The following is a 56,339-nucleotide window of genomic DNA, read 5'->3' on the forward strand; positions in this document are numbered from 1 at the left end:
TGCACGGCCGCGGGTCAGTCCTCCAGGAAGGCCGCCAGGGCGTTCGCCAGGAGGTAGGGGTCCTTCGCGCCGCACAGCTCACGGACGCTGTGCATCGAGAGGATGGCCACGCCGATGTCGACGGTGCGGATGCCGTGCCGGGCGGCGGTGATGGGGCCGATGGTGGTGCCGCAGGGCATGGAGTTGTTGGAGACGAACGTCTGGAAGGGCACCCCGGCCTTCTCGCAGGCGGCGGCGAAGACGGCCCGGCCCGAACCGTCCGTGGCGTAGCGGTTGTTGACGTTGACCTTCAGGATCGGTCCGGCGTCCGCGCGGGGGTGGTGCGTCGGGTCGTGGCGCTCCGCGTAATTGGGGTGGACGGCGTGGCCGGTGTCGGAGGAGAGACAGACGGTGCCGGCGAAGGCCCGTGCCCGGTCCTCGTAGGAGCCGCCGCGGGAGAAGACCGAGCGCTCCAGAACCCCGCCGAGCAGCGGGCCGTCGGCGCCGGTGTCGGACTGGGAGCCGTTCTCCTCGTGGTCGAAGGCGGCGAGGACGGGGATGTGCGGGAGTTCGTCGCCCGAACCGGCGACGGAGGCGAGCGCGGCCGTACCGGCGTGCACGGAGAGGAGGTTGTCCATGCGGGGGCCGGCGAGCAGTTCGTTGTCGCGGCCCAGGTAGGCGGGCGGTTCGACGGAGTGGGTCATCAGGTCCCAGCCGGTGACCTCGCCCGCGGGGACACCCGCCTCCTCCTCCAGGAAGGCGATGAGGTCGCCGTCGCGGACGTCGTCGCCGAGGCCCCAGACGGGCTGGAGGTGGCGCTGCTTGTCGAGCTTGAGGCCCTCGGAGGAGACCGTCCGGTCGAGGTGGATGGCGAGTTGGGGGACGCGGAGGAGAGGTCTGTCGACATTGACGAGGCGGCTGGTGCCGTCGCGCAGAGAGAGCCGGCCGGCGATGCCGAGGTCGCGGTCGAGCCAGGAGTTCATCAGCGGGCCGCCGTAGATCTCGACGGCGACCTGGCGCCAGCCGTGGGCGCCGCTGTCGGGGCGGGGTTTGACCCGCAGATTGGGGGAGTCGGTATGGGCACCGATGATGCGGAAGGGGGTGTGGGGGTGGGCGCCCTTCGGGACGTACCAGGCGATGATCGCGCCCCCGCGCAGCACGTACCGGCCGCCCAGCGAGCCGTCCCACGCGTCGGTCTCCGAAACCTGTCGGAAGCCTGCCTTCTCCAGCCGTTCCGCGGCGCTCGCCACCGCGTGGTACGGGGTCGGGCTGCTCGCCAGGAAGGTCATGAGGTCGTCGGTGTGGCCGCGATCGAAGCGTGGGGGTGTGCGCATGGGGTTCACCTTAACGACGTACGAGGGCCCACTCCCTGGGGACGGGAGCGGGCCCTCGTGGTGAGCGTGCGGAGGGGGAGGCGCCGGACGGACGGGCAGGGTCCGTCCGGCGCCATGACCGGGGTGCGGCCGGGGACGGGCAGGCTAGAACGCCGCCTCGTCCAGCTCCATCAGGTCCAGGTCGACGCCCTCGGAGATCTTGCGGGCGAGGGTGACGCCCGGGAGGACGTTGGACGCGAAGAACTTCGCCGCCGCGATCTTGCCGGTGTAGAAGGCCTTGTCCTTCGCCGAAGCCGTCTCCAGCTTCTCGGCGGCGACGGCGGCGCCCTTGAGGAGCAGGTAGCCGACGACGACGTCACCGGAGGCCATCAGCAGGCGGGTGGTGTTGAGGCCCACCTTGTAGATGTTCTTGACGTCCTGCTCGGTGGCGGCGAGGTCGGTGAGGAGGAGGCCGACGATGGCCTCCAGCTCGACGGCGGCCTTGGCGAGGTGCTCGCGGGCGCCGTCCAGCTGCTCGCCGCCCTCCCCGAGCGCCAGGAACTTCTTGATCTCCTCGGCGAGGGTGTTCAGCGCGGCGCCCTGGTTGCGGACGATCTTCCGGAAGAAGAAGTCCTGGCCCTGGATCGCGGTGGTGCCCTCGTAAAGGGTGTCGATCTTGGCGTCGCGGATGTACTGCTCGATCGGGTACTCCTGGAGGAACCCGGAGCCGCCGAAGGTCTGCAGGGACTGGGCGAGCTGCTCGTAGCCCTTCTCGGAGCCGTAGCCCTTGACGATGGGCAGGAGCAGGTCGTTCAGGGCCTCCAGGGCGGAGACGTCCTCGCCCGCCGCTTCCTTGACCTGGATCTCGTCCTGGATGGAGGCCGTGTAGAGGACGAGGGCGCGCATGCCCTCCGCGTACGCCTTCTGCGTCATCAGCGAGCGGCGGACGTCGGGGTGGTGGGTGATGGTGACCTTGGGCGCGGTCTTGTCCATGAAGTTCGCCAGGTCGGGGCCCTGGACGCGCTCCTTGGCGTACTCCAGCGCGTTCAGGTAGCCCGTGGAGAGCGTGGAGATCGCCTTCGTGCCGACCATCATGCGGGCGAACTCGATGATGCGGAACATCTGGCGGATGCCGTCGTGCTTGTCGCCGATCAGCCAGCCCTTGGCCGGGTGGCGGTCGCCGAAGGTCATCTCGCAGGTGTTGGAGGCCTTGAGGCCCATCTTGTGCTCGACGTTGGTGGCGTAGACGCCGTTGCGCTCGCCCAGCTCGCCGGTCTCGAAGTCGAAGAGGTACTTCGGGACGAGGAAGAGCGACAGGCCCTTGGTGCCGGGGCCGTGGCCCTCGGGGCGGGCGAGGACGTAGTGGAGGATGTTCTCCTCCATGTCGTGCTCACCGGAGGTGATGAAGCGCTTGACGCCCTCGATGTGCCAGGAGCCGTCCTCCTGCTGGACCGCCTTGGTGCGGCCGGCGCCGACGTCGGAGCCCGCGTCGGGCTCGGTGAGGACCATCGTGGAGCCCCACTGCTTCTCCACGGCGACCTTGGCGATGTGCTTCTGGACCTCGTTGCCCTCCTCGAAGAGGATGCCGGCGAACGCGGGGCCCGAGGAGTACATCCAGACGGCCGGGTTGGCGCCCAGGATCAGCTCGGCGAAGGCCCAGATCAGGGAACGGGGCGAGGTGGTGCCGCCGATCTCCTCGGGCAGGCCGAGCCGCCAGTACTCCGAGTCCATGAAGGCCTTGTAGCTCTTCTTGAAGGAGGCCGGCACCGGGGCGGTGTTCGTCTCCGGGTCGAAGACCGGCGGGTTGCGGTCGGCGTCCGTGAAGGACTCCGCCAGCTCGTTCTCCGAGAGCCGGGTCAGTTCCTCCAGGATGCTCTTGGCGGTGTCCGTGTCCATCTCCGCGAACGGGCCGGTGCCGTACAGCTTGTCGCGCCCGAGGACCTCGAAGAGGTTGAACTCGATGTCGCGGAGATTCGACTTGTAGTGCCCCATGGCGACGGCTCCGTAAGAAAGAGATGGCGAGGCACTGGATCCTCGCACCGGTTCACGTACCAACTAGTAGCTTGTATGTCGATGATGCTACCCATCAGTAATAAGAAGCAACCCCGATCGGGTCATCTGTGACTCGTTACGCTTTGCCGCATGTACGGCTACGACCAGAGCGCCGGCCCTCAGCAGCAGTACGCCCCGCCGCCGCAGCAGCAGATGCCCGGGCAGATGCCCGGCGGCCAGATGGGGGGCGGATACGGGCAGCAGCCACCCCTGTACCCGGAGCCGTCCCCGCCCTCCCTCGCGGACGCGGTGCGGGCCTTCACCACCGGGCAGATGGCGGCGGAGGACTTCCAGCAGGTCTTCGCGTCGTCCAAGGTGTACTGCCCACGCGGGGACAACCCCGGGTTCCTGGCGCTGCACAACACCCAGCAGCCGGTGATCCCGATGTTCACCTCGCTGAAGGAGCTGCGTCGGTACGCCGGCAAGGAGTCCAAGTACTTCGTGATCACCGGTGCGGAGGTGATCGATCTGCTGCCGACCGGGTACGGCTTCGTCCTCGACATGGAGGGGGAGCACCGGATGGTCTTCGACGCGAAGGCCGTGGAGCAGATGGTGGAGTTCGCGATGCGGCGGATGTACGGATAGCTCCGCTGGTTGGGCCGGGTTCCGGGTCCGGGGCGGTGGGCTGCGGTTCGTTGCGGAGTGCGGGGCCGTGGGGGTTGTTCGCGCGGTTCCCCGCGCCCCTTCGGGGCGAGCCCAGGGGTGCGGCCCTGGTGGGAATGCCGGGCGGCTTGTGTGCTGTTGAGGGTGGCAGGAAGTTCAATAGTCAACTAAACTGAGCGCACAAGGAGGTACCGACATGCCCGCTGTGACCGTCGAGAACCCGCTGATCCTGCCCCGTGTCGCCGCACCGACCGACGCGGTGGCCCGACCGGTGCTCGCCGTGACGACCGCGCCCAGTGGGTTCGAGGGCGAGGGCTTCCCGGTCCGCCGGGCGTTCGCGGGGATCAACTACCAGCACCTCGACCCGTTCATCATGATGGACCAGATGGGCGAGGTGGACTACGCGCCGGGAGAGCCGAAGGGCACCCCCTGGCACCCCCACCGCGGCTTCGAGACCGTCACCTACATCATCGACGGGGTCTTCGACCACCAGGACAGCCACGGCGGTGGCGGCACCATCACCAACGGCGACACCCAGTGGATGACGGCCGGTTCCGGCCTGCTCCACATCGAGGCACCGCCGGAGTCGCTCGTCATGTCCGGCGGTCTGTTCCACGGCATCCAGCTGTGGGTGAACCTCCCGGCCCGGGACAAGATGATGGCCCCCAAGTACCAGGACATCCGCGGTGGTCAGGTCCAGCTGCTCACCACGCCCGACGGCGGCGCGCTCCTCCGCGTCATCGCCGGCGAGCTGGACGGTCACGAGGGGCCGGGCATCACCCACACCCCGATCACCCTGCTCCACGCGACCGTCGCGCCGGGCGCGGAGATCACCCTGCCGTGGCGGGAGGACTTCAACGCCCTCGCCTACGTCCTCGCAGGTCGGGGCACCGTCGGTGCGGACCGGCGGCCCATCCGCCTCGGGCAGACGGCGGTCTTCGGCGCGGGCTCCTCGATCACCTTCCGCGCGGACGAGCAGCAGGACTCCCACGCGCCCGACCTGGAGATCGTGCTCCTCGGCGGACAGCCGATCCGTGAGCCGATGGCCCACTACGGCCCGTTCGTGATGAACACCCGCGAGGAGCTCCAGCAGGCGTTCGAGGACTTCCAGAAGGGCCGGCTGGGGACGATCCCGGCGGTCCACGGGATGACCGAGGACGGCTTGCAGGCCTGACCTCGACCGTGCCTCACCCAGGAAGGCCCCGCTCAAGGTCCGGCGGATTCCAGGGGTCGTCGCAACACGTGGTCGGTTGATCAGGCCGCGAGCAGTTTATGCAGGCGCTCGGCTGGGGTTTCCCAGTCGAGCGTTTTGCGTGGGCGGCTGTTGAGCTCGGCGGCGACGGCGGCCAGTTGCTCGGGCTCGTGAACGGACAGGTCGGTGCCCTTGGGGAAGTACTGCCGCAGCAGGCCGTTCGTGTTCTCGTTCGAGCCGCGCTGCCAGGGGCTGGCCGGGTCGCAGAAGTAGACCGGGACGTCGGTGGCGACGGCGAACTGGTGATGGGCGGCCATCTCCGAGCCCTGGTCCCAGGTCAGGGACTTGACCAGGTGCCGTGGCAACGTCTGGACGGTGCTCTGCAGGGCCGTGCTGACGTCTTCGGCGCCGCGGCCGCCCGGCAGGTGGACAAGCATCACGTAGCGGGTCGCCCGTTCAACCAGGGTGCCGATGGCGGAGGCACCGTCCTTGCCGATGATCAGGTCGCCTTCCCAGTGGCCAGGAACGGCCCGGTCGGCAGCTTCTGGGGGCCGTTCACTGATCATGACCACGGGATGGGAGAAACGCGGCTGCCGGGCGGCTGCCTGGCGGTGCGGCCTGCGTCGGGCCCGTCCCGTGCGCAGTGCTCGGGCCAGCTCGCGCCGGAGTTCCCCGCGGCCCTGGACGCAGAGGGCCTGATAGATCGTCTCGTGGACCACGTGCATCTCCGGCCGGTCAGGGAACCGTCTGCGAAGAGCGTGACAGATCTGTTCAGGACTCCACCGCATGGCCAGGTGAGCCTGGATGAAGTCCCGCAGCTCGGGGTTCTGGCCGATCTTGCCGGGCTTGGGCCGGGACCGGCGCCGATCGGCCCGGCGTTGTGCAGCGTGGGGACGGTAGGCGGGCCCACCGGGTGCGGTCACCGCGCAGCGGCATGCCGTTGCGGCGTATCTCCCGGCTGATCGTGGACGGGCTGCGGCCCAGTTCGGCGGCGATCGTGCGGACGGACGCCTTCTCCCGTAGCCGGTCGGCTATGTGGATGCGCTCGTCCTCACGCAGATACCTCGTCGACGAGGGCTCGGGCTCCTGCTCCGCCAGAGCAGGAGCCCGCCGCCGCTTCGGGTGGGTCCGGCCGTTTCGCCACTCGCGGCCGGTCCGCTCATGAACGCCGACGCGTCGGCTTGCCTCTCGGTTGGTCAGCCCCATCTGCACGAGCCGGAAGTATTCCTCCCGCTCGGCCCGGAGCTTCACAGGCCCCTGAGCCTTGCGAACCTTACGGATCTCGAAGTCCATCGCACCCCTTGAGCTGGGGTGTTGCGACGACCACTAGAACCGAAGTCCCCCACCGGGCGGGGCCTTCGTGCGCGTCAGGGCAGTGAGGAGTGCGGCGGTCAGGGCCGCGCGGCGTGCTCGGAGGGTGCCGCTCCCGCCGCGATCAGGAGGGCGGCGGTCTCGGGGTGCGGGCCCGCGTTCGCCCAGTCCAGGGGGGAGAGGCCGGCACCCTGGTCTTCCCGGAGTCGCGGATCGGCCCCATGGGCCAGCAGTTCCCGCACCGTCTCCGTGTGCCCCCAGCACGCCGCAGCGCACAACGGGGTGCCCTCCGCGCCGACTCCGCCGCTCTCGGCGTCGGGGGAGGCACCCGCGTCCAGCAGCAGGCGGACGATCTCGGCCTTGCCGCTCACGGACGCCTCGTACAGCGCGGTCGTGCCCTCGCCGTCCGCCCGCTCGGGGTCGGCACCGGACCGCAGCAGAGCCCGCACGCGGGCGGTGTCGCCCAGCAGAATCGCCTCGAAGAGATGACCGGAGAGCTTCTTCTGCCGCCGTTGCTTCATGGGGTGGAGGCTAGCGGACGGGCGCGGAACGAGTCATCCGAATTCCGCCCCCCGACGGCCTTGGCCGCTTTACGGGCGGTCTCCGCGCCCGAAAGAGAAAAGGTCGTAAATGCGGCGCAGCTTCTCCAAACGGGCACCGGATGTCTGTCAGGTTCCATGGCATCGGGGTGATCACGATCACCCAATACGGACTGGATAAAGTCTGTCGGCGTCGCATAGGTTCTGGCACGTCCACTCGGTCGGTTGACCTCCGAGGCGGGTGGATTCCACGGGGGTGGAGAACATCACTCAGATCCCACGTTGGCTTTTATTGTCAACGTGATTCGGCATGCCCGCAGCAGCGAATGCGTGTCCGCAGCAGTGGGGTGAGGTGTGCTGCAACACCTCACGACCCGCCCCCGTCGTGTGAACGCGAAACGGGGAGAAGAACTCATGCGCAGAATGCTCGTCGCCGGTCCGCTCGTCACCGCCGCCGTCGCGGTGGTGATTCCCCTGAGCGTGGCCGTTCCAGCAGAAGCCGCGCGTGGCTGGACCGCGCACTTCCAGTGCACCAAGAAGCGCATTTCGGATGACACCGCCCATGGCTTCGTCCAGGGGCACGGCACGGGCAAGACGGCGTCGGAAGCCAAGAAGGCGGCCAAGAAGAACGCCAACGACCAGATGCCCCGCGGCTACCGCGCCAAGCACTGCACCGAGAAGTCGGTCAAGAAACTCTGAAGCGCTGGTTCAGCGCCCTCCGAACATTTCTTCAGCGGCACTTCGCAACGGATTCGCGAGTGCCGTCGAGCAAGCATGCATCGAAAGTGAGTCAACTGTGCGTATGAAGAACGGCCTCAAGGCCGCAGCCGCCGCGGGCGCCATTGTCATGGCCGTCGCCACGCCCGCGCTGGCCAAGTCGGTCGATGTCAGCGGCGGCCGCTGGAGCTATGACGTCGGCGCGAACTACGCGTACTCGAACTTCTACCACAGCGTCAACTACCACTCGTCCTCCGTTCACGGCAGAAGCTGGGCCTACAGCGGCTGCACCGCGAACAAGAAGTGGTCCAAGGCCTCGGTGGAGAAGTCGACCATTCACGTCAACAGCGCCCACTACGACGCGGCCTGCTGACCCGATTCCGTAAGCGGCTCCGAGCCGGTGACCGACCGGCCGGGGGAGGCTTTCCCATTCCCTCGGCCAGTCGGTTTCGGCCTCGCATTCCGCATCCGCCGCACGGCCGACTGTTTCAAGAGATGCGCGCTCCTCAAGCGCCCGAACCTAGGTGATCGATGCTCCACCGAGGTATCAAATTCGTCCATGCCGCCGTGCTGGTCACCTCCGCGATGATGGCTTTCCTGTTCGTGCGAGGGCTGGACGAGCAGGTGGTGCTGGGCAGTTCGGCTCAAGTCTGGGTGTTCGACTCCGACGACTCGGTGAGCGGCGCCCGGGTCGCCCGGGAGATCGTCGCGTTCTCGGCCGATCACCACGTCTCCGTGGCCCGTGAGGTCCCCGACGCGAAGAATCCCGACGGACTCCGGCACCTCTATTTGACCTCGGGCGATCCGCGATCCGACGCGGCGTCATGGCTCGACGGCGGCTACCCGGCGTTCAGCAGGCACGTTGACACGGACGTCCACCCGATCGCCGAGGTCGGACAGCGTGACCCCCGTGGCTTCTACTACGTCTTCGGGACGCCCGAGGCCGCCGACGCACTGGTGGCCCGGTTCGGCGAACTCGGCCTGCGCGCGAGTGTGCAGAGGCCTCTCTCCGCCGACGAACTGGCCGTTCTCTTCGCGGGTGACGACCTGTTCTGGTCCCTGTGGGTGGTGGCCCTCGCCGCGGCGACGATGACCGGAGCGAGCGTCCTGCTGAGCGCGAAGGCGTACGGCGTCTTGCGCCTGCAGGGCAAGTCCCTGAGGGACATCCTCGTACGGGACCTCGGACAGCTCGCGGGGGCCTGGGTGATCGCCGCCGGCGCGGTGGCCGGCGTGGCCCTGGTCTTCCTCGGCCTCTACAACGGTCTGGCCTGGCTGGGGCTGTTCACCTCGGTGGCCGCGGTCCTCACCGCTCTGCTCGTCCTGTCGGTGGTGGTCACGCACGCGGCCGCGCTCGCCCTGACTTCCAAGGTCGGCGTGCTGCGCGCGCTGAAGGGCGAGATACCGGCCCGGGCGGCGCTCGTCGCCACCTACCTGATCCGTGTCCCCGCGCTGCTGCTCGCACTCGCTGTCGCCATGGACGTCGTCCTGTCCGGCCAGAACGTCCTGGCACGTCAGGACAGCCAGGACACCTACGCCCGGGCGGGCGACGCCGTCACCATCCGGCTCAACGGCAGCCTGGTGGGCGAGCAGGAGCAGATCATCCGGGAGGTGGGCCGGTGGCTGCGCCGGTCCGACGCCTCGGGCGAGGTGGTCGTCGTAGGCCGCCGGGATCTCCAGGACGTCTCCTCCGACGCCCGCCTCCCGCAGGGCGAACTGCTCGTCGTCAACGAGACCTACCTCGACGAGCAGCCGGTTCTCGACCCGGCGGGACAGCGGTACTCCGCGACGGCGCGGAGTGGGAGGCGGACGGACACCGCCACGGTGCGGCTCATCGTCCCGGAATCCATGGCCCACCACACGGCGGACATCCGCTCGGGGATCCCCGACCTGTTGGGCCGCCTGAGCCCGGCCACCCGTCGGAACCTGAAGGTGACGGCGTCGAGGGCGAAGGACGGTCAGCGGCTCTTCGGCTACAACCCCGGCAATCTGAGCCCCAACATGGCCCACAGCCCGGAAGACGACCGGTCCTTGGTGCGCGACCCGGTCCTCGTCGTGGTTCCCAACGGTTCGGAACTCCTCACCGACGACACCTACACGGCCTTCGCCAGCCAGGAAGGGATCGTCTTTCCCGACCCGGACCACGTGCTGAACGCCATCACGTCGGACAAGGACGTACTGCAGACGTACGTCACCTCCGTGCGCCCGGTCGGACAGAACGCCGCGCTGAAGCTGAGGGAAGCGGTGAACGACTTCCGTCTGCAGCTCTTCGATCTCCTCGCGGTCGTGGCTGTGCTCCTCATCACCGGAGTCGGCGTCTGCGTGATCCATACGCGTCGGCGTTCCCAGACTATCTTCGCGCGGCACCTCAGCGGTTGGAGATTCACGGCGAACCACCGCTTCATCCTCTCCTCGGAGGCGGTTGTCGCGGTTTTCCTCGCCTGCTGGGTTCCGGTCCGGGTCTGGCAGCAGAACCAGGAACTGGAGGAATTCACCTCCCGCGGAATCCCCGCGCCTTTCCCGGAGGTCCGGACGACCGGATGGGACGCCGCTGCCATCGGCGGTCTCGTCGCCGTCGAAGTCTGCGCCGTCTTCCTCGCCCTCTGGGTGTTCCACCGCCGCATCGTCAAGGAGAGGGCGGCCGACCTATGAGCCCGAAGCAGACGCATGGCTTCACCAGAGCAGGAGCACCGTTGTGATCGAAATAGTGAAGCTGTCGAAGACCTTCGGAACCCGGACTCTGTGGTCCGATGTCACCGTCACGGCCGAATCCGGTCGGCTGCTCGCCCTGGTGGGCCCCAGCGGATCGGGCAAGTCCACCCTCCTCAATTGCGTCGGCCTTCTCGACACGCCGACCGCCGGAGCGATCCGTCACGAGGGCGACGACATCACGCGATTCAGCCGGCAGGAGGCCCGCCGGTTCCGTCGCGATGTCCTCGGCCATCTCTTCCAGAACTACGCCCTGATCGACAACGCCACGGTCACCGAGAACCTGAAGGTCTCCCTCAAACCGCGGCGGGCCCTGCGCGGGAACACCGATGCGACCGTCGCCGAAGCGCTGGAACGGGTCGGTCTGGCGGGCCGGGAAAAGGAAATGGTCCACCACCTCAGCGGCGGCGAACAGCAGCGGGTGGCACTCGCCCGGCTCATCGTCAAGAAACCGTCCCTGGTACTCGCCGACGAGCCGACCGGCGCATTGGATCGCGCGAACGCCGCCGTGGTCATCGACGTGCTCCGGGAAATGAGCGATGCCGGATGCACCGTGATCATCGCCACCCATGACGACGACGTCCGTGACCGATGCGACTTCGTGTTCGCCGTCCGGGAAAAAGAGCTGTCGACGACATCCCGAATACCTTCATGAACTCCTCCCCAGCCGCTCGGCCGGTGCCGAGGTGGCGGCGTCTGCCACTCTGGTCGATCCCGTTCCTGTGGACGCTCCTCTTCGGTCTGTGGGGGCTCTCCCGGCAACACAGCGCGTGGCGGGACGAGGCCGCGACCTGGCAGGTGGCCCTGCGGTCGGCCGCCGACATCTGGCACATGCTGGGTCAGGTCGACGCCGTGCACGGGCTCTACTACCTGCTGATGCACGCGCTCTTCGAGTGCTTCGGACCCGGCACCACGACCTTGCGGCTGCCCTCCGTACTGGGCACGGCGGTGGCGGCCGCCTGTGTGACGGTCATCGGCCGCAGGCTGGCCGGAGTCGGGGCGGGCCTGGGAGCCGGGCTGGTGCTCGGGCTGCTCCCGGCCGTGCAGTTCTACCTCCAGGAGAGCCGCCCGTACGCACTGGTCGCGGCCGGGGCGGGCATCTCGACACTGCTGCTGGTGAGCGCGCTCCGGCGGGGGCGGGTCGACTCGGGCGCGCCCTGGGTGGCGTACGGGGGCGTGGTCCTGCTGTGCGGGCTGCTGAACTGGCTGTCTCTGCTGATCCTGCCGGCGCACGCGGCGACCCTGGTGTGGACGCGGGTGCGGCGGCAGACGTGGACACGGTGGGCGACGGCCTCGGCGGTCGCTGTGGCGGGCGTTCTGCCGTTGATCCTGTTCAGCCGGCGGCAGTCCGCCCAGGTGTCCTGGATACCGCCGCTGACCTGGCACATGCTGATCGGTCCCGCCGTCCTGCTGGCGATCGGCGGACTCGGGGCCCTGCTGGAGAGACCGAGGGCGGGACGACTGTCGGTGTCGGCGGTCGGGCTGCCGCTGCTCGCGGTGCCGCAGCTCTCCCTGATCGGCATCTCCCTGGTTCGCCCCCTGTTCCTGGATCGCTACATCCTCTTCAGCATGCTGGGCCTGGCACTCCTCATCGGGGCAGGACTGAACGCGGTGTTGCAGGCCACCGGTCCGCGGTTCCCGGTGGCGTCGCCGTGGCTCGTGCCGGTGGTGCTCGCTGTCGTGGCGGTGGCGCTGCTGCCGCAGTCGCTGGCCAAGCGGTCCCCTGCGAGCCGGGTGGACGACGTCCTGGCGGTCGCGGCGGACGTACGGCGGCTGAGGCAGCCCGGGGACGCGGTCCTCTTCGTACCGGCGGCCCGACGTGACACCGCGCTGGTCTCCCCCGGCGACTTCGCCGGGCTGCGGGACATCGCGCTGGCGCGGAGCCCGGTGAGCTCCGGGACATTGAAGGGTGAGGAGGCCGGTCCGGCCCGGATACGGACGGCGATGCTGGCGCAGCGGCGGATCCTGCTGGTCACCGACGCGTCCGGCGTGGCCCGGCCGTCCGCGGGGCGGGACAAGGTGAAGGCCGCCGTACTGAAGGAGCACTTCACGGTGGTCGCGGACGAGGAGGTCCGGGGGCGACGGCTGGTGGTGTACGAACGGGTGTGAGTGGAGTCGGTGTCGCGGACGGTGGGGGCGGGGCGTACGGGGGCCGGTGCGAGGGCCCAGGAGTGGCCTAGGAGTGGCCCAGGAGTCGTCGTTGCGTCTCGTCCGGCGGAGCCGTTTCGTGGAGTTCGCACCAGATGCTCTTGCCGTCGCCGCGGGGGTCCACGCCCCAGGCGTCGGCGAGCACGTCCATGAGGACGAGGCCGCGGCCGGAGGAGGCGAGTTCACCGGGGTGGCGTTTGTGGGGGAGGTCGTCGCTGGCGTCCGTCACCTCGATCCGCATCCGGCGCTTGCCGCTCTCGCCGGTCATCTCGGCGACCAGCAGCGCGTCCGCGTCGGTGTGGACGAGGACGTTGGTGAGCATCTCGGAGACGAGGAGCACGGCGGAGTCGACCTGGTCGCCGGAGGTCCAGTCGTGCAGGAGCTCGCGCACCTGCTGACGGGCACCGGCGATGCGCTCGGGCTCCGCCTGGGCGACGGTCAGGGCGGTGCGGCGGGTGGGTGCTGGTGCGGAGGTGGCGCCGGCGCGTCCCTCACTCTCCCGGCACAGCAGCAGCATCGCGATGTCGTCCTCGCGCCGGTCGGCGAGCGGGCCGGGGGTGTGGTGGGAGGAGGGGCCGTGCACGCCCCGCACGAGGGCGTCGGCCAGGGCCTCCAGGCCGTCGGAGGGCGCGAGGTCGGCGCCGTCGCTCTCGTGCGACTCCAGGATCGTGCGGATGCGGCGCCAGCCCGTGTCGAGGTCGTGGCCGCCGGTCTCGATGAGGCCGTCGGTGCACAGGAGGATGGTCTCGCCCGGCTCCAGCACCAGCCGGGTGGTGGGGTAGTCGGCGTCGGGGTCGATGCCGAGGGGGAGGCCGCCCGGGGTGGGCCGGACGAGCACCGTTCCGTCGGCCATGCGGACCACCGGGTCGGGGTGCCCGGCGCGGGCGATGTCGAGGACGCCGGAGGCCGGGTCGACCTCGACGTAGAGGCAGGTCGCGAAGCGGAGGTCGGGGTACGCGTCGGCGGCGGAGTCGGTGATGCCGTGCAGGAAGCGCGAGGCGCGGGAGAGGACGGCGTCGGGGCGGTGGCCCTCGGAGGCGTAGGCCCGCAGGGCTATGCGGAGCTGGCCCATCAGACCGGCGGCGCGCACGTCGTGCCCCTGGACGTCACCGATGACCAGAGCGAACCGGCCGCTCGGCAGGGCGATCATGTCGTACCAGTCGCCGCCGACCTGGAGTCCGCCGCCGGTGGGGACGTACCGCGCGGCGACGCTCATGCCCGGTATCTCGGGGCCCAGGGTGGGCAGCATCGTGCGCTGCAGGCCGTCGGTCAGTTCACGCTCGGTCTCGGCCGCGCCGGCGCGGGAGAGGGCCTGGGCGAGCATGCGCGCGACGGTGGTCAGGACCGAACGCTCGTCGGGGGTGAAGGTGACGGGGTGGGTGAAGCCCGCCATCCACGCGCCCATCGTGCGGCCGGCGACGGTCAGCGGCAGGAACGCCCAGGACTGGCGGCCGAACTGTTCGGCGAGCGGCCAGGCCGTGGGGTAGCGCGCCTTGTAGTCCTCGGGGGAGGAGAGATAGACGGCGCGGCCGGTGCGGACCACCTCGGCGGCCGGGTAGTCCGTCTCCAGCGGCATGTGGGTGAAGGGGCCTTCGTCACCCTGTTGGTGCCCGTGGTGGCCGATGACGGTGAGGCGGTCGGCCTCGACGCCGAAGACCGCGAGCCCGTCCGGTGAGAAGCCGGGCATCGCCAGGCCCGCCGCGACCCGCAGCACCTCGGCCGTGGACCGCGCCTCGGCCAGCGCCCGGCCCGCGTCCAGCAGGAACGCCTCGCGCGAGCGCCGCCAGTCACCCGTGACGGACGGCCCCCGGGCGGCGGTCGCCGGGGAGGGCTCGGTGACCTCCTGGATGGTGCCGATCAGCTCGAAGGACTTGCGCACCGGGTCGAAGGTCGGCTTGGAACGGCTGCGGATCGTACGGATCACCCGGCCCCGTTCGTCCATGACCCGGATCCGCACCTCGGCGAGGGTGTCCTCGGCGGCGGCGAGCTGCACGACCGAGACGATCTCGTTCCAGTCGACGGGGTGCAGCCGCGAGCGCGCCCCGGCCTGGGTGAGGGTCGTCGGCTCGGCGGGCAGCCCCAGGAGCCGGGCGGCCTCGGCGTCCAGCGTGACGGTTCCGGCAGCGCTGTCCCAGGTCCACAGTCCTGTCGCGAGGGCGGACAGGACGTCCCCCACTGCGGGAGGGGGCTCACCAGTGCGCATTGACCCACTCTAAGAACAGCTGATCGGACCGTGCCACCGAAGCTGTACCGAGCACCGGGCGGTGCCGGAAGCCATGACGCCCATGAGCCGTGAGGACCAGGACGGAGCCATGACGAGAAACCACGACCGGCGGCGACGGAGGTGACGGCAATCGACGCTAGCGACAGTAACCGCTTGCGGTCCTGCCCATGGCTATGACGGTGCGTATCCGGTCAGGAATGGCCGCCGCGTCGTCGCGGGCCCTCCGTGACGACCCCGCTCGACGGTAAGCGCTGGAGGTTCTGCCCCCGGGGTTGGATGCCCCGGCCCCCTGGGGAGCTGGAGGTCCCGGCACTCGGGGAAATGGTGGGGAGGCGATCTCGGGGTGGCCGGTACCCTTGGCGTTGTTTCACGTGAAACAACGGCCGAGGGAACACCGGCCGTGAAACACCCGCCAGATCCCCGATCAGCGAAGGCTGGATGAACGACGATGCATCGGTACAGGTCCCACACCTGCGGCGAGCTCCGCGCCTCTGACGTCGGCACCGACGTCCGGCTGAGCGGCTGGCTGCACAATCGGCGCGACCTGGGCGGCATCCTCTTCATCGATCTCCGCGATCACTACGGCATCACGCAGCTGGTGGCCCGCCCGGGCACCCCGGCCTACGAGGCGCTGGACAAGATCTCCAAGGAGTCGACCGTCCGGGTCGACGGCAAGGTCGTCTCGCGCGGCGCCGAGAACATCAACCCGGACCTGCCCTCCGGCGAGATCGAGGTCGAGGTCGGCGAGGTCGAGCTGCTCGGCGCGGCCGCCCCGCTCCCCTTCACCATCAACACCGAGGACGGGGTCAACGAGGAGCGGCGCCTGGAGTACCGCTTCCTCGACCTGCGCCGCGAGCGCATGCACCGCAACATCATGCTGCGTACGGCCGTGATCAGCGCCATCCGTCACAAGATGACGGCCCTCGGCTTCAACGAGATGGCGACGCCGATCCTGTCCGCCACCTCCCCCGAGGGCGCCCGCGACTTCGTCGTGCCGTCGCGCCTCAACCCGGGCAAGTTCTACGCCCTTCCCCAGGCGCCGCAGCAGTTCAAGCAGTTGCTGATGATCTCGGGCTTCGACCGGTACTTCCAGATCGCGCCCTGCTTCCGCGACGAGGACGCGCGCGCGGACCGTTCGCCGGGCGAGTTCTACCAGCTCGACGTGGAGATGTCCTTCGTCGAGCAGGAGGACGTCTTCCAGCCCATCGAGAAGCTCATGACCGAGCTCTTCGAGGAGTTCGGCGGCGGGCGGCACGTCACCTCGCCCTTCCCGCGCATCCCGTTCCGTGAGGCGATGCTCAAGTACGGCTCCGACAAGCCGGACCTGCGGGCCCAGCTGGAGCTGGTGGACATCACCGATGTCTTCGAGGGCTCCGAGTTCAAGGCGTTCGCCGGCAAGCACGTGCGTGCCCTCGCGGTGCCGGACGTCTCGGCCCAGCCGCGCAAGTTCTTCGACCAGCTCGGCGAGTACGCGATCGAGCAGGGCGCCAAGGGTCTGGCCTGGGTCCGGGTCGCCGAGGACGGTTCGCTGTCCGGCCCGATCGCCAAGTTCCTCACCGAGGAGAACGTCGCCGAGCTGACCAAGCGGCTGTCGCTGGCCGCCGGCCACGCGGTCTTCTTCGGCGCGGGCGAGTTCGAAGAGGTCTCGAAGATCATGGGCGCGGTGCGGGTCGAGGCCGCCAAGCGCGCCGGGCACTTCGAGGAGGGCGTCTTCCGGTTCTGCTGGATCGTCGACTTCCCGATGTACGAGAAGGACGAGGAGACCGGCAAGATCGACTTCTCGCACAACCCGTTCTCCATGCCGCAGGGCGGTCTGGAGGCCCTGGAGACCCAGGACCCGCTGGACATCCTCGGCTGGCAGTACGACATCGTCTGCAACGGCGTCGAGCTGTCCTCCGGCGCGATCCGGAACCACGAGCCCGACATCATGCTCAAGGCCTTCGAGATCGCGGGCTACGACCGTGACACCGTCGAGGAGCAGTTCGCCGGCATGCTGCGCGCGTTCCGTTTCGGCGCCCCGCCGCACGGCGGCATCGCGCCGGGCGTCGACCGTATCGTCATGCTCCTCGCCGACGAGCCCAACATCCGCGAGACCATCGCCTTCCCGCTCAACGGCAACGCCCAGGACCTGATGATGGGTGCGCCGACGGAGCTGGAGGAGGCGAGGCTGCGCGAGCTGCACCTGTCGGTGCGCAAGCCGCAGCCGAAGTAACGCAAGCGAAGTAACGCAAGCGAAGTAACGCAAGCGAAGGAAAGCCTTTTAGGAGCGCTTTTCCGGAGGAGCCCGCAGAGGGGCCTGGAATCGTCCGTCGATTTCAGGCCCCTTTCGCGTGTGCGGGAAAAGCGGGCCTGGCGCGCGGGGTTTTCCACGGGGAGAGCGAAGGCGGGCACGGTTCGAGGCCGCCAGGAGCCGACCGGCGAGACGCGCTGTCCACGCGGCCTCTGGCGGGCGGAAGTCCGGCCGGCCCTCCAGCGCGGCGAGCAACTCGGTCACCGCCGCCTCGTGACCGTCCAGGCGGAAGGGGGCGCCGTCGTACCGCTCCAGTCGGCGACCGCCGTCCTTGTTCGGAACTCACGGTCGGCCGCACACGTCCTATGGATCATGACCATGTCGATCGACTCCACTCCCGCGCCGGTGCCCGTCCCCACGACCCTCGGGGAGGAGATCCTCCTCCTCTCGCTCGACGACACCACGGGTGAGGCCCGGCTCCCCCTGCGGACGCCCTACGCGATCGCGGCGGCGACCCTGCTGGAGCGGACCCTGTCGGGTGCGGGCGCCGGGGCCGAGGGAGCCGAAGACGCCGAGGGGTCCGGTGGGCACGGCGGGGTGGGCCTGCCGGACGACGTCGGGAAGTGGATCCACGAGAACAGCACGGCGGAGTACGAGGCCGCGCTGCGGGGTGTCCTGGACAAGGGGCTGATCCGGGAGGAGAAGCGCCGGGTCCTGCTCGTCTTCCGCACGACGCGGTATCCGGAGGCCGACGGCACGGTGGAGTCGGCCCTGCGCGGGCGGCTGGCGGAGGTGGTGCTGGAGGGCGCCGAACCCGATCCCCGGACCGCGGCCCTGATCAGCCTGCTCCACCACGGTGACCTGCACTCCCTCGCCTTCCCGGAGGCCGACTCCGAGGACTCACCCGTACGGCGGCGTATGGCCGACATCGCGGAGCGGCACTGGGCAGACCCCGCCCTGCGCCGGATGGCCGAGACCGCGGCGGCGACGGCGGCGGCGCTCACGGCGGCGGCGATGGTGACGACGGTGGTGGTGATCACGACGGTGACCTGAGGATCACGTGCGTGGGGGGCGGTGCGTGCCTGTGGTGCGGGTGCGGGGCGGGGGCGCGTCCGTCGTGGGTCTTCGCGCGGTTCCCCGCGTCCCTGAAGGGGCTCTGGCTCAGGAGGGTCCCGTCATTCGGGTTCCTCCTCCGGTGGGGACGTCAGGGCCTCCTCTTCCATGAGGCGTTCGGCGATGTCGTCGGCCCAGGTCTGGGCCCAGCGGCGGAGTTCCAGGACGGCGTCGGAGTCGAGGCCGTGGCGAGCGAATTCCCGGTCGTCGAGCCACTCGGTGCCCTCCAGCCGGGCCTGGAGGTCGGCCAGGTCGAACGCGGTGGACGTGGCGGAGGTGTGGCGGCGGGCCAGTTCCTCCAGTTCGACGACCGTCCAGTGGGCGGTGGCCGCGTGCACGGCGATCAGGTCGCGGGCCGTGCCCCGGTCGGCCACGGCCCGGACCCTCGTGCCGACCACGTCCTCCAGGGAGAGGGCGAGGCCGAGCGGAGTCTCCACCGGCGGGTGCCAGAGGGTCTCCTTCAGGAGGTCCAGGACGCGTTCCTCCTCCGTGGTGGGGTCGGTGACGAGCAGGCGGGAGCTGAGCGGGGCCGTCTCCACCGTGCGCACCAGCCAGCCGCGTTCCGTGAGACCCGCGTGGACCGCGGCAGCGATCTCCTCCATCGGCGCCGCGTGTTCCGTCGCCGCCTCCAGGTCCCGGCCGGACGGCCGCGCCTCGACCAGCCCGTGGGCCTGCGCCGCGTGATCGCCGGTGAGGGCGAGCCCGTAGGGGGCGCCGACGGCCAGCACGTCGTCGAGGAGCTGCTGGAGCTGTTCGGGGAGGGGTGCGGATGGGGGCGGGACCATGGAGGGATTATCACGGCCCCGCGGTCTCTCCCCGGTCAGTACGGCCGTCGGCCCACCCAGTTCCCCGGCGGGTCGAAGTTGGCCACCACGTACGTCCAGCCGTTGCCGCACCTCGCCTTGGCCGCGCCGACCCGGGTCGAGCCACGCCAGACCAACTGCGTGTAGTGCAGGCACTCCCGGTCGTTGACGCAGGAGTTGGAGGGTCGGTCGTAGTCCGGCTTCTCGTCGAGCCAGAGGCGAGCCGCGTCCGCCAGCGAGTAGCGGGGGTCCGAGCCCTTGGCCAGGTTCTCGCCGTAGCGGCTGTTCGAGTGGATGAGCGCGCAGTCGGCGACCCGCACCCTCGCCCAGGAGCGGGCCTGCGCGGCGACGGACTCGTCCCAGACCAGCGGGGGGACGCCGACGTCAGCCCGGGCCTGGTTGACGACCGTCAGGAAGCCTCTGATCTCGGACTTCGGCACGGTCGGGGTGGCCGCCGCCACCGATCCGGCTTCGGTCACCTCGACGCCGGTCACTCCGGTCACCCCAACCACTCCGGCACCGGTCACCCCGGCCGCCGTCGCCGTGAGCGGGGTGATCGTCTCCACGACCGGGGGCCGGGGGCCGACGGCCTGGGCCGCCGCCGACGTGAGCGCCAGCGTCGCCGCCGCGGTCGCCGCGGCCATTGTCCGCGCTCCGTCCCGTCGCACCACTCGTGCCTCCTTCTGCTCCGACTCTTCAACCTCTTCAACTGCCTTACCGGCGGAGCTACTTGTAGGGCAGGACGGGCGCCGGACGGGCGGGGACCGGATCAGCTGCCACCCCATCGGGGGAATCGGAGCAGGGAGGGGTTTCGGCGCCCGTGGGACCCGTCGGGCCCAGGCCATTGCACCGTGACCTCCGGGCGGACGCCCGCCGGGACGGTCCGATCGGAGGGCGGAGGGGCCGACCGAGCAGGCCTCGCAGCGCGGCCGGGTTCACCCGCCGTCGGCCCGTGGAACGGAGGACGCGGGGTGCATCGCCGTCGCGGGCGGCACGGTCTCCGTCGCCGCGGGCGGGGACGCCGTGGACGCCGCCACCGACGTCGCCGTCACCGGCGGCGAGCTGACCGTGCGCGCCGTGGCGTCCGACGACATCTCGGCGCACGGGCTGAAGGAGGGCGGCTTCGGCGGCGGTCCCGGCGGCGGAGGCGACGACCGGGGCAGTAGGGGCAGTAGTGGCGGCGGGCCGCTGCGGGGCGGCCCGTGGTGCCGGACCCCGGTGACCCCGTCCGTGTTGGTGGGCCCGGCGGCGCTTCCCGCCCGCCGGGCCCCGGTGCACTCGTGCTCGTACGCGATGCTCGGACGCTCGTCGGCGGACGGGGGCGCCCGGTGGCTACGCGGGTGTGCCGAAGTTCTGGGTCCAGTAGTTGCCCGGCTGGGCCAGGCCGATGCCGATCTCCTTGAACCCGCAGTTGAGGATGTTCGCCTTGTGGCCGGGGCTGTTCATCCAGCCGTCCATGACGCTCGCGGCGGTGCCGTACCCGGCGGCGACGTTCTCGCCCGCCGAACGGAAGGAGTACCCGACACGGGAGAGCCGCTCACTCATGTCCGAGCCGTCGGAGCCGGTGTGGGACATGTTCTGGTGGTCGGCCATGTCCTGACTGTGGTCCTGGGCCGCCTTGGTGAGCTTGGCGTCCACGGTCACCGGCGAGCAACCCGCCTTCTGCCGTTCGGCGTTGACCAGGTTCAGCACCTGGGCCGTGGGGCCGGACGCCGTGTTGCCGGAGGAAGTGGCGGGAGCGCGGTCGGCCTGGGTGGCCTTCGGGGCCGGCGGCGGCGTGGTCCTGGCCGGGGTCTTGGCGGCCTCGGGTGTGGACTTGGGCTTCGGGCTCGCGGACTTGGAGGGAGACGCGCTCGCCTTGGCCTTGGAACGGGACGGACTCGGGGAGTTCTCCGGAGTGACCGGGGTCCTTTCGGCGGAGGGCGTCGCGGATGCGGAGGGGGTGCGCGAGGGCTCGGGAAGACCGGCGTCCGCCTTCTGCCCTCCCCACCACGAGGAGGCCACACTGCTCCAGTCGCCCGGCCCGACACCGCCGACCCACGCGGCCGTCGGGATGCCCACGGCGCCCGCGGCCACCACGAGAGCGGTGGCGACGGCTATCTTCCGGCGCGTCGACCTGGGCTGCCGCGCCGCCGACCGTTTCGTCTTGCGGCGGTGGCTGTTCGTTCGTCTCGTGCGTGACATGCGTGGCCTCACTGAATGGTCCGACTTCGACGCAATCGACCCCTTGGCAGGCCGTGGCCTCTGGTGAGCCCGGTCATTATGGAGACCCCTGACCGCACTGGGCAACGAACACGTGTGCTGCACCCGGGGCGCCTCGACGGGGCCCTCGGAGGGGGTGGGGGAGCACCCGTCCCGGTGGGCCGTCAGGTGCTCCCCGTGCCCGAACCCGCCCTGGGAACAGGCGGAAAGCCGTTTCTCCCGACAGCGTCGGCGCGGGCGTCTCCGGGCCGGACGACCAGGGGGATTCGCCTTCTGTGCGGCAAATGCCGGATGGGGCTTCGAGGGTCGGCATTTGTCGCTTTGTTGAAACGGATTGATCGACTCCATCGTGGGCAATTCGGTCGTGACGCATGTCACCCCGATTCGAGGTGTGTGCGGGACGGGCGCAGACTGGATGGAGAAGCGGAGATCGCACAGACCCCGCAGTGATCCAGTCGTGGAGGAATCATGACGGCAGTCACGCGGACGGGAACCCCCGTACTGATCGAGGACGACGGTCTTGAGGTACGCGTCCAGGAGATCGGCGGCGGCATGACCGTCGCCTTCATCAAACTCCCCAAGGGCACCGACATGTCCCCGGCGCTCAAAGGACTCCCCGACGACCTGTGCCAGTGCCCCCACTGGGGTCACCTCATCAGCGGACGGCTGAGGATGCGCACCAAGGACGGCGAGGACTTCTACGAGGCGGGAGAGGCCTACTACTGGGCCCCCGGCCACTCGCCGGAAGCCCTGGAGGACGTCGAGGTCGTCGAGTTCTCCCCGACGAAGGAGTTCATGGAGGTGATGGACCACATCCAGTAGGCCGCGATCGGGTGCCCGGGGAGACGACGAGCAGTTCGGCGATCGAGGCGACGGAGCGGCCGGCCGGGGTACGGCGAGGTGAATTCGCTGGCTCGCTCGCGCAGTTCGGCAACATTGTTGATGCGGCCCTGCGGCCCTGCGGGCGTCGGCTACGGCTGGGCCGCGGACACCGCGCCGCCCCTCACCTCTCTCGGCGCCGTTCCCACCACCTATGGCCCCGGCCTCGCGCAGCGCCTCTCCGCTCTCGCTCCGCACGGCGTCGACCTCCCGCTCGACACCGCGGCTTCCGGATCCCTGGACGACCTCGTCGCGATCACGGGCGACCCGACGCGCGTCGCGACGGTCGCCGACCACGCGGGCGGGCAGCGCCTGGGCCCCCATGTGGTCAACGCGGAGAACGACTCCACCCTCCTGTCCGCGGCCGCGGAGCTTGGGAGGCAAGGCCGCTACACACCCCGTATCGAGCAGACCTACCCCCTGGAGCGGATCGCCGACGCTCACGCGCACGCCGAGCGCGGACGCACACGGGGAAAGATCGTGATCTGCGTCTGAAGCGGGCATGGCGCGGGTGCGCCGGCCCACCAAGCGATGGTCCTGGCGCGCCGGCGCTGACTCGAGGCCGTGCCCGAAAGCGTCGGCGAACGACCTCTGCCGAGCCGCCACGCCGAGACGAGGACCGTCACCTCAGCCGAAGAACGGGGCGGCGGCCCGGCGCAGGATGTCCCGTTCCCGGCCGGTCCGGGTGTCGAGAGAGTCCTCGTGGTCGATGACGATCGTGTCGTCGGCGTCCTGGGCCCGAAGGTGGGCCCCGTATGCATCGGTCGCTCTCACCAGAAGAGCGTTCTCGTGGGCCGCGGGCCAGCTCTGGAGGAGATAGGACTCCACGACCTCGTCCACCACTGTCCGGTCGACAGCCGTGTCCCTGCCCCGGGCATGGACACGCAACCGGTAGCAGCCCGGCCCTCGCGAGGCCAGTGAGGGCAGGTCCACGGGGTCGTCCATGAGGGGGGCCACCAGCGCTTCTCCGGACGGGGACCGCCAGGAGATCTCAGCGATCTCCTCCCAGTCCGCAGCGGGCTCGGGCTGCACGGCATGCAGCTCGACGGTCACCCGCACACTGCCGCTGTGGATCCCGGTCGACACCTCGACGGCTCCGTCTACGGCTGACACGAGGCCGTTGTGAGACGTGTCGAGACCATCGGCCACCGGCCCCGCCGGATCCGAGATCCGGAAGAGGTGATACTCGGCGTGCACCAGAGCGCTTCGGGCACCCCGCGCAAGCTGCTCCACTTGTTCCGCTCACTCCTTCCGGGGGGCCTAGCGGGCCACGAACTGCGTGAGGATCGCCTGTACCTCGTAGATGTCCACGCCCTTGGTGAACGTCTTCTCGATCGGTTCGTGAGTGCCGGAGAGCCAGATCTTCAGTTCGGCGTCGAGGTCGAAGTGGCCGGCCGTCTCGACCGCGAAGTGCGTGATGCTGCGGTACGGGATCGAGTGGTACTCCACCTTCTTGCCGGTGATGCCCTGCTTGTCGATCAGGATCAGCCGGCGGTCGGTGAACAGGATGGTGTCGCGGATCAGCAGGAACGCGGCGTGCACCTGCTCCCCGTGGCCCAGCAGACGTCCGTAGTCCTGCTGGGCCTTGCCGGGATTGACCGTGTGCGCGTTTCCGAACAGTGCCATGCACACACAGACGCACATCTGGACATACGGGGTTGCCTCGCCGGCGTGGCGGCGTGGGCGTTACGCCGGTTCGCCGCCGAAGCGCTCCTTGTACGCCTCCAGGTCGTCGTCCGTCAGCTTGGCGAAGAGGACCGGGGGGACCGTGAACGGGGTGCCGGCGGGGACGGAGGTGAGGGACTTGGCCTCGTCCGCCGTGACCCAGGTGGCCGTGTCGTCAGCGAGGGCGAACGCGGCGCGCATGGTGGCCGAGGACGCCGGGATGAAGGGCTCCGAGACCACCGAGTAGAGGTGGATGAGGTTCATGGCCGTGCGCAGGGTGAGGGCAGCGCCGCCCTGGTCGGTCTTGATCTCCAGCCAGGGGGCCTTCTCCTCCAGGTAGGAGTTGCCCGCCGACCACAGGGCACGCAGCGCCGCGGCCGCCTTGCGGAACTGGAGCGCCTCCATCTGCGCCTCGTACTCGGCGAGCAGACGGGCGATCTCCTCGCCCAGCTTCGCCTCCGCCTCACCGGCGGCGCTGCCCGCCGGGACCTCCTCGCCGAACCGCTTCTTCGAGAAGGACAGCACCCGGTTGACGAAGTTGCCGAGGGTGTCGGCGAGGTCCTTGTTGACCGTGGCCGTGAAGTGCTCCCAGGTGAAGGACGAGTCGTCCGACTCGGGGGCGTTGGCGATGAGGAAGTAGCGCCAGTAGTCCGCCGGGAGGATCTCCAGCGCCTGGTCGGTGAAGACGCCGCGCTTCTGGGACGTGGAGAACTTCCCGCCGTAGTACGTCAGCCAGTTGAAGGCCTTGACGTAGTCGACCTTCTTCCACGGCTCACGGATGCCCAGCTCCGTGGCCGGGAACATCACCGTGTGGAACGGGACGTTGTCCTTCGCCATGAACTGCGTGTACCGGACGGGGTGGTCGCCGCCGTCGGCCTCGTACCACCACGACTTCCAGTCGCGGGTCTCGCCGTCCGGGGCGGCGTCCGACCACTCCTTCGTCGCGCCGATGTACTCGATCGGGGCGTCGAACCAGACGTAGAAGACCTTGCCCTCGGCCGCCAGCTCCGGCCAGGTGTCCGCCGGGACCGGGACGCCCCAGTCCAGGTCACGGGTGATGGCGCGGTCGTGCAGGCCCTCGTTCAGCCACTTACGGGCGATGGAGGACGACAGATGCGGCCACTCCTCCTCGTGCGCCGCGACCCAGGCCTCGACCTCGTGCTGCAGCTTGGACTGCAGGAGGAAGAGGTGCTTGGTCTCGCGGACCTCCAGGTCGGTGGAGCCGGAGATGGCGCTGCGGGGGTCGATCAGGTCGGTCGGGTCCAGGACGCGGGTGCAGTTCTCGCACTGGTCGCCGCGGGCCTTGTCGTAGCCGCAGTGCGGGCAGGTGCCCTCGACGTAGCGGTCCGGGAGGAAGCGGCCGTCGGTCGGGGAGTACACCTGGCGGATCGCACGCTCCTCGATGAAGCCGTTCTCCTTGAGGCGGCGCGCGAAGTGCTGGGTGATCTCGACGTTCTGCGGGGAGGAACTCCGGCCGAAGTAGTCGAAGGCCAGTGCGAAGCCGTCGTAGACCGCCTTCTGCGCGTCGTGCGCCTGCGCGCAGAACGTGTCGACGGGCAGACCCTGCTCCTTGGCGGCCAGCTCGGCGGGGGTGCCGTGCTCGTCCGTCGCGCAGATGTACAGCACGTCGTGGCCGCGCTGGCGCAGGTAACGGGAGTACACGTCCGCCGGGAGCATGGACCCCACCATGTTGCCCAGGTGCTTGATCCCGTTGATGTACGGAAGGGCGCTGGTGATGAGGTGTCGAGCCATCGGGGGATGCTCCCAGGTCGGTCGTATTCGTGAGTCTTGAAATCCTAGCCGACATGGGTGTGCCGCCCGCCTCCCGTTTTGACGGGTGGGAAGCGGGCGGCACGGGTGTCACGGGGCGGTGCGGGTGCCTTTCGTCGCCGGGTGCGGGCGGTTGCCGCGTGCTACGGGCGCCAGGTGGACAGGATGCCCTCGTAGACCTCGGCGTCCGTCAGTTCGCGGGGGGTCTCGCCGGCCAGGAAGTGGGACGTGTTGGGCGTCTTCAGCTTCCGGAGGTAGTCGAAGGCCTTGTTCTCCGGGTCGCCGAACGCGACGAACGCGAAATGGACGGCCGGGTGGTTCTTCGCGGCGTCCGCGAGCGCCTGGTTCGCCGGGGTCTTGGCGTCCGGGGCGCCGTCGGTCTGGAAGACGACGAGGGCCGGGGTGCCGGGGGCCGCCTTCTGGTGCTGGGCGAGGACCTCCTCGACGGCCACGTGGTAGCTGGTACGGCCCATGCGGCCGAGGCCGGCGTGCAGGTCGTCGACCTTGTTGTCGAACGCGTCGAGGGTGAGCTCGCCGGTGCCGTCCAGTTCCGTGGAGAAGAACACGACGGGGACGGTGGGGGGCTGCTCGGGGTCGAGGTGGGCGGCGAGGGCGAGGGTCTGCTCGCCGAGGGCCTGGGCGGAGCCGTCCTTGTAGTAGCCGCGCATGGAGGCCGACCTGTCGAGGACGAGGTAGACCTTGGCGCGGGTGGTGGTGAGGTTCTGCTTGGCGAGGGCTTCGTGGGCGGCGGTGTAGGCGGTGCGGAGGCCTGCCGGGACGGTGGCGGGCGGCACAGCCTCGGCTGCGCCGTCGGCCGTGTCCGTCTTCCCACCCGCACCACCCGTGCCGCTCTCGTCGTCGGCCGCGGGTGCCACCTGTGGGGCGACCGCGCCGTCGGCGTCCGCGGCTTCGGGGGCGGCTTCATCGGCCACGACGACGAGGTCAGCGGCCTCGGGGGACTCGGCGGCGACCGGTTCGGGGGTGACTTCCGGTTCCGGGGTCACGGCCGGTTCGTCGGCGATCGGGTCGGGGGTGGTGGCTTCGGGCTCCGGCGTGACTTCCGGCTCAGGGGTCACGGCCGGTTCGACTGCGGCTTCGGGCTCGGGGGTTGCGGTCGGCTCCGGAGCGGCTTCCGGCTCGGCGGCGGCCGCGGGGCCCGGGGTGGCCTCGGGTTCAGGAGAAGCCTCGGGTTCAGGAGAAGCCTCGGGTTCCGGCGCGGCCTCGGCGGCAGCCTTCGGCTCCGCTGCGGGCTCGGACTCCTCCGTGGCCTCCGGCTCCGGGGCGGACGCGGGCTCCGCCTCCGCCACGGGCGTGTCCGCAGCCACCTCGGTGGCCTCGGACGACGACGCCGCGGCGGCCTCCGCCTCGGCGGACGCGGGCACGGTCTCGGCCTCCGCCTCCGGGGCGGTGTCCGCCGCCACGGGCTCGGCTTCGACCACCGGCTCAGACGCGGATTCGGCGACCGGCGCGGCAGGCTCCTCGTCGGCGGCCTTCGCGTCAGCCGCGGCCGACGCCTCGCGCTCGGCCTCGTCGGCAGCCGCCACCTCAGCCTCGTCGGCAGCGGCGGGCTCCGCGTCAAGGACCGGCGCGGCGGCCTCCGCCTCGTCGGCGGTTTCGGCGACCGGCTTCGGCTCGTCCTTGTCGGCGACGCTCGCCTCAGCGACAGGCTCCGCCTCGACCACCGACGACGTCTCCGCCTCGGCCTCCACCGCGGCTTCGGCAGGCGCCTCGGTCGCAGCCTCGGCGGGCACCCCGGCCTCGGCCTTCTCCTCGGCGACCGGCTTCGGCTCGGCCTCCGTGGGCTCCGCCTTCGTCTCGGCCCGCGCCTCAGCCTCGGTCTCCGACGTGACCTCGGCCGACTCCTCAGTCGACGCCTCAACCTCCGGCGCCGCACTCTCCGGCGTGACCTCGGCCGACGCCTCAGCCTCGGTCTCCGGCGTGACCTCGGCGGACGCCCCAACCTCCGGCGCCGCAGTCTCCGGCGTGACCTCGGCGGACGCCGCAGCCGCAGCCCCCGTCTCCTGAGCCGCTGCCTCGGCACCCGCACCCGAAGCCTCGGCGTCCGTGCCGGAAGACGTGGCGTCCGTTTCCGCCTCCGGCTTTCTCTCCGTCGGCTCCGTGGTGCGCGGCTTCGGGACCGTCACGTTGTCGAAGGCCGCGGAGACGAGTTCGTCGGCGACGGAGGAGGATGAGGATGATGTCGGGGGCGCGGGCTCCGTCGCCGGGGCCGGGACCCTCGGCTCGGCGGCCTGCCGCGTCGCGGCCCCCTCGTCCGCCGCCGCGGAGGTGTCCTCCGGGGCGGAATCCCGCTCCGCCTCCTGCGAAGGAACCGTGTCGCGCCCCTTGCGTGAGCGGCTGAACGCATTCCGCAGGAGAGAGAGAATGCCCATGTGCGCAACCCTTCGGGTGAGTTGAAGCCCGTCAATCCCTGGCCAGGACGGACACGTAAGGTTAGCGGCCGGGCGGGGCGATCTTGGGGTGGGGCAGGGGCCTTTCACTATCCCCGCCACCCCGCGCTGTCAACACCGCCCCAACTGCCGCAGGTTCACCCTCTGTTCACTTCGCGTCCCTGTTTTCGAACGCATGCCCCCATAGCGTCGCGCTCACATCAAAAGGCACAAAGAGTATCGAGGAGCGCGCTGTGCGCAAGCTGCTGCCCATGATCGGCTCGCATCCCGGCGGCCGTTCCGCCCTGACCTGTCGGTTCCGCTGTGGTGACGCCTGCTTCCACGAGGTGCCGAACACCAGCACCAACGAGTACGTGGGCGACGTCATCGCGGGCGCGCTCAGCCGTCGCTCGGTGATGAGGGCCGCCGCCGTCGTCTCCGTGGCCGGCGCGGCCGGCACGGCCGTCTCGCTCGGCACCGCCCACCCCGCCACCGCGGCCACCTCGGCGGAGACCGCCGGGTCCGCCGGTGCCGCCGCGTCCAAGACCCGGCCCAAGGCCGCCCGCGGTCTGCGCTACACCTCCGTCGCGCCCAACACCGCCGACGCGGTGACCGTCCCCGAGGGCTACAAGCAGAACGTGGTCATCCGCTGGGGCGAGCCGATCCTGCGCGGCGCCCCCGCCTTCGACCCGGAGAACCAGACGGGCAAGGCCCAGGCCGGTCAGTTCGGGTACAACTGCGACTTCCTGGCCCTGCTCCCGCTCCCCGGTGAGCGCGGCCGTCAGCTGCTCGTCGCGAACCACGAGTACACCGACGAGGTCCTGATGTTCCGCGGCTACGACGCCGCCAACCCGACCCGCGACCAGGTCGAGGTCGCCTGGGCCGCCCACGGCCTGTCCGCCGTCGTGGTCGAGGAGGACAGGCGCACCGGCAAGCTCACCGCCGTGCCCCGCCACCACCTCAACCGCCGGGTCACGGCGACGACCGAGTTCCGGCTCACCGGCCCCGCCGCCAGCTCCGACCTGCTGAAGACCTCCGCCGACCCGACCGGCCGCAAGGTCCTCGGCACCCTCAACAACTGCTCCGGCGGCACGACCCCCTGGGGCACCACGCTCCACGGCGAGGAGAACTTCAACCAGTACTTCGCCAACAGCAGCCGGACGACCGACAAGCGCTACGGCATCGGCACCGGCGCCAGCGAGCGCAAGTGGGAGCGGTTCGACAAGCGGTTCGACGTCGCCCAGGAGCCGAACGAGGTGCACCGTTTCGGGTACGTCGTCGAGTTCGACCCGTACGACCCCTCCTCCACGCCGCGCAAGCACACCGCGCTCGGGCGGTTCAAGCACGAGGCCGCCACCATCCGGCTGACCGCGGACGGGCGCCCCGTCGTCTACTCCGGCGACGACGAGCGCTTCGACTACTTCTACAAGTTCGTCAGCAGCAAGCGGATGAAGAAGGGGTCGAGCCGCGCCGTCCGCGAGCACAACCTCTCGCTGCTGGACGAGGGCACGCTCTACGTCGCCAAGCTGACCGGCGACTCCCCGGCGATCGAGATCGACGGTACGGGCAAGCTGCCGGGCGACGGTGAGTTCGACGGCTCCGGCGAGTGGATCCCGCTGGCCACCGCCACCGCCAAGGGCGCCGTCTCGCACGTGGACGGCATGACCGCCGACGAGGTCTTCGTCTTCACCCGGCTCGCCGGTGACAAGGTCGGCGCCACCAAGATGGACCGCCCCGAGGACATCGAGCCGAACCCGGTCACCGGCAAGGTCTACGTCGCCCTCACCAACAACTCCAACCGCGGCAAGACCGGCTTCGCCGCCGCCGACGAGGCCAACCCGCGCAACGCCAACAAGCACGGCCAGGTGCTGGAGCTCACCGAGCGCTGGAACCGGCCCGAGAGCACCAGGTTCGCCTGGCTGCTCTTCCTCGTCGCGGGCGACCCGAACGACCCGGCGACCTACTTCGCCGGCTTCCCGAAGGACGACGTCTCCCCGATCTCCTGCCCGGACAACGTCGCCTTCGACCGGTACGGCAACCTGTGGATCTCCACCGACGGCGCCCAGCTCGGCTCGCACGACGGTCTCTTCGGCGTGGCGACCCGAGGTGAGCGGCGCGGTGAGCTGAAGCAGTTCCTGACGGTGCCGAGCGGCGCCGAGACCTGCGGCCCGATCATCCAGGACCGCCGCGTCCTGGTCGCCGTGCAGCACCCGGGTGAGCTGGACGGAGCCACCGTCGAGAACCCGAAGAGCACCTGGCCCGACGGACCCGGCAAGCACGTCCGCCCGGCGGTCGTCGCCGTGTGGCGCGCGGACGGCTGCGACATCGGCGTCTGAGCGACACAGGTCGCAGCACACATACGGATGCGGGCCGCCCTCCTGTCGGAGAGGGCGGCCCGCACGCCTTGCGCGGAGCGGGGCTCAGGGAGCCAGGCAGCTGACGCCGGGGGCGGCGGCCGGGTCCAGCAGGGCGGCCGGGTCGAGGAGCGCGGCCGGGTCGGCCAGCTCCGCCACGGCGGCCGGGGTCTCCGCGAGGCAGGTGACGGTGGCAACCGGGTCCGGGACCGCGTGGGCGGCCGGGGCCATGGCGCCGGCGAGGGCGAGGGTTCCGAGCAGGACGGTCGCGGTGCGACGCATGAAAAATCCCCTTATAGGTAGGGCGGTTGAACAGGATTGATCATGACTGCTTTCCGGCTGCGCATTCGCCCTCCGTCACCCGTGCGGGGATGACGTAACGATTCGGCGCCCTGCGCCGGGTTGACCTGGAGAGACCGGGGCTCAGTGGGGCGAGGTGATCGTCCGGGCCGCCGCCACCTCCTGGCGGAGCGGCTCCAGCACGCTGTCCGGCGGTCCGCTGAGGTCGGAGCGCACCGCGTAGAGGGTCTCGGTCTTCCGTAGGCCGTCTGCCAACTCCCGCAATTGAAGGGCGACTTGGTCGACCTCGGCGGCGGACGGCGGTGCGGCGCCCTGCTTGATCCGGACCCGGGCCGCCGTCGTCGCGTCCACGATCCGCTCGACCGCCACGACCAGCGGCCACCAGGCGGCGGCGCGCCGGCCGACGGGCGGCGGTTCGGTCAGGGCCCGCTGGAACTCCGTACGGATCGTGGAGAGGTCGCGGTAGAGGCGGCGGCGGGTCCGGGCCCGGTCGGCGGGGTCCGCCGGGGTCTGCCCGAAGGCGCGTTCGACGTACGCGGCCGTGTCGGCGACGGCGTCCGCGAGCCGGTCGCCGACCCGGGCGTGCCAGCTCTCCGGCCAGAGCAGATAGCCCGCGACGAGGGCGATCGCGCAGCCCATGAGGGAGTCGACGAGACGCGGGACGAGCAGGTCGGTGCCCTGGTGGTTGAGGGTGTCGGAGAGCAGCAGGATCACCGGGGTGATGGCCGCCGTCTGGTAGCCGTAGCCCCGGGGCGTGAACACCGGGATGAGCGGTGCGAGAAGCAGCATCACCGGCACGTCCCACCAGCCGCGCGGCACCTCGGTGAGGATCCCGGCCGCGACCACCAGCCCGACGACCGTGCCGAGCGCCCGCAGCAGCGCCCGGGAGAAGACCGACCCGAAGTCCGGCTTCAGGACGAACGTGATGGTCAGCGCCACCCAGTACGAGCGTGGTACGGGCACCAGCGACACCAGTGCCTGGGCGATGCCGATGCAGAGCGCGAGACGCAGCCCGTAGCGCCAGGAGGTGCCGGAGAGGGCGACGTTCCGGGCGACCCGGACGGCGCGCACGCCCAGCGGCGCGGGGCGGCCGGCCCGGTCGCCGGCCTTTCGCAGCGCGTCCGGCGATTTCTCGGCGGCGACGTCGGCGGCGTGCCGCAGCGCCTGGTCGACCGCCCGCCCTATCCCGCTGCCGGGCTCCGGCAGCCGCAGCCCGAGCGGCCCCGAGTACCCCGTCTCGACGGCCTCCGCGAGGTGCCGTACGGCCACCGGGACCTCGGCGGGCAGCGGGCGACCGGACAGCCGTACCGCCGGGGCGGCCTCCACCAGCGGGGTGATCGCGTTCAACTGCGCGAGCAGGCGCACGAGTTCGGGGCTGCGGCCGTGGTGCCGGGCGCGGCGGGCGAGGACCAGGTCGTAGGACTGGTTGAGGGACTGGGTGACCAGGACCCGCGCGTCGTCGTAGGAGTCCTTGCCGGGGCCCGGCGGGCCCGCCGTCCTGGGCTCGGCGGGGGCGTCCGGTGTCATGGTGGCGAGGAGGTCCGCGACCTTGCGGTAGGTGTCGGCGACGGCGGCCCGTTCCGGTACGCCCGCCCGAAGGGGCCAGGCGAGCAGGGCCAGCGCGAGGACGAGGAAGCCGCCGGCGGTCATCAGCAGCGGGGCCAGCCACCACTGGCCCGGCATCGGCAGTCCCGCCCCGATCACCGAGTTGAGCAGCAGCAGGAGCCCCGACACGGAGGCCACGGCGCCGATCGACGAGATCATCCCGGAGACGAGCGCGACCCCGGTGAGGGCCCCGACGGTCACCCAGCCCTGCCCGAACACCAGCGACCCGAGCGTGATGCCCACGGCGGCGAACAGCTGCGGGACCGCGATGTTCAGCAGCCGCATCCGGTACGCGGCCGCCGTGTCGCTGATGACGCCCGAGAGGGCGCCCATCGAGGCGAGCGCGCCGTACTCGGGCCGGCCCGCGGCGAGGCCGAGCGCCAGTGGCAGCGTCAGCGCGATCGCGGCGCGCGCGACGGCCGGCCGGTTGACCGGCGCGGGCTGCGGCCGGAGGTTCCGCACCAGCCAGTCGGGCGGGGTGAGGCCGATGGGGAGCGTGCGGGGCATGCGCCCATTATGGCCGTGGGTGATCGGGGTCTCCGGGGGCGTTTGCGGCCTTTCGGCTCACCCGCGCCGGTGCAGCGAGAGGTCCACGACGACGGCGTTGTGGTCGGTGCCGGACAGCGCCCGGAAGCGGACCCCGCGGGCGGAGAAGTCCTCCTCGGAGACGAGGACGTGGTCGATCTGGGCACCGAACCTCGGGGTCGTCCGGGAGGGCCAGGTCGGCCTGCGGTCCTGTCCGGTCAGCCGGGCGGCGTCGATCATCCCCGTGTCGAGGATCGCGCGGAAGGCCGCGTGGTCCTGGGTGGCGTTGAAGTCCCCGGCCAGGACGGTGGGCGTCCGGGGGTCCTTCGCCGCGTAGTCGCGCAGCGCGCCGAGCTCCCGCCGCCAGGTGTCCAGCTGCCCCGGCAGCGGCGGCATCGGGTGCGCCAGCTGAAGCCGGACGCGGTGGCCCTCGACGTCGGCGACGGCGCCCGGCATGCCCATCGAGCCGGGGATCGGGGCGGTGGCCTTCAGGGGGTACCGGCTGAGGATGACGGAGCCGGTGGAGCCGTAGCCCTCGACGGACTGCCGGTGTGGGTAGTCGGGGGTCCGGCCGCTCAGGTCGCCGAGCTTGTCGCGCAGCTCGGCCGAGCAGGTGAGTTCGCACTCCTCGACGAAGACGATGTCGGGGCGTTCGCGGCGTACGGCCTTGACGAGGGCGTCGGTGCCACGGCCGAACTGCACGTTCGATGTCATGACTCGCACCTCGGCGAGCACCGGCCCGGTGGGTTCGCTCGCCTTGCCGTACGGCTCGATGTACCAGGCCAGCGCGCCGAGCAGCACCACGCCCCAGGTCAGGCCGATCCAGCGGCGGGCGAGCAGCGCGAGGAGGAGGGCGAGGCCGGTGGGGGCGAGCAGCCAGGGCAGGAACGCGAGGAGTTGGGGAACCGGGGTGAAGGCGTCGATGTCGGCGGCGCGGGAGCCGACGACGAGGGTGACGCCTAGGAGCAGCAGGGTGGCGAGGAAGGCCTTGCCGCCGTGGCGCTTGCGCGGGCGCGGCCCGGCTGCCGGCGCGGGTTCCGGGGCGGGGTCCGGCCGTTCGATGGTCGCGCTCTCCACGGCCGGTGCCTTTCGCTGTTCTTGGCGGGTCCTTCTAAGGACGGGTGGGGTGGGGGGAAGGTTGCGCCGGGGTGGGATCGGGGGTGGGTCGGGTGGTGGGGGGATGGGGGGTGGGGTGCGTGGGCGGGTGCGGGTTCGTGGGGGTTCTCGCGCAGTTCCCCGCGCCCCTGAGGGGCGAAGCCGGGGCTGCGCCCGGCTTCGCCCCTCAGCCGTAGGTGCCGTGGGTCCGTTGTCCTCGTGAGCTCTCAGGCGCTCGGCGTTCAGTCGGAGTGACTGAAGTCCGGGGACGTCGCCAGGGACCAGACCACGAAGACCGCGATGCCGATGCAGATGACCGACCAGACGGGCGCGTACGGCAGGAACATGAAGTACTCGATGGCGAACAGCGAGGTCAGGGCGATCCCCACCGCGCGGGCCCAGTCATGTCCCTGGATGACGCCCCACCCGGTGCCCAGGACGCAGAGTCCGATCACCAGATGGATCCAGCCCCAGGTGGTGAGGCTGAACTCGAAGACGTAGCTGCCGATGTTCGTGTAGACGTCGTCCGTGGCGATCCCGGCGATGCCGTTGAGGATGCCCATGATGCCGATGACCATCATCAGGACACCGGCGAAGATCATCCCGCCGTGGGCCCACTCCGAGCGGGCGCCCCGGTGGGACATCGTCGTCTCCTGCGTCGTGGCGTTCGAGCGTGGTGCGGTGCTGTGCTGGGCCATGAGGGCCTCCTCCGACGGATGGACAGCTCACCCGCATGCTCACGCGGCGGGGAGGGGGCCGCACGTGGTGTAGGCCGAATGGGTGAAAGGGGGCGATGGGGGGCGTGGGAGGGCCGGGAGAGGGCACTCGGCGCGGCTCGGTCCTGGCGGGTCAGTCCAGGCGGGCCAGGAAGGCCCCCAGTGCCTTGTTGAACTCGTCGGGGCGTTCCAGGTTCGGCAGGTGGGCGGCGCCCTCGACGACGTGGAGGGTGGAGTCGGGGAGGGCGGCGTGCATGGCCTCGGCGTCGGAGACCGGGGTGTAGTCGTCGTCGGCGCCCACGACGACCAGTGCCGGCACGGTGACGCGGGTCAGCAGCTCGCGGTAGTCGGGGCGCTCGGCCCGCCCGCGCAGGGCCGCCGCGGCGCCCTCGGGATCGGTGGCCGTCATCATGCGGCGCACCCGGGCCGCGACCTCCGCGTCGGCGTACGGGGCGACCATCCTGAACAGCACCTCGTCGGCGTACCCCGCCATGCCCTCGCGCAGCAGCCGGTCGGCCATGGCGTTCCGGGTCCGTCTGCCCTCCTCGGTCTCGGCGGCGGGGAAGGTGTCGGCGAGGAGCAGGCCGCGGACCCGGTCCGGGAACAGGCGGTAGCACTCCATCGCGATCTGGCCGCCCATGGAGAGACCCCCGAGGACGAACTCCGGGACCCCCAGGTCGTCCAGGAGTGCCGCGATGTCCTCGGCGAAGGTGGAGAGCGGGGTGAGGCCCGGGACCACGGGGGACCGGCCGTAGCCGCGCAGATCGGGGGCGATGACGCGGCGGGAGGAGGAGAACTCGCTGATCTGCGGGTGCCACATCGTGCGGTCGAACGGGTGGCCGTGGATGAGGACGAGGGGGAGGCGGGCAGGCCGGCCCGCGGGAACGGGTTCCCCTTTGTCCTCGTATGCGAGGAAGGTGGTCATGGCATCGACCCTAGGACGCCCCAACTCCTCGGTGCAATAAGATCTTTGTCCTCGGTGCAATGTGGTGGTCGGGGCGGAGGCGGCGAGGGAACCGCGTGGTGGCGGGACGCGGAGAGGGAACACGCGAGGGCAGGACCGAGGCGGGACGGGACGTAGAGGTGGGCGAGGGGGAGGGGCAGACCGTGGCCGACTACCGGCGTATCGCCGATCGCATCGCGGACGACATCGCCACCGGGCGGCTGCAGCCCGGTGACCGGCTGCCGCCGCAGCGGGTGTTCGCGCGGCGGCGGGGGATCGCCGGGTCGACCGCCGGGCGGGTGTACACGGAGCTGGTGCGGCGCGGGCTGGTGGTGGGGGAGGTCGGGCGCGGGACGTTCGTGCGGGCGGCGCCGACGGCACCGGCCGGCCGGGCGCTGGCGGAGTCGGCGGGCTCGGCACCGGTGAACCTGGAGCTCAACTATCCCTCCGCGCCCGGCCAGTCGGAGCTGCTGGCCACCGGGCTGGCGCCGTTGCTGCGGCCGGACGTGCTGACGGACGCGCTGGGTACCGCCCCCGCGACCGGTACGGCCGCCGCGCGCGAGGCGGCGGCCGGGTTGCTCGCCACGGCCGGCTGGCGCCCGGACCCGGGCCGGTTCCTCTTCGCGGGGAACGCCCGCCAGGCCATCGCCGCGGCCCTCGCGCACCTCGTACGGCCCGGGAGACGCGTCGGCGTCGAGTCCCTCACGTATCCGCTGGTCAAGGAGATCGCCGGGCGGCTGGGGATCACCCTGGTGCCGCTCGCGACGGACGGGGAGGGGCTCCGGCCGGAGGCCGTGGTCGCCGCGCACCGGGCGGCGCCGCTGTCGGCGGTGTACGTCCAGCCGACGCTGCACAATCCGACGTCCGTGACGATGGGGGCGGGGCGCCGGGCTGAACTCGCGCGTGTGGTGCGGGAGTTGGACCTGCCGGTGATCGAGGACCGGATCTGGTCGTTCCTGGCGAGCGGGGAGCCGGGCGGGGAACCGGGTGAGATGGCCGTCGGCGATCTGGGCGCGCTGCCGCCGCTGGCCGCGTACGCGCCGGAGCGGGTCTTCGTCGTGGACGGGCTGTCCAAGCGGGTGGCGCCGGGGCTGACGGTCGGGTTCCTGGTGGTGCCGGAGGGACGGGTCGCGGGCGCGGCGGACGCGCTGCGGTCGGGCGGCTGGACGGCGGGGCGGTTCGCGTTGGAGGCGGCGGTGCGCTGGATCGGGGACGGCACGGTCGCGCGGCTGGTCGCGGCGAAGCGGGCCGACGCGGCGGCGCGGCAGCGCCTGGTCGCCGAGCACCTCGCGGGGTTCGCCGTACGGGGGGACGCACGGGCCTACTACGCGTGGTGGGAGCTGCCCGAGCCCTGGCGGGCGGACACGTTCCGCGCGGCGGCGGCCGCACGCGGCGTGGCGGTGACCCCGGGGCCCGCGTTCCGGGTCGCGGGGGTGCGGCGCGGGTCGGGGGTGCTCGCGGGGCAGGCCGCGGCCGCCGCCGACTGCGTCAGGCTCGGGCTCGCGTCGGTTCCTCCGCCGGTGCTGGCGGGGGCGCTGCGGACGCTCGGCGATGTCGCACGAGGTGGCCCGTGAGCCAGGCGGTGGCGGCCACGGTCGTGCCGAGGAGCACCAGCCCCCAGGTCACCGTGCGCAGGGTGGCCGTGAGCGCGTCGTAGACGGCACCCGCGGCCGCTGGGGAGACGTCCGGGGGCAGGTCGGCGAGGGTGAGGTGGCGGCCGAGGGCCACGGCGACGCCGAGCAGCGCGCCGCCGAGCGCCGCGCCGAGACCCGTCGCGCAGACGGCCCGACGACGCCGCGTCGCGACGAGCACACCACCGGCGGCCAGTGCGAGCGCACCGACCGGAAGCCAGAACGCGGCGATTTCCAGCACGCGATACCCCTTTCGAAGCTGGACCAGTTCCGTGGCCGACAGAACCTCGACCTCGGTGCGCGCGACCGGGATGCGATGGGCGAACGGCACGTGGTCGCGCACGAGTTGACGTTTGACGCGCTCGCCGACCGGCGCGAGGTCGAGGGTCACCGCCCGCGGCCCGCCGACGCCGGGCCCGCCCGCGCCCGCGCCGTCCGCGTCCTCGTCCTCGGCGCGCACCGCCTTCAGCACCGCGTCGTGCGCCGCCCGGTTCACCATGTGCCAGGCCGTGCGGAACGCCTCGGTCTGGGTGAAGGAGTGCGCCGCGTCGTGCGTGAACTCCCGTACCGGCCGCCGCAGTGGCGGCCCCACCCGGACCTCGCGCAGGATCCCGGCGGCGACCGCGTCCGCGAGCGCCTCGCGTACGGCCGGGTCGGTGGCCAGGGGCGCCATGACCGCCTCGTACCGCGTCCGGTCCGCGAGCTCGTACGTCGCCCACGCGGACAGTGCGCCCACCGGCGTGAGCAGGCAGGCGAGCGTGGTCAGTACGGCCGACAGGGCGCCGCGGACTCGGTGGGACACCCCTCCAGGCAAGACCCCCGCCCACGACCTCGCGAGCGCTCCCGACGGACGTGACTGCGAATGGCCCCCCAGGACAAGCCGATCGGGGAGGGGACGGGGAGGAGCGGCTCCGGTGGTGGCAAGGGCGGTGGCGGGTGCCTCTCCGGTGGAGCGCTCACTCGAACGGGTGTTACCTGGAGGAAGAGTGACAGGGGGTGGCGAAGGGGGTGCCGAGGAGGCAGTCATGCGTCGTAGTGATCCGCGTACTCCGAATCCGTCCGTTTCCCCCTGTCCCCCGAGTTCCCCGAGTCCCCCGAGTTCCCCGAGTTCCCCGAGTTCCCCGAGTTCCCCGAGTTCCCCGAGTTCCCCGAGTTCCCCGGGCACTTCGGCCCTGCGGGTGCTCGTCGCGGCCGGTGTCACCGGTGGTGTGCTCGCGGTGTCGGCGCTCGGGACCACGGCGGCGGCCGCCTCCGACGGCTCCGTCCGCGGCACGGTCGTCTCGGCCGGTGACCTCAACCTCCGCGCACAGCCGACCACGGACTCCCGGGTCGTCGGCTCCCTCGCGCCCGGCAGCCGGGCCGTCGTCGACTGCGAGGTCCGGGGCCAGAAGGTGTTCGGCGAACCGCACTGGTACTGGCTCGGGGACGTCCGCGGCTGGGCGAGCGCGGTGTACGTCGACACGCACGGCCGCTCGGTGCCGAACTGCACGGATCCGTGCCCGAGCTGGAAGGACTGCGATCCCTGCCAGGACGGGCACGGTTCCGGGTCCGTCTCGTTCACGTGGACGTTCACTGCCTCCGGCACCTGGGAGTGGGAGGAGGAGTGAGAGGTGCGCTGACCGGCCGGACCGGTCAGCGCAGGCGGTGGCCGGTCAGCGCAGGCGGTGGCCGGTCGCGTCCTCGTGGGTGTAGTAGCGGTAGAAGGTCACCGCGAAGACCGCCGCCGCGATACCGAGGGACATGAGCGTCGAGCGCACCACGGTGTGCTGGGCGGCCTGGCTGTAGAGGAAGCCGAAGGCGCAGCCCGCGAAGGCGGCCCAGAGGAGGGCGTGCGGTTCGCGGCGCAGCCGGGGTGCCACGGTCTGTACGGCGATGTAGAGCGCCGCGAACACGAACGCGGTCACGAAGCCGAAGAGGACGTTCCAGCCGGTGATGGGGCCGGCGTCACGGTTCATCGCCGCGGCCCAGTAGCCGTAGACGAGGCCGAGGACCACGGGCAGGATCAGATGGGCGAGCCGGTGGGTGCGCTCACTGAAGACATCGGGCGAGGCCGGTGCCGCCGACCTGCCCCTGACCGAGGGCCCGCCCGGAATCCCCGGCCGCCCCGGAGTGGGTGCCGTCTGAGCCATGGGAGCACTCCTCTCTTCCCTCCCCCGTCACTCTCCGCCCCGTCTTCCAGAGCACACCTGGGGAGGGCCGCTGGCAAGTCGGGGGTGGGGGTTGTCAGGGGGAGTGGGGAGGCCTGGGCAGGGTCGCTGCGGGGGCGCCTGACAGCTCGGGGGAACTCATGGGCGGGCGGCTGCGGCAGTCGGGGCTGATCGCGCAGTTCCCCGCGCCCCTGGACGGCCTGCGGCCGTCATGGGGCACGGCCGTGGTGGGCCGGGATGCGGGGGGCGTGGGGGCGTGTTTCGCTGTGGGGCATGCGGATGCGGATGCCGGTGCCGCTCGGGCGCCGGGAGCCGGACCCCGTCGCGCGGCAGCAGCCGCTGCGGATCCACGGGCGGAACGTCGCCTGGCTGCCGCCGCTGGTCGTGCTGCTCGCCGTACCGGTGGTCGACTGGTTCACCAGCGGCGACTTCCGGGTCATCTCCTGGCTGGTGCTCGTCCCGGGCACGGCCGCCGCGGTCTGCCGGGTGTGGACGACGGCGCTGTTCGCGGCGCTCGCGATGCTCATGTACATCGTGGGCGACAGCTCCTGGCCCCATCAGGAGCGCACCGGTCTGCCCGACTTCATCCTCGTCGCCGTGGGCGGCATCCTGTCCGTGCTGGCCTGCGCCGTGCGGCTGCGCGGGCAGGAGCGGATGCTGCACATGCGGGCCGTCGTCGACACCACCCGCCGTATCCTGCTGCGCCAGCTCCCGCCGGACGTCGGCGGCCTCGACCATGCCGAGATCTACCTCGCCGCCGACAGCGAGGCCCGGGTCGGCGGCGACTTCTACGACATCCAGCCCAGCCCCTACGGCACGCGTGTCGTCGTCGGCGACGTCCAGGGCAAGGGGCTCGCGGCGGTCGAGGCGGCCTCGGTGCTGCTCGGCACGTTCCGTGAGGCCGCGTACCACGAGCCCGAACCGGTCACCGTGGCCGAGCGGTTGGAGACCCGGATGGTCCGCCACGTGCGCTACTGCGCGCACGTCGGCCGTGACGACGCCGAGCGCTTCGCCACCGCCGTCCTGCTGGACTTCCCCGAACTGCGCAGCGAGCGCACCGACTGGGGCCCGGACCTCACGGGGCTCGACGCGCTCACCTTGGACGTAGTGAACTTCGGCCACGAACCGCCGCTGCTGCTCTCCCCCCACGGCGTGCGCCTCCTCCCGCTGCGGGACGGACTGCCGCTGGGGCTCGGGGGGCTGGCCCCGCCGGAAACCCGGACGGCCACGGTCCGGCTCGCCGCCGACGAGACGTTGCTCCTGGTCACGGACGGGGTGACGGAGGCGCGCGACGGGCGCGGCGTCTTCTTCCCGCTCCGCGAGTACCTCACCCGCGCCCTCGCCGCCGGGGCGCCCGTGCTCGCCCCGGAGTCCCTGGTCCGCCTCGTCCGGGACGGCGTCCTCGCCCACACCGGCGGCTTCCTCGACGACGACACGACGATCTTCGCGGTGCGACGGGCGTCGGCGCCGGTACGGCGGGCGCCGGGCGCACCGAAGTGAGCGCGGCGCCCGCCGGTTCACGCCGGGCACCCGCCTCCGCTTCCGCCTCTCCCGCCCCGTTCCCGCCTCCGCTTTTCACCCCGCTCCTTTCCCCCTTTGCACGCGCAGCGGTTACCGTGCTGGCTGGTGCACGTGATCGACGGGGAGGGAACGATGCCGGGAACGGTGCTGCTGCTCGCGGCCTCGCCCATGGGCAAGGGGTGCCTGGTGGACGCGGCCTCCGTGCTCCCCGTACTGGCGGCCGTCACACCCGAGGTGCTGTCCGGCACGGCCACGGCGAACGTCGTCGAGCTGGCCGACCCGCTGGAGCCGCAGGCCGTCCTGACACGGTTGCGCGCGGCGGCCACCGCGCCCGGCCCGCTCACGGTGTACCTCGCGGGGCAGCTGCAACTCGACCGCAAGCAGCGGCTCGTGCATCTGGCGCTGGCGCGTACGACTCCGGCGACCGTGCGGTACACCGCGTTCCCCTGGCACTGGATCGTGGAGGAGCTGCGACTGCGGGCACCCGGGTCCACCACGCTCTTCGTCGATCTGCACGCCGACGCGGAGGTGTGGCAGCAGCTGGCCGGGCAGCCGCCCGCGCTCGGGCCGGGGGTGAGTGTGTACGGGCGGGTCGCGCCGCCGGTCGGTGGGGTGCGGCGGGCGGTGGCCGTGCCGGCGTACATGAAGGCGTTGGCGACGATACTGCGGAGCGGGCAGCGGCCGGAGCCGGCCGTGCTGCACGAGCAGGTGCTCGCCAGGAGGGGGGGTTACGGCGACCTGGTGCTCTCCTACGACGCGACGGGCGCCGCCCCGGTGGGTGCCACGTTCGGCGCCCCCGCGACCGCTGCCCCCGTGCCCGCTGCCACTGCCCGTCCCCGTCCCCAGGGGGCTGTCCCCCCGGTTCCGGCCGGCCGCCCCGAGCTCCCGCCCGAGCCCGTGACCCCGGCGGCCGGGGAGGCCGCGAAGGCCGGGGAGGCCGGCGTCGATCCGCACGATGCCATCAGCGCGGCCGTCGGGGCGGGACGGCACGGTGAGGCCGATGCTCTCGCCGCTCGGCGGGAGCAGGAGGCCCTGCGGGAGTTCGGCGACGCATCGGAGCAGGTGCTGCACTGGCGGGAGGTGCGGGCCGATCTCGCCATGTTCGCGGGGGATCCGGCGGGCAGCTGTGCCGCCTGGATGGGGGTCGCCCGGGCGCGGCTCGCGGCGGGGCGGCCCGCCCAGGACCCGGTGGTGGAGGCCGCGGTCGACCGCGCGCACCATCAGTGGAGCCTGATCACGGACACCGTGCGCGCTCACCAACTCGGCGTCGAGTTCGTGGAGTTGCGCGACAGGGTCCCCGGACGCCGCGCCGGGGCCGTGGAGCACGCCCGGCAGCACCTGGCGGAACTGCGGCGGCAGCCCGCGTAGGCGGGGGCCAGCGGGCGGGGGAGGGTGAGGGCCAGAGAGGGAGGGGCCAAGTGAGGTCGGCCCAGGACGTACCCGGTTGAGCCGAGCCGGTCGATGAGCCGTCGTTCCGTTCGTCGTAGATCGATGAGCCGTCGATCAGGGCGCATACCGGGCCGACCTCGGAGGGGGAGCCGTACGAGGTCGCACCGTGCGTACACGGTGCGGCACCGCACGTCGATCACTTAAGCGCTCGTCGCTCCGAAACGGATCGGAGCCGCATCAGAGATCGATCAGAAACTCCCCTGCCGTTGGCAAAGTCCACCTCCGCTCACCACCCTTGGGTTACGCCCGTGGGAGGCCCGGGCAGGGCGGCTCACGACGGCGCCGGGATGCGGACCCTGAACCAGGCGCCCCGGTGCGAGGGTTCGGACGGTTCCAAGGTGACCACACCCCCATGGGCCGTCGCGATCGCCGCCACGATGCTGAGGCCGAGTCCGCTGCCGGCGGTCCGGGTCTCCTCGCCGCGTACGAAGGGGTCGAAGAGCCGGGCGCGGAGTTCGTCGGGGATGCCCGGGCCGTCGTCCAGCACTTCGATGACCCGGTGGCCGTCCTCCGTCCCGAGGCCCAGGGTGGTCGTCGTCCCCGGTGGTGTGTGCACGCGGGCGTTGGCCAGGAGGTTGGCGACGAGTTGGTGCAGTCGCAAGGGGTCACCGGTGACCGTGTGGTCGCCGGGGGCCAGCAGCAGCCGTACGGGGCGGTCGGGGTGGCAGTCGCGGGCGGCGGAGACCGCGTCGCGGCACAGCTGCGCCAGATCCACGCAGGTCAGCGTGAGCGGCTGGCCGAAGTCCAGGCGGGTAAGCAGCACCAGCTCGTCGATGAGCGTGCGCATACGGCCGACCTCGGTGGCGATCCGGCCGAGCGCCTCCTGCCGCATCGGTTCGTACGTTTCGTCGCCGAGCCGGGCGAGTTCGGCGTAACCGGAGATCGTGGTCAGCGGGTTGCGCAGTTCGTGCCCGGCCGCCGCCATGAACTCGCGCAGCCGCCGCTCGGTGTCCTGCCGTTCCTCGACCTCGCGGCGACCGAGGCGGCGGGCGCCGATCAGGACGGTGGCCAGCAGAGGGAGGGCGGCGGCCGTCTCGACCTGGAGCAGGCGCTCGACGGCCCGGCGGTCGTCGACGGTGGATCTCGCGGTGACGACGTACCCGCCCCGGTGATCCCGGCCCGCTTCGGTCGTTCGCACCACCTTCGCCCGGTAACTCTCCCCGAACGCGGAGGGCGCCGACCGGGCCGCGTACGCCTTCAGCCGGTCGGCGGTGAGCACCGGGAACGCGGGCAGATCGTCGGCCCCGGGGTGACGCGCGACGACCCGCCCCCGCAGATCGAACACGAGAACGAGTCCGTTCTTGGCGAGGGTCGGGGTCGGGGTCGCACTCGGGGCGATCGCCCCGCCGAAAGCGCTGGCTCTCGTTATTTCCTGGTCGGTGCGGGCCGTGAGGTGCTGGGCGAGGGTGTGGGCGGAGAGGGCGGCGACGGCGCCCAGGGTCGCGATCGTGGCGATCAGCCAGAAGCAGACGGTGCGTTGGCCGGTGCGGTGGGGGCGGATCGGCTGCTCGACGGGCGGGAGCGGGCGGCCGGGGAGGGGCCGGGAGCGTGTGTCACCCGGCGCGAGCAGCCCGACCGCCCGGATGCTCTCCCCCAGCCCGGTGAACCCGCTCATGGCCACAACCCGCCCGTGCCCGGCCCGGAAACGGTGGTCTCGTTCAGTTGGCGCACAGTTGGTAGCCCACTCCTCTGACCGTTCGTATGAGGGACTGACCCGGCTCGCCCAGTTTGCGGCGCAGGTAGTAGATGTACGTGTCGACGACGCCGGACCCCTCGTCGCGGTGGTTCCAGACCCGCTCCTGGATCTGGCGCCGGGACAGGACGCGCCCGGGGTTCTCCATGAGGTAGCGCAGCAGGGCGAACTCGGTGGTGGTGAGGTCGACGGGGCGGCCGTCGGCCCAGACCTGGTGGGCGTCGGCGTCCAGGTGGACCGCGCCGGCGCGGAGGCGGTTGCGGTGGCCGTCGGGCGCGGGGCGGGCGCCGCCGGCCCGGCGCAGCAGGGCGCGGACCCGGGCGGCGATCTCCTTCAGTTCGAACGGCTTGGTGACGAAGTCGTCGCCGCCCATGTCCAGCCCGCGTACCCGGTCGTCGACCCCGCCGAGCCCCGTGAGGAACAGCACGGGGACCGCGTTGCCCCGGTCGCGCAGGTTCCGGCACACCTCGAAGCCGCTCAGGTCGGGCAGGTTGACGTCGAGGAGGATCAGATCGGGGTCGTACCGGGTGACGGCCTGCAGGGCCTGGCGGCCGGTGGCCGCGGCGGTCACCTGGTAGCCGAGGAACTCCAGCGCCATCGTCAGCATGGAGCGGATCCCCTCCTCGTCGTCCACGACGAGCAACTGCCCGCCCGAGGGCGCGTGTTGGACTGCTGAGCGGGCGGAGGGCACAGGGGTGGTCATGTCCTGTTCCTTTGCGGCCGTGACCCCAGATTGAGGTCTCAAGTTTCGGCAGATCCGTATCGTCACACGTACCGGCAGGTAAGGGAGACCGTCGGCGACATCATTCGGAATGACTCGTTCCCGAAGCACGAGAGCGCGCCCGGTCGACGACCGGACGCGCTCTCGGCGGTTCCCTCAGGGGTCAGCTGGTGAAGACGAAGTGCTTCCAGGCACCGTGCGTCGTCGTGTTCACGTTGTCGCCGGCGCTGGTGTCGACGTACGAGGAACGGATCCGGAAACGGACACCGGTGCTCGGGGTGCCGGTGAGCTCGACCGCGCCCACGCCGCCCGACTCCAGCGCGAAGTACTCCGTGCCCGTGGTCCGCCAGGCGCCGTCGTAGTACGCCTGGACCTGCACCCGGTACTTGCGGCCCGGGTAGGGGGTCATCGAGGTCGTGAACAGCGGGTCCACGGACTTCCGGAAGTAGTAGTACGTGTGGTTCCAGGCGTAGGCGGTCTTGTAGTGGCGGCTCGGCGTCGTCGACACCCTCACCTTGGTGTAGACGCGGCTCTCCGCCGTCTTCGGCGCGTAGCGCGAGTCGCCCGCGAACTTGGCGGTGAGCTTGGTGTCACGGGTCAGGTCGAGGGTGACGGACAGGTTGCCCTCGGAGTTGACCGTGCCGGACTTCACCAGCTTGTTCGGCTTGTCGGAGCCGTACGGGTCGGCCCAGATCTCGACCTTGCGGTTCTTGTAGGTCGTGCCGAGGTGCGCCGTGAACGCCACGTCCGCGCCGTACGCGTACACGTTGCCGTTCTTGTTGAGCGTCAGCGTGGGCGTGGCACGTGAGACCTCGACGGTGTCGGAGCCGGAACTCGCCGCGTGGCCGGCGTCCCCCGCGTAGGAGACCGTGTACGTGACGGAACCGCCGGAGGGCGGGGTGTCCTTGAAGGAGTACGAGCCGTCGGCGCTCACCGTCACGGGGGCGAGGGCCTTGCCGGCCGGGGACTCCAGGTCGGTGCGGGTCACCGTGACGGTGGCCCCCTCCGGGAACGCCAGGTTCGAGGTCACCTTGCCGGTGACCGTCAGCTCCTTGGCACGGGTGGCCGTGGCGGGCGCGTCCACCGTGACGGCCGTCGTCACCCTGGTGGGATCGGTGACCACGCGCAACGAGAAACCGCCGTCGCTGTCGGTGGTGATCACGAACAGTCGGGACTCGTCGGGCGTCCAGGCCAGGCCGGCGGGCACGACCCGGCCGTTGCCGAAGCCACTGTTGTCGCTGAAAGTGTGCGTGCGGATGGGCGTGGTCGCGCCCGGTTCGTAGAGGTAGACGGCCGGCTCGTCCGAGTTGTCGACGCCCGCGGCGACCGTCCCGTCGGGTGCGATCTCGACGGCCGTCGGGTAATGGGTGCTCGGGTAGACGCCGTCCCGGGTCAGGTCCGACGCCTTGAACACCTGATGCTTGTACGGGTATCCGCTGGCCGTGACGATCCGGGAGCCGTCGGGGCTGAGCGCGAGGTCCCGCAGGTTGCTGCCGGCGTAGTCGTCGGTGGCGGGGCCGCTCGCCGTCTTGGCGGCGGTGCCCGAGGACACGTCGTAGACCGCCAGGGAGAACGGGCTGAGGTCCTTGATACCCGCCACCAGGGTGTTCGGCGCGCCCGATGTGGTCTCCAGGACGGGGGCCGCGTACCAGGTGCGGTTCGGCTCCTGGTTCAGCACGACGACCGGGTCGGCGCCGGACACGTCCAGCGAGCCGATGTTGCCCTGGGCCGCGGCGCCGTAGCCGAACCACAGCTTGTCGCCCGCCCACGCCGGGTACTGCGGGTCGGTGCCCTCGCCCGTCGGGTAGCGCTTCGACTCGGTCACGGTCGCGGTGTCGACCGCCACGATCGCGTCGGCGCCCGGCACCGCCGCGTACAGCGTGCTCGCGTCGGCCGACAGCTCCAGGCCGTTGGCTCCGGGCAGGGAGGGCACCGTGCCGACGACCGTGCCCGCGTAGTCGGTCGCGACGATCTTGCCGCCGGTCGGGTCGGAGACGAAGACCCGCTGGTGGACGCCGTCCACGACGATGTCGCCGGACGACAGCACCGGCAGGGGTGTGCGGCTGTCGGCCGCGGCGGGCGCGGCCGTCCCGACCGCGAGCGCGGTCGAGCTGACGAGTACGGCCAGCGCGGTGGCGGCCGGAAGAGTGCGGATACGCACGTGGTTCGAACCCCCGGAAGGAAAACGAAAGGACAGCGATACGGACGCCGTCGCATACGGCCGCCGGGCGGGGGATCGGGGACATGCCTGATCCGTGGACCGGGTGGGGGAACCGTGTGGGGCGCGTGTGGCGCGTGAGCGAAGACTAGATCACGCCCCCGACAGGATCCTCACAGGGGCGCCGAGAACACGAGGTCAGCGGTGCGAAGGGCGCCCCGGGCGGGGCGCCCCCGCGGGCTAGCTGGTGTAGATGAAGTACTTCCAGGCCCCGTACGTCGTGGTGTTGACGTTGTCGCCGGACGTCGTGTCGTGGTACTCCGAACGGAAGCGGAGGCGGACGTTCGTGGTCGGTGTGCCGGTGAGGGTCACGTCCGACTTGCCCGCGGTGCCCAGGGGGAAGTACTCGCTGCCCCAGTCCCGCCAGGCGCCGTCGTAGTGGAACTGGAGCTGGAGGCGCTGCTTGCGGTCCGGGTAGTACGACATCGTGGTCTTCAGGACCGGGTCCTTGGACTTGCGGATGTAGTGGTACTTCTGGCCCCAGGCCGTCCGGGTCGTGTAGTGGCCCGAGATCGACGACGAGATGGCGACCTTGGTGTAGACGGTGTTGGTGACCGTCCTCGCCTTGTAGCGCGCGTCGCCCGCGAACTTCACCGAGAGCTTGGTGTCACGCTTGAGGTCGACGGTGACCGACAGGTTGCCGCTGGAGTTCACCGTCCCCGACTTCACCAGCTTGTTCGGCCTGTCCGAGCCGTACGGGTCGGCCCAGATCTCGACCTTGCGGTTCTTGTAGGTCGTGCCGAGGTGCGCGGTGAACTTCACGTCCGCGCCGTACGCGTAGGTCTTGCGGTTCTTGTCCAGCGTCAGCGCGGGCGTCGCCCGGGAGACCTCGACGGAGCGGGAGGCGGACGCGGCGGTGTGCTGCGCGTCGCCCGCGTACGACACCTTGTAGGTGACCTTGCCCCCGGCCGGCGGGGTGTCCGTGAAGGAGAACTTGCCGCCCGTGCCCAGCGTCTTCGTGCCGAGCGACTTGCCCGTGGGGGACTCCAGGTCGGTCCGGGTGACCGTGAGCGGGGTGCCGGCGGGCAGCGGCAGCGTGGCCGTCAGGGTGCCGGAGACCGTGAGCGGCTTGGCACGGGTGGCCGTCGCCGGGGCGCTGACCGTCAGGGTCGGCTTGGACTTGGTGGGGTCGTCGTAGACGCGGAGGCTGTACTCGCCGTCGTAGTTCCCCGTCAGCGCGAACAGCCGGCTGCCGCCCGGCTCCCAGGCGAGCCCGCCGTCGGCGAGGTCGTCGGAGCCGCTGATCGTGTCGGTGTCCGGCAGCTCGTACTCCCGCACGGGTGTCGTCGTACCCGGCGTGAAGACGTAGATGTCCGGGTCGTACGGGGAACTGGTCCCGGCGGCGAGGGTCCCGTCCGGGGCGATCGCCACCGAGTTCGGGTGGTGCTCCGTCGTGTACGAGCCGACCTGCGCGAGGTCGGACGTCTGCCACACCTTGTGCTGGTTGCCGGCCTCGGCGGTGATCAGTCGGCTGCCGTCGGGCGTGAAGGCGAGGTCGCTGGTCCTGCCCGACTCGCCCGGACCGCCGACACGCGCGGTACGCACGGCCGTGGTGCCGGAGACGTCGAACACCGCGAGGTTGAACCAGTAGACCTCCGGGGAGGCCGCGGCCACCACGTCCGGGTCCGCCGGGGACACGGCGAGCCGGGGCGCGCCCGTCCAGTCGGTGTCGGCGTCCTGGCCGAGCGCCACCACGGGCTGCTCACCGGAGACGTCCAGCGAACCGATGTCCCCGTGCTCCTTGTCGCCGTACCCGAACCAGACCTTGCCGCCCGCGACGGCGAGGTGGGTCGGCTTGGTGCCGTCGCCGGTCGCGTACCGGCCGGCCTCGGTCATGCCGACGGCGTCGATGGCCACGATCGCGTCGGCGCCGGGCACGGCCGCGTAGAGGGTGCCCGAGTCGGCGGACAGGGCGAGGCCCGTCACCCCGGGCAGGGAGGCGACGGTGCCGAGGACCGTGCCCGAGTAGGTGGTGGCGACGACCTTGCCGCTGTACGGGTCGCTGACGAAGACCCGCTGGTGGGCGCCGTCCACGAGGAAGTCACCGGCCGACTTGACCGGCACGATCTTGCTGCTGTCGGCCGCGGCGGGCGCGCCCGTGCCGACCGTGAGCGCGGCGGAGCTGAAGAGGACTGCCAACGCGGTGGCAGCCGGAAGAGTGCGCATACGCACAGGTTTCGAACCCCCCGGAACGAAGAAATGGGCGCGTCGTCGAATGCCGTCGCGCGGGGCCGGTGTGTTCGACCTGTGCCGCGCGTGTGAATCCTGTGACGCGTGAGCGAAGAGTAAGTCATGCCACTGACAAGAGCGTCACAGGGGGTGGCAGGGAACTCAACGGATTTACGGGGCTGACCTCCACTCCGGCGCACGCGCCCTCCACGCACCCCGCGCGCGGTCACCCGAACGGCCCTGAGGTGCGCCGTCACCCGGTCGGCCCACTGCTATCCACGAGGGGAGGGGACGTATCCGACGTACCCGCGAAGGGAAGAACCACCCATGGTCAGCCTGTCCGTCGACCTGTCCGTCGACTTCGCCCGGGGCTTGAACGACGCCTGGTCCAAGGTCGCGCAGTTCGTACCGCAACTCGTCGCCTTCCTCGTCATCCTGGTCGTCGGCTGGTTGGTCGCGAAACTGGTCTCCCGCGCCGTCGACCGCCTCCTGCGCAAGGTCGGCTCCGAGCGCCTCTCCGAACGTGCCGGAACGTCACGGCTGCTGCGGGACTCCTCGTACGACCTGACCGGCATCCTCCGCCGGATCGTGTACTACGCGCTGATGCTGATGACCCTGCAGTTCGCGCTGGGTGTCTTCGGCCCCAACCCGGTGAGCGCGCTGATCGACGACATCGTGGGCTGGCTGCCGCGCGCGGTCGTCGCCGTGGTCCTCGTGGTCGTCGCCATGGCCGTCGGCGGCGCGGTGCGCGGGATCGTCGGGGGTGCGCTCGCCTCCCTCTCCTACGGCCGCGCCCTCGCGACCGCCGTGTGGGCCTGCGTCGTCGGCCTCGGCGTCATCGCGGCGCTCGGCCAGGCCGGCATCGCCCAGGACGTCACCCGGCCCGTTCTCTACGCCGCGCTCGGCACGGTCGCCGGCATCCTCGTCGTCGGTGTCGGCGGCGGCCTGATCGGGCCGATGCGGCAGCGCTGGGAGCGGATGCTGACGACGGTGGAGCGGGAGACCGTGCAGGCGCGCGGCAGTGTGGCGGCGTACCGGGCGGCCCGCGAGAGCGTCCCGGCGAGCCGCGAGGGCGAACCGGCCACCGTCGACAGGTGACCGGTGCCTGTGGCCGCCGGCAGGTGAACGGCGTGTGACCGCCGGTGCGCCGCCGTACGCATGCGGGTGCCCGCGCCCCTCGAGGGGCGCGGGCACCTGTGCGTACCGGGTGAGGTCCGGGCGCACTTCTCAGCCGTGTCCACCCCGGAACCGGGGGCGTTCGCGTCGCTGGAGCCCGGCGAGTCCGTCGTGTTCACCTGGGAGGAGGCCGATCAGGACGGCTACGCGTACCGGGCGCCGAAGGTGCGCCGCCCGGGTGACCCGGCAGCCGACGGCACCGGCGATGAGGACGACGAGTGGGCGACCATGCGGCTGGTCGGCCCCGAGGCCCTCTACCGCAGCGCCGCGCGGCTGGCCCGAGGCACCCGCCCCACGATGCGCGAGCTCCTGCTCGACCTGAGGATCCCCCGCACCTACCTCCATCCCGAGGCGGACGGCCCTCTCCCCGGCGCCGACGCGCTCACCGAGTCGGGCGTGACCGTCGTCCCGGTCCCGGACTGCGGCCGCAACGTGATGCTCGACACCCCGGAGGCGTTCGTCCGGGCGACGGCAACGGCCCTGACCGACTGACGAGCCCGCCGCACAGAAACGTAACAGCACGCTCGTTCGAGTGAACGGCTCCGGATTCCCTGCGCGGGCTCGCGGTCTACTCTGGGAGCGTCGCGCTGAGCGAAGGAGGTCTGTCATGGCGACGGCGGAGCCGATCATCATGCCGGGGTACCAGGGCGAGTACATCAGCGGTCCTTTCGACGACCCTGATGGTGACAGCGACGTGCCTGACCACACCGGCGCGAGCGCCGAGCAGGTCTTCCAGCTCTTCAGTGCGACGGCCCCCCGGGGTTGGCGCGTAGAGCTGATCGAAGGAGAGATCTGCGTGACGCCTCCGGCCAACGGGGAGCACGAGGAGATCGTGGCGGAGCTGACGGAACAGCTTCTCGACCGCCGCCGGGACCGATCCCTGCGTAATTACACCGGCATCGGGCTGGACGTCCCCGGTGGCTCCATGACAGGGCACGTGGTCCCTGATCTCGCCGTCGCCCCCAAAGGCACCTTCGACGACGAGCAGGAGTGGCACGATCCCTCCGCTGTCCTTCTCGTGGCCGAGGTCACCTCAACCAGCACCGGGGACCGCGATCGTGAGACGAAGATCCTCGGCTACGCCCGCGCCGGTATTCCTGTCTACCTCCTCATCGACCGCGAGGAATCCGAGGTCACGGTGTTCTCGGAGCCGGCCGCCGACAGGTACGCGAAGGCGGTGAAGTGCAAGCTGGGCATGGTCGTCCCCCTGCCCAGCCCCCTCGGCTTCGACCTGGACACCGCCGAGTTCTGAGCCGACGGAAAAGTGACGCGCGCCCCGTCAGCGGGGCAGTGCGTTGGCCGCCGTCATCAGGGCGGTGATCGCGAGCAACGCGGCCGCGGCGGCGCGGGCATGGCGGGTGAGCAGGTCTCGGATCACGGCGACCTCCCTGCGACTGACCGGGTGAGTTAAGCGTGCTTAACGTGTCGCTTAACGTAAGGCTTTGGCCTACCAACGGCAAGAGGCTGTTGGGGAGTTGGGTGAAGCGGCCGATGTAAGCGCAGTTACTGGCATGCTTTACGTCATGGCAGGTATGGCCGAGCGTGACGACCCCGAGGTCATCGGGCGCAGAGTGCAACAACTGCGGACGGAACAGGGCCTCACACAGCGGCAGTTGGCGGAACCGGCGTACACCCCGGCATACATCTCGACCCTGGAGGCCGGCCGGGTACGCGCCTCGGAACCCGCGCTGCGGCATATCGCCGAACGGCTCGGCGTCGGCTACGACGAACTGGCCACCGGCCGCCCCGCGGGCTTCGCCACCGAGCTGCGCCTCCGGCTGACCGGCGCCCAGCGCACGCTCGCCAGCGGCGCCGGCGAGGCCGCCGCCGAGGGGTTCACGGCCGTCCTCGCCGAGGCGGAGGAGTACGGCCTCGTCACCGAGCAGGCCGACGCGCTGCTCGGCCTCGGTGAATGCGCCCTGGAAACCGGTGACCTGGAGACCGCCCAGCTGCGGTTCGAGCAGGTCGAGCAGCGACTCGGCGACGCCCCGCTGCCGGCCCGGGTCCCCGCCCTGCGCGGCCGCGCGACCGCCCACTACCTCGCCGGTGAACTGCGCTACTCCTGCTACCTCTACGAGTCCACGCTCGACGAGCTGAACCGCAACGGCATGCACGACCCCGACGCCCTGCTGCTCCTCTACACCGGCGTCATCGCCCCCTACATGGACATGGGCGCCCACGCCCGCGCGGCCCAGGCCGCCGAGCTGGCCCTCGCGCTCGCCCCGCAGTCCGGCGACCCCGCGCTCGTCGCCCGTATGCACCGCTCGGTCGCCCGGACGATGATCGCCGAAGGGCGGATCGCCGAGGCCGACGCCTCCCTCGCCAAGGCCTCCGAGCTCTACCGGCAGCTCCAGATCCGCACCGAGCTGGCCAACTGCCACTGGATGCGCGGCTACCTCCACGCGCAGAACGGCGACTACGTCCGCGCCGAGCAGGAGCTGCGCGAGGCCCGCCGGATGCTCTCCGCCAAGCGTGCCGCGCTCTACACCAGCCAGGTCGCCGTCGAACTCGCCGACGTCCTGCATCGCAGGGGCAAGTCCGAGGAGGCCGCGGAGCTGCTCCGTGAGGTCCTCAGCGACCTCAGCTCCGAGCGCGGCGCCCTGCACTCCGCCGCCGCGCACCGTCTCCTCGGCATCATCGCCGAGGACGGGCGGGACGCGGACGCCGCCGAGGAGCACTACGTACGGGCGCTGAGCCTGCTGGAGCGGGCCGGTGCCGCCGGTGACCTGGCCGACCTGTGCCGACTGCTGGGCGACCTGTACCGCCGCACCGGCCGCGTGGAGGCCGCCCTCGACGCCTACCGCACGGGCCTCGGCCACCGCACGGCCCCCGGGACCACGACACTCGGCCCCGCGCCCGCACAGCCGCCTCTTTGACGATTCCGGTCCAGACAGCGACAGCAACAGCGGAGGAGTTGGCGCGTACTCAGCCGAGGTCCAGTGCGGCGACCACGCCGCCGTCCCTGTCGTACACCGTGACCTTGCGGGTGATGCCCTGCGTGTGTTCGGGGTTCGAGACGCCTGCCTCGACGTCGGCGAGCACGTACCACCCGCCCCACTCCTTGTGCCCGGCCAGTCGGACGACCGTGCCGTCGAGCGTCCTGCCGTCGTACAGCTCGATCCGTACGCCCGCCGCCTCGGTCCGGCCGCCGTAGTACAGGCCGGTGAGGAACGACCGCTCGGGCCCCCGGGCCGTCTCCTGCACCGAGACACCTGGCCTGCTCCTGTCGAGGTTGCCGTCGACCACGCTGCGGAACTCGGGCACCTCGGAGACACCGGGTGTGTCCCCGTACTTGCCCTCCTCGGTCAGCCAGATCCGTGTGCCGTCGCCGACGTACACCTTCTCGCCCGACTCGACGACCCGTACCTGTCCGGCCATGGGCGTGGAGAGACGCGGCGGTGACGGCGAAGCGCTCGCGCTCGGCTTCGGCGGGGCCATGGGCCGCACCGTGGAGGAAGGGCCGTCGGAGGGGAGGGCCAGCACCACGACGAGCGGGAGCAGCAGCAGCGCGCAGCCCGTGCTCAGCGCGGCGGCCCGCCGCCGTCGTCGACGGCGGCGCCCCTCCCGCTCGATGGCCTCCAGCGGCACGGGCGGGGGCGTGAGGCCGTACGCGGCCTCGGCGAACGCCGCACGCAACCGTCGCCCGGCGTCGTCGGCGTCGCCGGTGTCGGCGGTACGGCGGGTGTCGGCGGTGTGCTCGGTGTCGTCACGGACCGTTCCAGGTCCGGCGGCGGTGTCCGGGCCGGTCCCGGAGGTCGGGTGGTTCATGGGCGGGCTCCGGGGACGGGTGAGGGTGGCGCCGGGACGAACGGGAGGGAGGGCGCGGAGCCGTGGCCACGGCGTTCCGCGTGGGCCTCGCCGGTGAACTCCGGGTGAGCGCGCAGGGCTTGGAGCCCCCGGCGCACATGGGTCTTGACCGTGCCGAGCGAGCAGCCCAGCAGTTGGGCGGTCTCGTTCTCGCTGAGGTCCTCCCAGAAGCGAAGCACCAGCACGGACCGCTGGCGGGCCGACAGGGCGGCCAACGCCTGGGTGAGGGCGGCCCGTTGGGCGATCGACTCGTCGTGCCCGGCGTGCCGCTCGTGCACCCGCTCGGGCAGGAACGGGGTCAGCAGGTGCGCCACGCGTCTCTTGCGTACGCGGCTGATGTTGTTGTTCACCAGCGAGCGCCGTACGTAGAAGTCGACGTCGTCGCGCGGTATGCGCCGCCAGCGCGCGTACACCTTCGCCAGGGTGGTCTGCACGAGGTCCTCCGCCTCGTGGAAGTCGCCGGTCAGCATGTGCGCGGTGCGCACCAGACGGGGCCAGGCGGCGGTGGCGTACGCGGCGAAGTCGCCGGCCTCCGGTGCTCCGGGTTTCTCCTGCGGCACGGGCGACGGTCCTCGGGATGGGGATCGGGAAGGGGGGAGCGTGTCGTGCGGGAGGGGCGGTCACCCCCTCCCGCACGGTCGGGTCAGCGCAGGCGCAGCTGGGAGTAGACGCCGCCCTTGGTGTCGAGGACGGTCACACCGCGCAGGAACTCCTGCCCGTCGTCCACCGGGGGCAGGTCGGCGATGGCGTACCAGACTCCCCAGCCCGGCTTGCCCGGCAGCTCGATCAGTTTGCCGCGGACCGTCCCCGTGCTCGTGCGGACCGCCACGCGGGAGGCGGTTCCCTTGCCCCCGTAGTAGAGGCCGGAGAGGTAGTAGCGCCCCTCGAAGGCGGACGCCTGGAGCGAGACGCCCGGCCGGCTCCGGTCGATGTTGCCGTCGACGACGCTCCGGAACTGCGGGAAGTCGGGCAGGTCCGGCTCTATCCAGTGCTTGCCCTCCTCCGTCATCCAGAACTCGAATCCCGGCGCGACGACGAGGTGTTCACCGGGATGGAGGATGCGCGGAGTCGGCGCCTTCCTGGCCGCCGCCGCGACCGCCGTGCCGACGCCGTGCGCCGCCTCCCCCCGCGAGGCGGCGTACGACGTCGTCGACGCCCCCGCCAGCAGCGTGGTCAGCGCTGCGACGGTGACGAGTGTGTGCATCCGTGTCATGGTCATGAACGGACGACCCCCAAAGGTGTGTTGGTCCAGGTGCTTGGTCTGACACTCCTGAAAACCCTTGAGGCGCACGGGACGGATGACACCGACGGAACACTTTTTCTCCGGCCTCGCTCAGCCGCCGGGCGCGCTCGCGGCGATCGGCGAACGGCCGACGGTGAAGTGCCGGGTGAGGGCCGAGCCGACCTCGACGGTGACCTTGGTGCCGGGCCGCCAGGAGGCGCGCGGACGGAAGTCGACGCGCCGCCCGTCGGCGAGGGCCGGGTCCTCGACCCAGCTCCAGGAGCCCTCTGCGCCGTCGCCCAGGGCGGTGACCTTCAACTCGCCCTCCACGGAAGCGCGTTCGGTCGACGGGACCGGGCGGTCGAAGGTGACCGCTATCGGTATGCCGACGCCCACGGTCTGCCCCTCCGTGATGTTCACCCGCACACCGTCGAAGGCCGGTGGCGTGGCGCGAATTTCCGCGTCCGCCCGGACAAGGGTTCTGGGTATCTCGCTCGGCCCCTCGACCCGCACTCCCTCCCCGCTCCCCGCACAGCCCGTGAGCGCGACCGCGCACGCGACCGCGCACGCGGCCGACGTGACGATCACGCGCACCGGACGCCGGCGCGGTCCCGTCCCGGCGCCCCGGCTCCCCCTGGCCCTGCTCCCCGTGGTCATGGTCTCCCCCAGTCGCTGACGGCGATGTGTTTCGATGGGCTGCGGCGTACGTTCGAGACCTGTACGCACGACGGGGGCGACCGGGTTGCATGGCGATGCACGGGACTTCGGACAACGGCGGGGGCATGACCGAGGAAGAGTTCGACGCGTTCTACGCCACCGCGTTCCCCCGACTGACCGGCCAGCTCTACGCCTTCACCGGGGACCACGGCGAGGCGCAGGACGTGGTGCAGGAGGCCTTCGTACGGGCCTGGGACCGACGGCGTGACTTCCTCGCGGAGGGGGCGCCCGAGGCGTGGATCAGGACCGTGGCGATGCGGCTCGCGGTGAGCCGGTGGCGCCGGGCGCGCCGCTGGCTGGAACTCGTGCGCCGCGAGCCGCCCCCGGAGCACGCGCCGGGCCCCGATCCCGAGCGGGCGGTGCTGGTCGAGGCGTTGCGCAGGATTCCGGAGGCCCAGCGGATGGCAGTGGTTCTGCACCATCTGTGCGACTTGAGTGTCGAGGAGGTAGCCTCCGAGACCGGTGCCCCCGTGGGCACGGTCAAGGCCCGGCTGTCC

General features: G+C 71.3%; 45 protein-coding genes and 4 pseudogenes (1 of these 49 cut by a window edge). 22 read left to right on the plus strand and 27 right to left on the minus strand.

Going from position 1 to position 56,339, the window contains the following annotated elements:
* Positions 1-14 precede the first annotated feature (14 nt).
* Positions 15-1,313: a M18 family aminopeptidase gene (locus GWK25_RS42360; protein ID WP_215457023.1), complete on the minus strand. Its 1,299-nt coding sequence runs from the start codon at positions 1,311-1,313 to the stop codon at positions 15-17.
* A gap of 144 nt (positions 1,314-1,457) precedes the next feature.
* Positions 1,458-3,284 carry an acyl-CoA dehydrogenase gene (locus GWK25_RS42365; RefSeq protein WP_215457024.1) on the minus strand — a complete coding sequence of 609 codons (1,827 nt, stop codon included), beginning with the start codon at positions 3,282-3,284 and terminating at the stop codon, positions 1,458-1,460.
* A 150-nt stretch (positions 3,285-3,434) separates the two neighbouring features.
* Here GWK25_RS42365 and GWK25_RS42370 point away from each other — a divergent pair, with 150 nt between their 5' ends.
* Both GWK25_RS42370 and GWK25_RS42375 read left to right on the plus strand, forming a co-directional pair.
* Positions 3,435-3,929: an SseB family protein gene (locus GWK25_RS42370; protein ID WP_184906245.1), complete on the plus strand. Its 495-nt coding sequence runs from the start codon at positions 3,435-3,437 to the stop codon at positions 3,927-3,929.
* Between the two features lie 214 nt (positions 3,930-4,143).
* On the plus strand, positions 4,144-5,121 hold the full coding sequence (locus GWK25_RS42375; RefSeq protein ID WP_215457025.1) for a pirin family protein: 978 nt from the start codon (positions 4,144-4,146) through the stop codon (positions 5,119-5,121).
* Positions 5,122-5,201: 80 nt separating this feature from the next.
* On the opposite strand, the pseudogene GWK25_RS42380 reads toward GWK25_RS42375, so the two are convergent.
* Both GWK25_RS42380 and GWK25_RS42385 read right to left on the minus strand, forming a co-directional pair.
* Positions 5,202-6,345 (minus strand): annotated as a pseudogene (locus tag GWK25_RS42380) (IS30 family transposase).
* Between the two features lie 185 nt (positions 6,346-6,530).
* Entirely contained in the window at positions 6,531-6,971 is a 441-nt protein-coding gene (locus tag GWK25_RS42385) for an ankyrin repeat domain-containing protein (RefSeq protein ID WP_215457026.1), read from the minus strand.
* A 432-nt stretch (positions 6,972-7,403) separates the two neighbouring features.
* Between GWK25_RS42385 and GWK25_RS42390 the strand changes: the two genes are divergently transcribed.
* From GWK25_RS42390 to GWK25_RS42410, 5 genes are all read left to right on the plus strand, one after another.
* The gene (locus tag GWK25_RS42390) at positions 7,404-7,688 is read left to right on the plus strand and encodes a hypothetical protein (RefSeq protein ID WP_215457027.1); all 285 of its coding nucleotides are present in this window, start codon (positions 7,404-7,406) and stop codon (positions 7,686-7,688) included.
* A 103-nt stretch (positions 7,689-7,791) separates the two neighbouring features.
* A complete protein-coding gene (locus tag GWK25_RS42395; protein ID WP_215457028.1) occupies positions 7,792-8,079 on the plus strand; it encodes a lactococcin 972 family bacteriocin in 288 nt (95 codons plus the stop codon).
* A gap of 158 nt (positions 8,080-8,237) precedes the next feature.
* A complete protein-coding gene (locus tag GWK25_RS42400; RefSeq protein ID WP_215457029.1) occupies positions 8,238-10,355 on the plus strand; it encodes a bacteriocin-associated integral membrane family protein in 2,118 nt (705 codons plus the stop codon).
* 43 nt (positions 10,356-10,398) lie between these two features.
* Positions 10,399-11,067: an ABC transporter ATP-binding protein gene (locus GWK25_RS42405; RefSeq protein ID WP_215457030.1), complete on the plus strand. Its 669-nt coding sequence runs from the start codon at positions 10,399-10,401 to the stop codon at positions 11,065-11,067.
* A complete protein-coding gene (locus GWK25_RS42410) occupies positions 11,064-12,521 on the plus strand; it encodes a glycosyltransferase family 39 protein (RefSeq protein ID WP_215457031.1) in 1,458 nt (485 codons plus the stop codon). The genes GWK25_RS42405 and GWK25_RS42410 overlap by 4 nt, the downstream gene beginning before the upstream one ends.
* A gap of 67 nt (positions 12,522-12,588) precedes the next feature.
* Here GWK25_RS42410 and GWK25_RS42415 read toward each other — a convergent pair whose 3' ends face one another.
* Positions 12,589-14,763, minus strand: a complete 2,175-nt coding sequence (locus GWK25_RS42415; RefSeq protein WP_215457032.1) for a SpoIIE family protein phosphatase — start codon at positions 14,761-14,763, stop codon at positions 12,589-12,591.
* A gap of 469 nt (positions 14,764-15,232) precedes the next feature.
* Between GWK25_RS42415 and aspS the strand changes: the two genes are divergently transcribed.
* A complete protein-coding gene (gene aspS, locus GWK25_RS42420; protein ID WP_033530534.1) occupies positions 15,233-16,996 on the plus strand; it encodes an aspartate--tRNA ligase in 1,764 nt (587 codons plus the stop codon).
* 390 nt (positions 16,997-17,386) lie between these two features.
* The gene (locus GWK25_RS42425) at positions 17,387-18,067 is read left to right on the plus strand and encodes a GPP34 family phosphoprotein (RefSeq protein WP_215457033.1); all 681 of its coding nucleotides are present in this window, start codon (positions 17,387-17,389) and stop codon (positions 18,065-18,067) included.
* Positions 18,068-18,189: 122 nt separating this feature from the next.
* On the opposite strand, the gene GWK25_RS42430 is transcribed toward GWK25_RS42425, so the two are convergent.
* A complete protein-coding gene (locus tag GWK25_RS42430) occupies positions 18,190-18,912 on the minus strand; it encodes a hypothetical protein (RefSeq protein WP_215457034.1) in 723 nt (240 codons plus the stop codon).
* A 35-nt stretch (positions 18,913-18,947) separates the two neighbouring features.
* Positions 18,948-19,574, minus strand: a complete 627-nt coding sequence (locus GWK25_RS42435; protein ID WP_251829283.1) for a pathogenesis-related family 1 protein — start codon at positions 19,572-19,574, stop codon at positions 18,948-18,950.
* A gap of 328 nt (positions 19,575-19,902) precedes the next feature.
* Here GWK25_RS42435 and GWK25_RS44425 point away from each other — a divergent pair.
* Positions 19,903-20,031 (plus strand): annotated as a pseudogene (locus GWK25_RS44425) (carbohydrate-binding domain-containing protein); the annotation flags it as partial.
* A gap of 231 nt (positions 20,032-20,262) precedes the next feature.
* Here GWK25_RS44425 and GWK25_RS42445 read toward each other — a convergent pair.
* A complete protein-coding gene (locus GWK25_RS42445; RefSeq protein ID WP_215457035.1) occupies positions 20,263-21,114 on the minus strand; it encodes a CAP domain-containing protein in 852 nt (283 codons plus the stop codon).
* 486 nt (positions 21,115-21,600) lie between these two features.
* Between GWK25_RS42445 and GWK25_RS42450 the strand changes: the two genes are divergently transcribed.
* A complete protein-coding gene (locus GWK25_RS42450; protein WP_215457036.1) occupies positions 21,601-21,954 on the plus strand; it encodes a hypothetical protein in 354 nt (117 codons plus the stop codon).
* Between the two features lie 180 nt (positions 21,955-22,134).
* Positions 22,135-22,506 (plus strand): annotated as a pseudogene (locus tag GWK25_RS42455) (zinc-binding dehydrogenase); the annotation flags it as partial.
* A gap of 132 nt (positions 22,507-22,638) precedes the next feature.
* On the opposite strand, the gene GWK25_RS42460 reads toward GWK25_RS42455, so the two are convergent.
* From GWK25_RS42460 to GWK25_RS42475, 4 genes are all read right to left on the minus strand, one after another.
* Complete coding sequence (locus GWK25_RS42460) at positions 22,639-23,124, minus strand: hypothetical protein (RefSeq protein WP_308404460.1); 486 nt, start codon at positions 23,122-23,124, stop codon at positions 22,639-22,641.
* A 147-nt stretch (positions 23,125-23,271) separates the two neighbouring features.
* Entirely contained in the window at positions 23,272-23,637 is a 366-nt protein-coding gene (locus GWK25_RS42465) for a PH domain-containing protein (RefSeq protein WP_184906220.1), read from the minus strand.
* Positions 23,638-23,697: 60 nt separating this feature from the next.
* On the minus strand, positions 23,698-25,428 hold the full coding sequence (gene metG, locus GWK25_RS42470) for a methionine--tRNA ligase (RefSeq protein ID WP_215457037.1): 1,731 nt from the start codon (positions 25,426-25,428) through the stop codon (positions 23,698-23,700).
* A gap of 161 nt (positions 25,429-25,589) precedes the next feature.
* Complete coding sequence (locus GWK25_RS42475; RefSeq protein ID WP_215457038.1) at positions 25,590-27,836, minus strand: VWA domain-containing protein; 2,247 nt, start codon at positions 27,834-27,836, stop codon at positions 25,590-25,592.
* Positions 27,837-28,087: 251 nt separating this feature from the next.
* On the opposite strand from GWK25_RS42475, the gene GWK25_RS42480 reads away from it, so the two are divergent.
* Positions 28,088-30,169 (plus strand): PhoX family phosphatase, encoded by a 2,082-nt coding sequence (locus GWK25_RS42480; RefSeq protein ID WP_215457039.1) that lies wholly within the window; start codon positions 28,088-28,090, stop codon positions 30,167-30,169.
* Between the two features lie 84 nt (positions 30,170-30,253).
* Here GWK25_RS42480 and GWK25_RS42485 read toward each other — a convergent pair whose 3' ends face one another.
* The 5 genes from GWK25_RS42485 to GWK25_RS42505 all read right to left on the minus strand — a co-directional run bounded on the left by GWK25_RS42485 (position 30,254) and on the right by GWK25_RS42505 (position 35,353).
* Complete coding sequence (locus GWK25_RS42485) at positions 30,254-30,469, minus strand: hypothetical protein (protein ID WP_215457040.1); 216 nt, start codon at positions 30,467-30,469, stop codon at positions 30,254-30,256.
* Between the two features lie 141 nt (positions 30,470-30,610).
* Positions 30,611-32,599 (minus strand): FUSC family protein, encoded by a 1,989-nt coding sequence (locus GWK25_RS42490; protein ID WP_215457041.1) that lies wholly within the window; start codon positions 32,597-32,599, stop codon positions 30,611-30,613.
* A 57-nt stretch (positions 32,600-32,656) separates the two neighbouring features.
* Complete coding sequence (locus tag GWK25_RS42495) at positions 32,657-33,694, minus strand: endonuclease/exonuclease/phosphatase family protein (protein ID WP_215457042.1); 1,038 nt, start codon at positions 33,692-33,694, stop codon at positions 32,657-32,659.
* A 260-nt stretch (positions 33,695-33,954) separates the two neighbouring features.
* Entirely contained in the window at positions 33,955-34,410 is a 456-nt protein-coding gene (locus GWK25_RS42500) for a hypothetical protein (protein ID WP_215457043.1), read from the minus strand.
* Between the two features lie 151 nt (positions 34,411-34,561).
* Positions 34,562-35,353: an alpha/beta fold hydrolase gene (locus tag GWK25_RS42505; RefSeq protein WP_215457044.1), complete on the minus strand. Its 792-nt coding sequence runs from the start codon at positions 35,351-35,353 to the stop codon at positions 34,562-34,564.
* A 182-nt stretch (positions 35,354-35,535) separates the two neighbouring features.
* On the opposite strand from GWK25_RS42505, the gene GWK25_RS42510 reads away from it, so the two are divergent.
* Positions 35,536-36,945, plus strand: coding sequence for a PLP-dependent aminotransferase family protein (locus tag GWK25_RS42510; protein WP_215457955.1), 1,410 nt, complete (start codon positions 35,536-35,538; stop codon positions 36,943-36,945).
* On the opposite strand, the gene GWK25_RS42515 is transcribed toward GWK25_RS42510, so the two are convergent.
* Positions 36,860-37,804 (minus strand): hypothetical protein, encoded by a 945-nt coding sequence (locus tag GWK25_RS42515; RefSeq protein ID WP_215457045.1) that lies wholly within the window; start codon positions 37,802-37,804, stop codon positions 36,860-36,862. The two genes, GWK25_RS42510 and GWK25_RS42515, sit on opposite strands and share 86 nt — an antisense overlap.
* A 376-nt stretch (positions 37,805-38,180) precedes the next feature.
* On the opposite strand from GWK25_RS42515, the gene GWK25_RS42520 reads away from it, so the two are divergent.
* Positions 38,181-38,609, plus strand: a complete 429-nt coding sequence (locus GWK25_RS42520) for an SH3 domain-containing protein (RefSeq protein ID WP_308010680.1) — start codon at positions 38,181-38,183, stop codon at positions 38,607-38,609.
* Positions 38,610-38,654: 45 nt separating this feature from the next.
* Here GWK25_RS42520 and GWK25_RS42525 read toward each other — a convergent pair whose 3' ends face one another.
* The gene (locus GWK25_RS42525) at positions 38,655-39,131 is read right to left on the minus strand and encodes a hypothetical protein (RefSeq protein WP_215457047.1); all 477 of its coding nucleotides are present in this window, start codon (positions 39,129-39,131) and stop codon (positions 38,655-38,657) included.
* 291 nt (positions 39,132-39,422) lie between these two features.
* Here GWK25_RS42525 and GWK25_RS42530 point away from each other — a divergent pair, with 291 nt between their 5' ends.
* Both GWK25_RS42530 and GWK25_RS42535 read left to right on the plus strand, forming a co-directional pair.
* The gene (locus tag GWK25_RS42530; protein WP_215457048.1) at positions 39,423-40,649 is read left to right on the plus strand and encodes a PP2C family protein-serine/threonine phosphatase; all 1,227 of its coding nucleotides are present in this window, start codon (positions 39,423-39,425) and stop codon (positions 40,647-40,649) included.
* A gap of 153 nt (positions 40,650-40,802) precedes the next feature.
* Positions 40,803-42,038 (plus strand): hypothetical protein, encoded by a 1,236-nt coding sequence (locus GWK25_RS42535; RefSeq protein ID WP_215457049.1) that lies wholly within the window; start codon positions 40,803-40,805, stop codon positions 42,036-42,038.
* A gap of 352 nt (positions 42,039-42,390) precedes the next feature.
* On the opposite strand, the gene GWK25_RS42540 is transcribed toward GWK25_RS42535, so the two are convergent.
* The 4 genes from GWK25_RS42540 to GWK25_RS42555 form a co-directional block, all read right to left on the minus strand.
* Positions 42,391-43,734, minus strand: a complete 1,344-nt coding sequence (locus GWK25_RS42540) for a sensor histidine kinase KdpD (RefSeq protein WP_215457050.1) — start codon at positions 43,732-43,734, stop codon at positions 42,391-42,393.
* Between the two features lie 43 nt (positions 43,735-43,777).
* Positions 43,778-44,515: a response regulator transcription factor gene (locus GWK25_RS42545; protein WP_251829285.1), complete on the minus strand. Its 738-nt coding sequence runs from the start codon at positions 44,513-44,515 to the stop codon at positions 43,778-43,780.
* Between the two features lie 181 nt (positions 44,516-44,696).
* Positions 44,697-46,694, minus strand: a complete 1,998-nt coding sequence (locus GWK25_RS42550; protein ID WP_215457051.1) for an Ig-like domain-containing protein — start codon at positions 46,692-46,694, stop codon at positions 44,697-44,699.
* A gap of 237 nt (positions 46,695-46,931) precedes the next feature.
* Positions 46,932-48,917, minus strand: a complete 1,986-nt coding sequence (locus GWK25_RS42555; RefSeq protein WP_215457052.1) for an Ig-like domain repeat protein — start codon at positions 48,915-48,917, stop codon at positions 46,932-46,934.
* A 330-nt stretch (positions 48,918-49,247) separates the two neighbouring features.
* Between GWK25_RS42555 and GWK25_RS42560 the strand changes: the two genes are divergently transcribed.
* The 4 genes and pseudogenes from GWK25_RS42560 (at position 49,248) to GWK25_RS42575 (ending at position 52,972) form a co-directional block, all read left to right on the plus strand.
* Positions 49,248-50,018, plus strand: a complete 771-nt coding sequence (locus tag GWK25_RS42560; RefSeq protein WP_215457053.1) for a hypothetical protein — start codon at positions 49,248-49,250, stop codon at positions 50,016-50,018.
* A gap of 297 nt (positions 50,019-50,315) precedes the next feature.
* Positions 50,316-50,588: pseudogene (locus tag GWK25_RS42565) on the plus strand (alpha/beta fold hydrolase); the annotation flags it as partial.
* A gap of 115 nt (positions 50,589-50,703) precedes the next feature.
* Positions 50,704-51,348 carry a Uma2 family endonuclease gene (locus tag GWK25_RS42570; RefSeq protein WP_215457054.1) on the plus strand — a complete coding sequence of 215 codons (645 nt, stop codon included), beginning with the start codon at positions 50,704-50,706 and terminating at the stop codon, positions 51,346-51,348.
* Positions 51,349-51,628: 280 nt separating this feature from the next.
* Positions 51,629-52,972, plus strand: a complete 1,344-nt coding sequence (locus tag GWK25_RS42575) for a helix-turn-helix transcriptional regulator (protein WP_215457957.1) — start codon at positions 51,629-51,631, stop codon at positions 52,970-52,972.
* Between the two features lie 49 nt (positions 52,973-53,021).
* Here GWK25_RS42575 and GWK25_RS42580 read toward each other — a convergent pair whose 3' ends face one another.
* The 4 genes from GWK25_RS42580 to GWK25_RS44645 all read right to left on the minus strand — a co-directional run bounded on the left by GWK25_RS42580 (position 53,022) and on the right by GWK25_RS44645 (position 55,545).
* Positions 53,022-53,864 carry a hypothetical protein gene (locus tag GWK25_RS42580; protein WP_215457055.1) on the minus strand — a complete coding sequence of 281 codons (843 nt, stop codon included), beginning with the start codon at positions 53,862-53,864 and terminating at the stop codon, positions 53,022-53,024.
* Positions 53,861-54,463 (minus strand): SigE family RNA polymerase sigma factor, encoded by a 603-nt coding sequence (locus tag GWK25_RS42585; RefSeq protein ID WP_215457056.1) that lies wholly within the window; start codon positions 54,461-54,463, stop codon positions 53,861-53,863. The genes GWK25_RS42580 and GWK25_RS42585 overlap by 4 nt, the downstream gene beginning before the upstream one ends.
* A gap of 83 nt (positions 54,464-54,546) precedes the next feature.
* Entirely contained in the window at positions 54,547-55,107 is a 561-nt protein-coding gene (locus GWK25_RS42590) for a hypothetical protein (protein WP_308404461.1), read from the minus strand.
* A 129-nt stretch (positions 55,108-55,236) separates the two neighbouring features.
* Entirely contained in the window at positions 55,237-55,545 is a 309-nt protein-coding gene (locus tag GWK25_RS44645; RefSeq protein ID WP_308404462.1) for an Ig-like domain-containing protein, read from the minus strand.
* Positions 55,546-55,907: 362 nt separating this feature from the next.
* Here GWK25_RS44645 and GWK25_RS42600 point away from each other — a divergent pair, with 362 nt between their 5' ends.
* Positions 55,908-56,339, plus strand: the 5' portion of a protein-coding gene (locus GWK25_RS42600) for a SigE family RNA polymerase sigma factor (RefSeq protein WP_215457059.1). It continues 72 nt past the right edge of the window; only the first 432 of its 504 coding nucleotides appear in the window; its start codon is at positions 55,908-55,910; its stop codon lies off the right edge, out of view.

This window comes from Streptomyces sp. ATCC 21386, from assembly GCF_018728545.1.
GTDB lineage: Bacteria > Actinomycetota > Actinomycetes > Streptomycetales > Streptomycetaceae > Streptomyces.

What these genes read in the sequence shown, in the direction of transcription:
- GWK25_RS42485 (WP_215457040.1), bottom strand. Translation starts at nt 30,469, where the DNA reads ATGCGTCGCACCGCGACCGTCCTGCTCGGAACCCTCGCCCTCGCCGGC.
- GWK25_RS42570 (WP_215457054.1), top strand. Translation starts at nt 50,704, where the DNA reads ATGGCGACGGCGGAGCCGATCATCATGCCGGGGTACCAGGGCGAGTAC.
- GWK25_RS42530 (WP_215457048.1), top strand. Translation starts at nt 39,423, where the DNA reads ATGCGGATGCGGATGCCGGTGCCGCTCGGGCGCCGGGAGCCGGACCCC.
- GWK25_RS42500 (WP_215457043.1), bottom strand. Translation starts at nt 34,410, where the DNA reads ATGGCCCAGCACAGCACCGCACCACGCTCGAACGCCACGACGCAGGAG.
- GWK25_RS42540 (WP_215457050.1), bottom strand. Translation starts at nt 43,734, where the DNA reads ATGAGCGGGTTCACCGGGCTGGGGGAGAGCATCCGGGCGGTCGGGCTG.
- GWK25_RS42465 (WP_184906220.1), bottom strand. Translation starts at nt 23,637, where the DNA reads ATGGCACTGTTCGGAAACGCGCACACGGTCAATCCCGGCAAGGCCCAG.
- GWK25_RS42490 (WP_215457041.1), bottom strand. Translation starts at nt 32,599, where the DNA reads ATGCCCCGCACGCTCCCCATCGGCCTCACCCCGCCCGACTGGCTGGTG.
- GWK25_RS42560 (WP_215457053.1), top strand. Translation starts at nt 49,248, where the DNA reads ATGGTCAGCCTGTCCGTCGACCTGTCCGTCGACTTCGCCCGGGGCTTG.
- GWK25_RS42415 (WP_215457032.1), bottom strand. Translation starts at nt 14,763, where the DNA reads ATGCGCACTGGTGAGCCCCCTCCCGCAGTGGGGGACGTCCTGTCCGCC.
- aspS (WP_033530534.1), top strand. Translation starts at nt 15,233, where the DNA reads ATGCATCGGTACAGGTCCCACACCTGCGGCGAGCTCCGCGCCTCTGAC.
- GWK25_RS42360 (WP_215457023.1), bottom strand. Translation starts at nt 1,313, where the DNA reads ATGCGCACACCCCCACGCTTCGATCGCGGCCACACCGACGACCTCATG.
- GWK25_RS42425 (WP_215457033.1), top strand. Translation starts at nt 17,387, where the DNA reads ATGACCATGTCGATCGACTCCACTCCCGCGCCGGTGCCCGTCCCCACG.
- GWK25_RS42450 (WP_215457036.1), top strand. Translation starts at nt 21,601, where the DNA reads ATGACGGCAGTCACGCGGACGGGAACCCCCGTACTGATCGAGGACGAC.
- metG (WP_215457037.1), bottom strand. Translation starts at nt 25,428, where the DNA reads ATGGCTCGACACCTCATCACCAGCGCCCTTCCGTACATCAACGGGATC.
- GWK25_RS42375 (WP_215457025.1), top strand. Translation starts at nt 4,144, where the DNA reads ATGCCCGCTGTGACCGTCGAGAACCCGCTGATCCTGCCCCGTGTCGCC.
- GWK25_RS42535 (WP_215457049.1), top strand. Translation starts at nt 40,803, where the DNA reads ATGCCGGGAACGGTGCTGCTGCTCGCGGCCTCGCCCATGGGCAAGGGG.
- GWK25_RS42445 (WP_215457035.1), bottom strand. Translation starts at nt 21,114, where the DNA reads ATGTCACGCACGAGACGAACGAACAGCCACCGCCGCAAGACGAAACGG.
- GWK25_RS42575 (WP_215457957.1), top strand. Translation starts at nt 51,629, where the DNA reads ATGGCCGAGCGTGACGACCCCGAGGTCATCGGGCGCAGAGTGCAACAA.
- GWK25_RS42555 (WP_215457052.1), bottom strand. Translation starts at nt 48,917, where the DNA reads ATGCGCACTCTTCCGGCTGCCACCGCGTTGGCAGTCCTCTTCAGCTCC.
- GWK25_RS42395 (WP_215457028.1), top strand. Translation starts at nt 7,792, where the DNA reads ATGAAGAACGGCCTCAAGGCCGCAGCCGCCGCGGGCGCCATTGTCATG.
- GWK25_RS42580 (WP_215457055.1), bottom strand. Translation starts at nt 53,864, where the DNA reads ATGAACCACCCGACCTCCGGGACCGGCCCGGACACCGCCGCCGGACCT.
- GWK25_RS42525 (WP_215457047.1), bottom strand. Translation starts at nt 39,131, where the DNA reads ATGGCTCAGACGGCACCCACTCCGGGGCGGCCGGGGATTCCGGGCGGG.
- GWK25_RS42505 (WP_215457044.1), bottom strand. Translation starts at nt 35,353, where the DNA reads ATGACCACCTTCCTCGCATACGAGGACAAAGGGGAACCCGTTCCCGCG.
- GWK25_RS42410 (WP_215457031.1), top strand. Translation starts at nt 11,064, where the DNA reads ATGAACTCCTCCCCAGCCGCTCGGCCGGTGCCGAGGTGGCGGCGTCTG.
- GWK25_RS42435 (WP_251829283.1), bottom strand. Translation starts at nt 19,574, where the DNA reads ATGGCCGCGGCGACCGCGGCGGCGACGCTGGCGCTCACGTCGGCGGCG.
- GWK25_RS42400 (WP_215457029.1), top strand. Translation starts at nt 8,238, where the DNA reads ATGCTCCACCGAGGTATCAAATTCGTCCATGCCGCCGTGCTGGTCACC.
- GWK25_RS42385 (WP_215457026.1), bottom strand. Translation starts at nt 6,971, where the DNA reads ATGAAGCAACGGCGGCAGAAGAAGCTCTCCGGTCATCTCTTCGAGGCG.
- GWK25_RS42545 (WP_251829285.1), bottom strand. Translation starts at nt 44,515, where the DNA reads ATGACCACCCCTGTGCCCTCCGCCCGCTCAGCAGTCCAACACGCGCCC.
- GWK25_RS42365 (WP_215457024.1), bottom strand. Translation starts at nt 3,284, where the DNA reads ATGGGGCACTACAAGTCGAATCTCCGCGACATCGAGTTCAACCTCTTC.
- GWK25_RS42390 (WP_215457027.1), top strand. Translation starts at nt 7,404, where the DNA reads ATGCGCAGAATGCTCGTCGCCGGTCCGCTCGTCACCGCCGCCGTCGCG.
- GWK25_RS42475 (WP_215457038.1), bottom strand. Translation starts at nt 27,836, where the DNA reads ATGGGCATTCTCTCTCTCCTGCGGAATGCGTTCAGCCGCTCACGCAAG.
- GWK25_RS42370 (WP_184906245.1), top strand. Translation starts at nt 3,435, where the DNA reads ATGTACGGCTACGACCAGAGCGCCGGCCCTCAGCAGCAGTACGCCCCG.
- GWK25_RS42590 (WP_308404461.1), bottom strand. Translation starts at nt 55,107, where the DNA reads ATGCACACACTCGTCACCGTCGCAGCGCTGACCACGCTGCTGGCGGGG.
- GWK25_RS42430 (WP_215457034.1), bottom strand. Translation starts at nt 18,912, where the DNA reads ATGGTCCCGCCCCCATCCGCACCCCTCCCCGAACAGCTCCAGCAGCTC.